Genomic DNA, 57,671 nt, shown 5'->3' with positions numbered 1-57,671 from the left:
CGACAGCATGGGTCAGTGACACGCCTTGTTTAGCAGTGATGAGTTCCAGCATCATTCGTAACGAGCTGCTAGCGCCGGCGCACGTTATGCGATTTCTATCGATGACGTGAGTTCGACAAGAGACCAGGACTTTGGGGAAAACATCCTCCATCATCGCTCGCCCATCTGGATGAAAGGCACACTCGACACCGTCCATTAACTGAGCTTCCGCCAGGAAAAATGCGCCGTTCCACAACCCGCCCATGGTTGCGCCAAGAGAAGCGGCGTTGCGTAGCTTGCGCCGTAATTGTGGTTCGCTGATCAGCTTTACTCGTAAACCGCCCGCAACGATGAGGACATCTATACGATCTGGCAATTGGGATAACTCCAGGTCTGCTGAAATTGCAATTCCCAGATCACTCATGACCAGACGACTTTTGATACCAACGGTTAACACTTCGAATGCCGGTGTCTCGCTAATCAGGTTGGCGGTCACTAGCGCATCGATAGCGCCGGTGAATGACATCATCGAGAAATTGTTTAAAAGCACGAAAGCTACACGAGTCACCGCCTGCGGCTTCAATGGTTTCTCGGCCGTATAGGAGTACCCCATATTCTTGTCTTTAAGCACGCTCTCGAATACGAATGGCATAAATCCTCTTTGACACCTGAACGACTAGCTAAAAAACCGTTGCGGAAACTAGACAGCGCTTTTTGGAGCGGACAGCAGCAAATCAAAGAATGATTGGCAATCGTCACAGAGAGGCAGTGCTTCAATATTGTTCTTGATGGCATTGCTGAGCGTAATGCCCAAGCTGTCATCAGCCAGTAAATGGTATTTAGCGGTGAGTTCGTCACTCGACATGGGATTGCCGGGGTCGCCCTTGGCTGTAGCAGTCGGACTCGCAAGGCGTGTGCCGTCTTTCAGGGTAATGGTCACGCGAGAGAGAATTTCCTCCGGGAATCTGGCGGACAGGTCAGGCGCCTCATGAAGGGTTATTTTCTCGCTAATGCTTAAAATGTCTGGCGAATGAATGGAATCCCCGGTGACTTCGTCAGGGCCCAGCTTTGCGCGAACGATCAAAGCAGCGAGTGGGAACGCTAGCGCATACTGGGCCTCGTCCGCATTCTTCGGAAAATGCCCCTGCAAACACACAGACTCGTGGAATGTTTCGACATCAATGGTCTCGATCAACTCCGCAGTGATGACTGGATGTGCTCGCATCAAATCGGTCATGGCCGTGAGTGCCGGTTGTGCCCAGCGACAGACGGGCCAAGGTTTGAAATATTGCTCGTCGATCTCCCAACGGGTTCCGATGTCCTGCCAGAAAGTGGAAATCTCCAAAGGTTCAACGGTGGCGGCTGGAGCGCCAGTGACACCTATCTGTGCCATCAGTAGTGCATTCAGTCCGGCATACGCCCCGGCGCCATGGGCATCGCGCAACATCGTCGGAAAGCTCACCAGGCGCATCATCGGGCACCTCGGGCCAAAGTATTCCGCGATACCCAGCGCGTGACGAAACGTCGTTTCGTCCAGTTTCAGCAGGCGGGCTCCGGCGCAAACGACCCCGATTCCGGAAAATGCACCTGAGGCATGATATTCCGGGGCAGTGGCCATTAATGCCTGGCCCGCACGCAAGGCCGTCTCATAACCAATGCACAGTGCGCTGAGGAACTCCTCGCCGCTGATGTCTTTGCCTTGACTGCGATACGCGTCTACCAATGCAACAATGGCCGGGACAACGGTTGCACCCGCATGCCCTTTGGATGTGAAGTGACCTTCATGTGCATCCAGACTATCTACGCTGAAACCGCCTGCATACGCGGCGCCCAATGGATGTACGGCTCTGCCGTCGAACCAAAGGCGGCTGGACAGCTTATTGGCAGAGTAGTGGGCGTCAGCGTAAGTTTTGAGCATGACGCTGGTTTGATTGTTGCGGGCTCCGGCGGCCACACCAATGATGTCGAGCAGGCAAGTTTTAACCAGCTCGCGTGTATGCAGGGGCGCGTCCTTGTAACTGAAATTCTGGACGAATGAATACAACTGCATTTCATGATTCCTGAATGATGAACGCCGAAACGGATAAAAAGTTGCCCGGGGCAGGGCAACCTTTTATGCAGATTTAAATGAAGGGACTATTTTTTTGCGGTGGCTGTATTAGCCGCGGCTCGTGCGTCTGCCAGCCAGCTGTCGTATTTCGCGCGATGGGCCGTAATCCATTCTTTGGCGTGACGAGTAATGTCAGCTGCACTTTTTTCACCATTGTGCATCTTGAGATTTTGCGCGCTTTCATCGTCGGTAGTGATCTGCATTTCAGACAGGAACTTCACCGCAGCCGGATTTTTCTCGGCGAACTCTTTATTGATAACCGCCCTGACACTGTCTACCGCGAAGCCAAGGTTTTTACCATTGAAAGTCGTGTTGGTATCGTTTTTGCCACCTGGAAGATCCGTACGCGGCACGGTCAACCACACAACATCTTTACCTTCGACCAGAACACCGGAGATCCACTGAGGTACCCAGGTGTAATAGAGAATCGGCTTGCCTTGTTTATAACGAGCGATGGTGTCAGCCATCAAGGCAAAGTAGGAGCCCTGGTTATTTGTGACGGTTTTTTCCAGGCCATAGGCTTTCATATGGTGGGCAATGATCAGCTCACAGCCCCAACCGGGATTGCAACCTGTCAGGTCGGCTTTACCGTCGCCATTACTATCGAACAGCTTGGCAATTTCTGGCTTTTTCAAATCATCGATATTGGTGATGTGGTGTTCATCGGCCGTTTTTTTGTCAATCATGTAGCCCTGCAACACGCCCGGCATGATAGCGCCGGTTTTCACCATCGTCTCATCGCCGCCGGCCTTCTCGTAGAAAGATTTGTGCAATTCCTCCCACAAATGCACTGAGAAATCCGCGTCACCATTGGCAAGCGCAACCATCATGGTGGAGTACTCGGTTTCCTTAGGCGTCTCAACGTCGTAGCCCAATTCCTTGAGACCCGCCATTGCGATCTCTCCGCGAAATCGCTCTTCTGCGATTGACGGGAAAATCGGGGTGATTGATACCCCTTTTCCGGGCTCCTGCGCCGTGGCGGCTGATGCGAACACAGGTGAAACCGCTAGTACTAAAAGCGCGACAGAATGAATGAATTTCTGTTTTATTCCGAATGTTGTGAAGTTCATTATCGTTTACCTTGGCTGGATTACTAAGTTGGCATTTCTTTTGGTTCACGACGCGCCGCTTAGCGGAGTTAACTTTCTTTGGGACTAACTTCTATTTTTGTAACTGTGTTTTTTCTCTTGAGGCGATAAATGACACCCGCCGGGCCGGTCTGATACCAATGCTCACCTTTGGTTGCCCTGTTACTGCGTTCGCCCATTGCCTGAGTCAACCGGTCGAGGAAAATCGCCAGCAATACCAGGCCCAAACCACCGACGGTTGCCAAGCCCATATCAAGGCGGCCAATCCCGCGAAGTACCATCATCCCCAACCCGCCAACCGAAATCATTGACGCGATCACCACCATGGAAAGCGACAACATTAATGCCTGATTCAGACCCGCCATGATTGTCGGTGCAGCTAAAGGAAGTTGAACTCGCCTCAGCATCTGGCGTGGGGTACATCCGAAAGCCCGGGCGGCCTCAACCTTATCTTCCGGCACTTGGCGAATTCCCAAATTAGTGAGCCTGACGAGTGGGGCTACCGAAAAGATGATCGTGACCAGTACACCCGGTACGTTCCCGATACCGAACAGCATCACGACGGGTACCAGATAAACAAATGCAGGCAGTGTTTGCATGGCGTCGAGTACCGGACGCAGAAGCATCTCCAGTCGGTCACTACGGGCACACAGGACACCCAGCGGTATGCCAATAACTGCGCAGAAAAACAGTGAAGTGAGCACCAGGGCGAGGGTAATCATGGCGTCATTCCACACGCCTATCACGCCTAATAGAGTGAGAGTAACGAAGCAAAGGATACCTATTTTTCTCCCTCCCACCTGCCAGCCAAAGAGCGTCGCGATGATAATGAATATTGACGGAGGAATAGCCAGCAATCCGTACTGAATACCATTAAGTACCTGGTCGATAGGCCATCTTATCGAGCGAAATATCTCGCGGAAATTATGGACCATATAATTCAGGGCAACTTCTACCCATTGCCCCAAAGGGACGTTGATGGATTGAAACGGGTCTAAAAAACTGAATTCGTTCATGCTAATCACCTGAATGTCCGAGCCTGGCAAGCCAGCGAGTAGAGCCTGTTAGTGACGGCTCATTGTCTGGAGCAGTAGGCTCTTGGATATCGTGCCTTTGAACACACCCTGGCGATCCAGCACGGCAACCGGATTAACTGCATCCGCAACGATGTGAAAGACGTCCTGAAGCAGTACATCGTCGCGCAGCGTAGGAGTGGATTGATCCATGGCGTACGGATGCTCTGCGCAAATTTTCGCAACGTCACCAGCCTTGAGGATCTTCGAGGCATCGAAACCTTTGAAGAAAGCTCTGACGTAATCGTTCGCGGGGTTGCAAAGCAGCTCTTGCGGGGTACCGATCTGTACTACCCGGCCACCCTCCATGATCGCAATGCGATGGCCGATGCGAATAGCCTCGTCAATGTCATGGGAGATGAAGATGATGGTGCGATGCTGTTCTGCCTGCAGGCGGATCAGTTCGCCCTGCATTTCGTGGCGAATCAACGGGTCAAGTGCCGAGAAGGCTTCGTCCATCAGCAGGATGGCGGGGTCGTTGGCCAGCGCTCGGGCCAGGCCTACCCGCTGCTGCATACCGCCGGACAGTTGGTGCGGATAGCTGTAGGCGTGGCCATCGAGCCCCACCTGTTTAAGTGCCTCGAGTGCACGTTTATGCCGTTCACTTTCCTCGACACCCGAGATTTCCAGACCGAAAGCAACGTTGTCGATAACACTCATGTGTGGCATCAGCGCAAACGACTGAAACACCATACTCATGTCTTTGCGACGAACGCTAAGAAGATCGGCGTCCGAAAGACCAGTGATTTCTTGTCCGTTAAGATGGATTGTTCCGGAGGTTGGCTCGATCAGTCGATTGAACAACCGCACCATCGTCGACTTTCCAGAACCGGAAAGACCCATGATGACGAAAATCTCTCCACGTTTTACGGAGAAACTGGCGTCAAAAACGCCAACGACTTGACCGGTTTTGCTGAAAATTTCACTTTTATCAGCACCGCGAGCCAACATCTCCATCGCGAGCTTTGGCTGAGTACCAAAGACTTTGTAAATGTTGTTTACCGAGAGTATCTCGTCACCAAGACTCATAACCCCTCCTGCTGCAAATACGACGTAAGATCAAGAGTTTAGATATGCGTATCTTAATCAGTTAAGACGGTGCTTATGGGGGCAGTCAAGCTGGGAGAAAGGTTGGGAGTTAGTCATTGTGACCATCCTCTTTATTATGTGATGTTTATTATTCTTGTTTTTTTCGGCGCTGAATTAATCAGTTCCTTGAGACCCAAGTTATTACCTTATAGAGTCAGCGTCTAACAACATTTCTTCCGGCCAATCAATAACGTCATGTTATCAATTAATTAGTCGTATCAATTTACGACTGCGACAGTGCTGGTTGCGAAGGCGCCTGCCGCTGGCCCTGTCTTAGACCCTCTGTTTCAGCTACGCTCCAGCCTAGGCTCTAGGTGGAAACCCTCTTGCCGATCTCGTCCCTAACGGCCCTCCAAAGGGCCCCGAACCGGATATTCAATACTCTAGGTTATGGTTAAGCACATCGATCCAGACATGACGCTGCTGAAAATGCCGTCTCTGAAAGCAGTAAAGTCATTCGTAGCCGCCGCCAAATATCAGAGCTTTACGCGTGCGGCTGAAGCGCTGTGTGTTACTCAAGCGGCAATTAGCCGTCAGATTCGGGAACTTGAGGCGTACCTTGGGGTGGATCTCTTCAAGAGGGTGGGACGAGCAGTCGAGTTGACGGAAGCTGGATCCATCTTTTTTGATGCTGCACAGATTTCTTTCGTCAACATTTCCCAGGCGGCAGAGCGCATTCGCACCAACAATGCAGGCAAGCGCACGTTGACACTTTGCTGTTCTCCCGCGTTTTCAGCCCTCTGGCTCGCAGCGAAGCTGCCGGGTTTTTTTACCAAGAACGCAGACATCGACCTCAATCTGGTAACCACTCAAAACTTCTTGTCGATGGAGCCGGGTGTAACTCCGGACATCTTCATCACCAAGATGGCCAAGGTGCAGGATGGTTATCGTAGCTATCCGTTGTTTCATGACGTCATCTACCCGGTGTGCACGCCTCGTTACAAAGACGAGCACCCTGAACTGTCCAGCTTGGAAGGCATACGCGACGGGGTTTTGCTAAACCTCAGCCCCTATGGCAGATCCCAGGTAGCGGAGCACGTTGACTGGGGCGTTTGGCTGGCTTATCACGATGTTGATATCGAGAAACGCCCCCACGACAGCCCTCACGTTTTCAACGCGAATGACTACAACCTGGTGATTAGCATGGTGTTAACCCACCAAGGCGTAGCGCTGGGATGGAATCACCTGGTCGAAAACCTGATCGAAAACGGCACGCTGATTCGTCCGATCGAAGAAGAAGTGGTTCTCCATGAAAGTCAGCACTATCTGACATTTCGTGAAGACCGGATCAATGATGACGCGTGTTGTCGGCTACGCGACTGGATTCTCGCCCAGTTTTCCGGAGCTGTTTAGAAGACAGGAGCACTGGCGGGGCCGTGACTCGGATGGCGTGGATGTACCGGTGGTGATCATTCGTGGTTCTCACCACCGGCAGTGTTGCACTTAGCCGACAGACCTTAACGGGATCGTGTCATTGAGCTGCTCAAGCATCGTTTTGCAGTACCAATCATCAAACTGGCACACGCCAATTTCGCTGGCCACCGACAATGGGCCTGGCTCATAAGCAGGAGAGCTGACGCCGACCTGTGCGCCTTCAACCAAGGTGCGATCCTGGTCATTGGTTGCAAGCCAAACCTTGGTCAAGCGATCGATGTCGTAGTCGACACCTTCCTGCGCGTCCTTCTTGACGAGCCATTTTGTAGTGACCATTGTCTCGCCCGGACCAAGGGGCAGGACGCGGAAGCTCAGCGCGTGATCGCCCAGAAAGTGGTTCCAGGTGGATGGGTAGTTGAAATAAAGCAGGGCACCGATGTTGGCTTCACCGGTTGTGTCCAACCGGCCAGCGACCGCAGGCTTGCCATCCATGGTGTAGCTGACGGCCCCGGAAAACAGGGGGATGCGCGTCATTCGGAAACGACCTTCATCATCCATGACCAATCGGCTAGGCAAACCTGCAGCTTCGCAGCGATCCCAGTGCTCTTTGAGTTCGAGATCTTCATCGCCGCCGGCGCCGCCCACTGATGGGTTGTCCACGAATGAGTGCATCAATTCCGGGTGAGTAAAATCGCAGTGGTAACACTCGCGGTTGTTCTCGAAAACCAGTTTCCAGTTGCCTTTCTCGATGATGTTCGACTCAAACGCGACTTTGCAGTCGTCCAGGTTATGAGGCGCAACGAAAGGCGTCAGAGATTTTCTGAACGACGAAAAGTCTGGAGCGACATCAGCGACGCACACATAGATGTAGGTTTCAACGACCTCACAATGCACGGGTTTCAACCCATGCTGAGACTTGTCGAAATCCTCCGCCATGTTCCCGGCGAACAGCAGGCGGCCATCCAGTTCGAATGTCCATTTGTGGTAAGGGCACACCAGCTTGGCGACCTTGCCGCTGGCTTCCGGGCACACCTTGGAACCGCGATGTCGGCAGGCGTTGTGGAAGGCCCGAATCTGCTTGTCTGCGCCGCGCACGATAGCGACAGGGTAATCGCCGATTTGCAGCGACAGGTACTGACCCGACTTCTCCAGCTCAAATGTGTGCCCTGCGAAAATCCAGCTTTTGTGCCAGATCTGTTCCAGGTCCTGTCTGTAAACGTCTGGATCGCTGTAAAGGGCACCTGGCAGCGCGTGGTCAGGCTTACGCTGCGCGATTAGATTTGAAACTGCCGATTTAGTGCTCACGGTCAACACACTCCAAAATACCAAGGGGCGACACGTTCAGCCTGCTCAGCGAGGTGAGGCCAAACGGTCTTGAATTCGCAGTACCGTCTGTGGATGCAAGCCCATCAAACCGTGCTGCTTTTATCCGCGAATCCTTACTAATGCAGACATTTCTGTAGTGCCGATGTTGCATCAATAGGAATATTTCTACAGCACCTTATTCGAGCCCGGACAAACAGATCCTAACTAATGGAACGAATGTACGAGAAATTCTGTTATCCAATTCGTCGGTAGAATATCGCTGTTGTAAGGCTACGACGGCAATCATGCATCAACAAGAAACATTTACTCTTATCAATGCATAAACAAATGTTATCGATTGACGTCGGGGTGCTGATGAGAAAATTTCAAATCATTGAAAATAAAGGAGAAATTGTTTTTCAGGACGTATGAAGCACCCCTCTAGAGATGTATACGCCAGAAATCCACTCTATTGACCGCCTTCTTTGCCCATGCCAGTCTGGATTCAACAGTTAACCAAAGTACCGTAGTTGATCCCGTGTTTGAGCATTGGGAACTGTCCCGTGAAAACATGGAGATGTTTATCGCGCCTCAGGCATCAAAGCTAACGCGCTCGTTGATCTTCCACCTAACTCGCATTCGGAGCATTTATCTTGAAATTTGAAGGTATTTATACGCCAGCAGTAACTCCTTATAACTCTGATGGGGAGATTGACTGGAATGTGTACTCGGAAGTTTTGGAGTCGCTGATTGAGGCGAAGGTGCACGGCATTATTATCGGCGGGTCGACCGGCGAGTATTATGCGCAGACTTCGGAAGAACGCACCGAGTTGGCGGCCTACGCCAAAGATGTGATCGGCACTCGGGTGCAACTGATCGTCAGTACCGGGGCGATTCGCACCGAAGATGCCGTGCAGTATGCCAAGGATGCCAAAGCGATCAAAGCGGACGCCATTCTCGTCACGTCCCCACCTTATGCGCTGCCAACCTCGCAGGAAAACGCGATTCACGCGCTCACTATCGATCGCGCAGCGGACTTGCCGATCATGCTTTACAACTATCCGGGGCGCATGTGCGTTTCGATGGATGAAGAATATTTCACGCGTGTCAGCCAATCGAAAAACGTCGTCGCCATCAAGGAAAGTTCCGGCGACATGGGCCAGGTGCATATGCTGGCCCGGCAGTTCCCCAACATCGCCTTGTCCTGCGGATGGGACGACCAGGCCCTCGAATTTTTTGCCTGGGGCGCTCGCAGTTGGGTGTGCGCAGGTTCCAACTTCCTGCCCAAGGAGCACGTAGCGCTCTATGAAGCTTGCGTGATCGAAAAGAACTTCGACAAAGGCCGTCAAATCATGTCGGCGATGATGCCGCTGATGAATGCCCTGGACGGCGGCAAGTTCGTGCAGTCGATCAAGTACGGCTGCGAAGTTGCCGGATTGAAAGTCGGTAACGTGCGCCTGCCATTGCAGCCACTTGAAGCGGACGAAAAGCAGAGTTTCGCGTCGGTCATTACTGAACTCAAACGTAACGTAGCCAACATTTCTTCGGGAGCCAGCCATGGGTGATCTTCTGAGCAAGGCCGAATATGCCGCTCTGGCCAAAGACATTTCGTTGCCATCCAAGGCGTTCATCAATGGCGCGTTTAAACCCGCGATCTCGGGCAAAACCTTCGCCACGAACAATCCGGCGACTGGTGACTTTTTGACCGACGTCGCAGCCTGTTCGTCCGAGGATGTCGACTATGCGGTGAGTAACGCCAAGGAGGCTTTCGAGGATGGACGCTGGAGATCGATTTCTCCCAGGGAGCGCAAAGCGGTTCTGCTGAAGTTCGCGAATCTACTTGAAAGCCATCAACACGAACTGGCCGTCCTCGAAAGTCTCGACAGCGGCAAGCCTGTGAGTGAATGTCAGTTGGTCGACATCCCGGACACCATTCACACGATCCGCTGGCACGCAGAACTGATCGACAAGATTTATGACAACACCGCCCCAGTGGGCAGCGACGCGCTGACCATGGTAGTTCGGGAGCCGATCGGCGTGGTGGGCTGCGTATTGCCCTGGAACTTCCCGCTGCTGATGCTGGCCTGGAAAATCGGCCCGGCGCTCGCTGCGGGCTGTTCGGTCATCGTCAAACCTGCTGAACAAACCTCGCTGACCACGTTGCGCGTTGCTCAGCTGGCGTTTGAAGCCGGTATACCCGCCGGTGTCCTCAACATTGTGACCGGCACGGGCAAAGAGGTCGGCGAGCCGATTGGCTTGCACAACGACGTCGACATGGTGAGCTTCACCGGATCCACCGCGACCGGCCGCCGTTTCCTGCATTACGCAGCCGATTCGAACCTGAAACGCATCGTGCTTGAGTGCGGCGGGAAAAATCCGGCGGTGGTGATGGACGATGCCCAGGATTTGGATCTCGTCGCTCAGCATGTCGTCAATGGCGCGTTCTGGAATATGGGCGAGAACTGCTCCGCGACCTCGCGTCTGATCGTCCATGCGTCGGTCAAAGATGAGCTGCTCGAGCGCATGGGCGCCTACATCCGCGAATGGAAGATGGGCGACCCACTCGATCCGCAGAACCGCGTAGGGTCGCTGGTCAGCCCTGAGCATTTCGCCAAAGTGAAGTCGTACCTTGAGCATGCCGCCGCCGGGAAGCTCGCAGTCGTGTACGGCGGCGCGACCAAAGACGGTGCCTTCGTAGAGCCGACCGTGATTGACGGTGTCGGTCGAGACAACCGGCTGTTCCAGGAAGAGATCTTCGGCCCGATTCTTTCGGTGACCACCTTCAATACGCTCTCCGAAGCCATTGCGCTGGCCAATGACACGGTGTACGGCCTGGCGGCCTCTGTTTATACCGGCAGCCTGCGTCGGGCGATCAAATTGTCTCGAGAAATCCGCGCCGGCATCGTCACCGTGAACTGTTTTGGCGAGGGTGATGCGTCGACGCCTTTCGGCGGCTACAAGGAATCAGGGTTTGGCGGTCGGGACAAATCCATTTTTGCCCATGACCAGTACACCGAAATCAAAACCATCTGGATCGATGTGTCTGATCGGTCGGATGAAGAGACTGAAAAATGAGCACCCATACCATCAAGCGTCTGCCGGTAGACACCGGGGTTTCAGGTTGGGAGGCGATTTCCACACGCACTGCGCCTGTCCGCATGCTTGATGGAGACGTGACGGCGGATTGGCTGATAATCGGTGCCGGTTTTGCCGGCCTTTCCGCCGCACGCAGACTTTCACAGTTACACCCTGGCGACAGCATTGTCGTGGTCGATGCTCATGAAGTCGCCAAGGGGCCGGCGGGCAGAAACTCTGGCTTCATGATCGATGTGCCACACAGTCTGTCGTCCGGGGAATACTCGGTGGCGAGTGAGTCTGCAACGGCGCTGGAAATCACCCAAAATCGTTTTGCCATCGCTTTTGCCGCTGAAGCTGCGCGGGAGTACGGCATGTCTGCCGACACGTTCGACCCTTCCGGGAAGATCAACGCGGCTGCCACTGAGCGGGGATTGAAGCTGAACGTCAATTACGCCAAATCCCTTGAGCGCATTGGCGAAAAGTTCGAGATGTTGGATGCAGCGCAAATGCGCGAAATCACCGGGTCCACCTATTACCACGGTGGGATCTATACCCCCGGCGCAGTGTTGATTCAACCCGCACAGTACATCAGAGACCTGGCAGCAGGGCTGGAAGGGAAAATCACTCTCTTTGAGCGCTCTCCAGTTATTGAATTGTCGAAACAGGGTAGCGGCTGGATCGCTCGATCTCATAACGGGACGGTGCAAGCACCCAAGGTCATTCTGGGGGTTAACGGGCACATTGAAGACTTTGGCCATTATCAAGGACGCCTGCTGCACGTGTTTACGTATGCCTCCATGACGGCACCGTACAGCGATGATGCATTCAAGAAAGACGTGCCGGGTAAAGCCAGGTGGGCATTGTTGCCGGCTGATCCAATGGGAGCGACTGTTCGTAAAATCTCTACAGACGGTCTCTCACGTATCGTCATCCGGACAAAATTCACCTATGACCCGAGTATCCAGGTCACCCCAGAGCGTGTAGCTGCGGTTGCCAAAGAACAGCGACACTCCTTGGATGCACGCTTTCCCGAATTGAAATCCACTGCATTGGAGTTCAGCTGGGCCGGCCGTCTGTGTTTGAGCCGTAACAGCGCCGCTGCATTTGGCGAGATCGAAGAAAACCTGTATTCGGCTTGCTGCGAAAATGGGTTGGGAACGGTCAAGAGCACCTTGGCAGGTGTAATGGCGGCGGAGTTGGCGTCAGGTACACGTACTGATCTTCTGGACAGTTTCAGTCACGCGCCAGGACCCAGCAGGCTACCCCCCAAGATAATAACGAAGCTGGGCGTCAGTTCGGTCATTCGTTGGCATGAATTTTGGGCCGGGCGAGAAGGTTAACAAGTTTAAGTTGTCGGCTTTTTCTATAAAGGCCGTTTAATAAGTTACTAATAAGAACGGAACAATCCATGAAGAATATTTGGAAGGCATTCTGCGCGCTCGCGCTTGTGGGCATGATGAGTTTGCAGGCACAGGCAGAAGAAAAAAACATCGTAATGGGGACCATGTCTTGGGAGGATTTAGTGCCCATTACCGGTATAACCAAGAAGGTACTTGAGAACGCTGGGTATACCGTAAAAGTTGTGGAGTTTTCCGAGTGGGGTATCGCCTACGCCGCACTCAGCAAAGGGGATATTCAGGTGTTGGCATCCCAGATTGATTATGCCGCCGCCGATTATTGGAAAAAGAACAAAAACAAAATCGAGAAGCTGTCACCGGTCTCCTTTGGTCTTTATCAGGGCATGGCAGTACCCAGTTACGTGGACATCGACTCCATTGAACAGCTGAACGCAAACGCGGACAAACTGGGGAACAGAATCATAGGCATCGAGCCTGGTTCGGGTCTGATGAGTGACGCGAACAACGTGGTCAAAGCGTACGACATCAAGCTCAAGCTGGTCGAAGGCAGTACCTCGGCAATGACCGCGGCTCTAAAGTCGGCAGTCGATCGCAAGGAATGGGTGGCGGTAACCGTTTGGGATCCTTCATGGATGACCAAGAAGTTTGATCTCAAATTCCTGAAAGATCCAAAAGGGGTCTTCCCTCCATTGCAGGGTTATTACTGGATCGGACACAAAGGCTTCGCGGAAGCCAATCCGCGTGCGCGTGAACTAATGGCCAGCGTTTATGTACCCATCACCGACATCACCGCAATGAATGCTGAAGTCAAGGATGGCAAGACCATGGACGAGGCTATCAAGGGCTGGATTGACAGTCATACCGATCTTGTAAATCGTTGGGGAAATATCAAGAACTATTAAATTTTGTTTGTTTGCCACTGCCGCCCTTTGATTAATTAAAAAACCAGCAAACAACTGGTTCGATGGATTGCGAAATGACAATGGCCACAATTAATACTGACGAAGTGCTGGTGGATTGCCAGTCGGTTTGGAAAATCTTCGGTAAAAGCGCACCGGCAGCCATGGATGCGGTTGTCCAGCAGGGTCTTTCAAAGACCCAGATCCTGCAAAATTACGGCTGCGTGGTCGGGGTTTCCGATGTCAGTCTCCAGGTTCGCCGGGGGGAAATCTTTTGCATCATGGGGTTGTCCGGCAGTGGCAAATCCACCCTTATAAGGTTGCTGAACAAACTGATCACGCCTAGCTCGGGTAAGGTGCTGGTCAAAGGCAAAGACGTTTCATCCTTGTCGCCGGCACAGCTGCGAGAGGTGAGGGCGCGTCACATCGGTATGGTTTTTCAAAGCGTGGCCTTGCTGCCGAACCGTACGGTTCTTGAGAACACCGCGTTTGGCCTGGAAGTGCAGGGTGTGGGCAAGGCTGAACGTTACAAAGTGGCCGAGCAGGCGCTGGCGAAGGTCGGATTGAGCGAGTGGACTTCGCGCTATCCGAGCGAGCTGTCCGGGGGCATGCAGCAACGGGTCGGACTGGCACGTGCACTGACTGCCGATCCAGAAGTGATTTTGATGGATGAGCCTTTCAGCGCGCTTGATCCGCTGATTCGCCGACAGTTGCAAGATGAGTTCCGCCAGCTGACCAAGGAGTTGGGCAAGTCCGCGGTGTTTATTACACACGACCTGGACGAGGCCATCCGCATCGGTGACCGCATTGCGATCATGAAGGATGGCGCCATCATTCAGGTCGGCACCGCCGAGGAGATCGTGCTCAACCCGGCTGACGACTACGTGGCGGAATTTGTCGCCGGCATTTCCCGACTGCATCTGGTGAAGGCTCACTCGGTCATGACGTCGGTCCAGGCCTACAAGGCAACACACCCGACGTGCGACATCTCCAGGCTCAGCAAAACCTCGCTTGACGCCGACATCAATGAACTTATCGGATTGACGATGAAGTCCGAGCGCGACGCACTTGCGGTCGTCGATAAAGGAACAGTGGTGGGGATCATTACCCCCCGTGATCTGCTGCGGGGCGTGCAAGGTATTCCCAATGAATTGGCGCCCGTAACAGCTGCCAATGCGATGGAGGCGTCCGCATGAGCACGCCGGACTTCTCCAGTCAGTTTGATGCATCCATTGATACAGGGCTGGAATGGCTTTCGGATAATGGCGAGTTCGTGTTCGATGCCTTCAATGCGGTGCTGAACGGCATTTACCAAGGCGTGCTGTGGTGTATCGCTTTTCCAGCGCATTACGTCGTAGCGATCGTCATGGCGTTGATTGGCTGGCGTGTTGTTGGCGTCCGCTTCGCGATTCTCTCAGGTCTGGCATTGTTGCTTTGCGACATCATCGGTTTGTGGCCAGAAACAGTCAGTACGCTTGCATTGGTGCTCACCGCTACCGTGTTGGCACTGGCGGTCGCCATTCCGCTGGGAGTCATCGCGGGTTTGGCGCCGGCCTTTGATCGTGTGGTTGATCCTTGTCTGGATTTGATCCAGACGATGCCGCCTTACATCTACCTGCTACCGGCCATTGCGCTGCTCGGCTACGGCCCCGCCACGGCGCTGTTGGCGACTTTTATCGTCGCGCTTCCCCCCGCTCTACGACTGACATCCCTGGGTATTCGCATGACGCCCAAGGAGTTCATCGAATTGGGAGACGCCAGCGGCGTGACGGGGATGCAGATGTTTTTCAAGATCCGCTTACCGTTCGCCATGCCCAGCATCATGGCCGGCGTTAACCAAAGCCTGATGATGGCATTCGGCATGGTCGTCATTGCCGGCATTGTAGGTTCGGGCGGTTTGGGCGAGGCGATTTACGGGTCCGTTCGTACATTGGATATCGCCAAGTCGATCAACGCAGCCATCGCTATCGTCATTCTGACCATGATTCTGGATCGTCTGGCGCAGAGCGCTGCACAGACGCGGGTGGGGACTTCTCAATGACAACGCACATTCAATTTTCTCCAGGCGATTACCTGGCGCCTGCCGTTGATTGGCTGAACACGAATTTACATGGCTTGTTCAAAGGGATCAGTCAGGTCGTTGAGGCGGTACTCGGTGCAGTGGAGGGAGCGCTGCTTGCTCCCCATCCGTATTTACTCATCGGAATTGTCGTCGTTGCGGCGTTCTTTTTTGCCAATAAGCGGGTCGCTGTTTTCGCTGCGGTGATGTTGGCTTTCTGTTTGTTCGCGGGCCTTTGGATCGCGTCCATCCAGACGATCGCGCTCGTCAGTGTGGCCGTCCTGATCTCGGTGTCCATCGCTTTCCCGCTGGGGGTTCTGGCTGCCCGGGTGAAGCGTGTCGATGAAGCATTGCTGCCGATTCTGAACATCATGCAAACGGTGCCACCCTGGGTTTACCTGATCCCCGCCGTGATGTTGTTCAGTTTGGGACGGGTGCCCGCGATCATCGCAACGATTGTTTACGGCATCCCGCCGATGCTCAGATTGACGACCCTGGCCTTCAAACAGCTGCCCAAGGATCTCCTTGAACTGGGCCAGGCATCCGGTGCTTCACCTAAAGACATTCTGTTCAAAATTGAACTGCCGACTGCCGCACCCACGCTGTTGGTAGGCCTGAACCAATGCATCCTCATGTCGTTGGCAATGGTGGTGTTGGCCGGTCTGGTGGGGGCGGGCGGTCTGGGGGCTGAAGTGACCCGTGGCCTCTCCAGGATGGAGATGGGCTTGGGGCTTCGAGCGGGCCTGGCCATTGTCGCTATTGCGCTGCTGCTGGATCGACTGTCACGGGGCGCGTTGCAGCGTCACTCCCCCAGCAAACTCCTTTGAAAGGGCATCAGCATGAGACGCAGCTTTTTTTGCATTGATTCGCACGCGTGTGGCAACCCGGTTCGGGTTGTAGCGGGCGGAGCACCGCTGATGCCCTCCGTATCGATGGCGGAACGTCGCGATATTTTCGTACGTGACCACGACTGGGTACGCACCGCATTGATGTTCGAGCCTCGAGGGCACGACATCATGTCTGGCGTCATTATCTATCCATCGGTACGTGACGACTGCGACTTCGGTGCGTTGTTTATCGAAGTCAGCGGCTGCCTGCCGATGTGTGGAGCGGGCACCATCGGATTATCGACCGTGGTCATTGAAGAGGGCTTGGTGACGCCTCGCGAGGCGGGAAAACTCGCCATTGAAACACCGGCAGGACGTGTCGATGTCGAATACACCCTGGGCGGCGAATTTGTTGAGTCCATTCGCTTGTTCAATGTCGCCAGCTACCTGCACAGCGCTGATGTGGTGGTGGAAGTTCCTGGCATTGGAACATTTACGGTGGACATCGCCTACGGCGGGAATTTCTACGCGGTAGTCGAACCACAGGAATGTTGGACTGGACTAGAAGGGCAGACGACGGCCGACATCGTGGGATTGAGCCAGAAACTGCGCGCAGCGCTCTCGGACATTTGTGACCCTGTGCATCCGGAGAACAGCAGAATCAGTGGTGTTCACCACATTATCTGGTGTGACAAACCACAAAGCAGAACCGTGCATGGCCGCTGTGCAGTGTTCTACGGTGATAAAGCGATTGATCGTTCTCCCGGTGGTACCGGTACCTCGGCCCGGATGGCTCAGCTCTTTGGAAAGGGACGACTGAACGTCGGCGACATTTATCGACTTGAAAGTCTGATCGGTACTATCTACGAAGGAAAGGTTGAGGCGTCGGTAAAAGTCGCAAGCTTCGACGGCATGAAGCCAAGTGTCAGCGGCTGGGCTGAGGTGATAGGCCACAACACCATTTTCGTAGATGACAAAGACCCTCTGGCCCACGGGTTCCAGCTCGCATAGACAGTGCGTTCGTTAGAGTAAAGAAGCGAGGCGTAAAGTGATCGAGCGACGAGATTTTAGCGGGTGCATGAAGGGTAAAAACCTCCGTTATCTGGGGGAGATTCGGGTAGCGCCGACGTCTCATGCCCGGGCCGGTTTTTTATTGCTCGAGCACTTCTCGCTGCCTGCATTTACGCAAGCGCTCGATACGATTGTCACCGCCAACCTTTTGCATCCCGCGTCGTTCTCTTCACGAACCTTCGGGTTGCAAGACGGTGAGGTCACCAGCGACCTTGGCCTGGTCATTCGGCCTGATGCGCGCCTGGAGGTCGCAGCACTTAAAGACCTTAATTTGTTGGTCATATGCGGCGGCTACCGCACGGAACTCAAAGTCAATCACGAGCTGATCAGCCTCCTCAAAACAGCATCAGAGCTTGGTATCACACTGGCCGGACTGTGGAATGGGGCGTGGTTTTTGGGCGTGTCAGGTTTGCTGGAAGGGTATCGTTGTGCGATTCATCCCGAGCACCGACCCGCGCTCGCAGAAATTTCAAAAGTCACGCATGTCACCAGTGAAGCCTTTGTCGTGGATCGAGACCGGCTCACGGCTTCAAGTCCAGCGGGTGCTTTTCACATGGCCCTGGAGTGGATCAAGGGGTTGCACGGCAAGGCACTCGTCGAGGGCATCGAGGATATTCTTTCTTTCGAAGAGTCGCGGTATCGGCGCATCAAACCGACGCAGAACATCTCGTTGAGCGCCCCCCTTAAAGAGGTGGTCAAGCTGATGGACGCCAACCTTGAAGAGCCGCTGCAAATGGAACAACTGGCGGCCTATGCCGGACGTTCCCGTCGACAAATAGAGCGTTTGTTCAAAGAACAACTGGGTAGCACACCGCAACGGTATTACCTGGAATTACGCATTACCGAAGCACGGCGATTGCTTCAGCACACAGAGCTGTCTCAGGTTGATGTGCTGGTCGCATGCGGCTTTGTTTCACCGAGCCATTTCAGCAAATGCTACAGCTCGTATTTTGGTTACCGGCCTTCCAGAGAAACGCGGCTGGTGAAGTAAAGAACGCCTGTTCAACCTTTATGACTGGTGGGGTTTACCGCGACGGTGGGGCTATCGACTTCGTGGCGTTGCTGTTTGTGCTGGATCCGTTAGTGAAACGCTTCAAGACCTGATGTTGCTGGCACGCTAAGGAGGAGGACATGACCGAAGTGCGATTGAAGAACGATCAAACAAAAAACACGGCGTACTTAACTGCGCCCGCCGTTGCCGCTGGTCCTGGGGTCGCAAGGCCCCAGCTCGGGATTTTCCTGTGCCTGCTCTCAATGCTTATCTTTGCGAGCCAGGACGGAATAACCAAGGTACTTGTCAAAGACTTCCCGGTTGCCCAACTGGTCATGGTGCGCTATTGGGTGTTTGTCATTTTTGCCCTCGGATATGCCGCCTACCAAGGTAAGGGCAAAGAGTCATTTCGCAGTAAGCATCCTTGGCTCCAAATCATTCGAGCGCTGTTAGCCGTGGGTGAAATAGTACTGTTCGGAGTTGGGCTGCGTTATTTAGGCCTGGCTGAAATGCACGCTCTCTATGCGGTGTTCCCTTTGATGACCTTGGCATTGGCGGGATGGCTGCTAGGAGAGTTTGTCGGGCTACGACGTTGGATAGCGGCTGCCATAGGGTTCGCCGGCACACTGATCATCCTCCGACCTGGCGCGGGCGTCTTTGAACTCGCGGCGCTGATTCCCCTGCTGTCTGCTTTGGGGTTTGCAGTGTTCAATGTACTGACGCGCCGAATTAGTCAGCACGATTCCTTTGCGACGAACATGCTTTTTATGGCAAGTGTGGGTGCCCTGACGATCACATTTGTGGGGCTGCCCGCATGGGTTTCTCCGACTCCGGTTCAGGGCCTCTTGATGGGGATCTTGTCATTGACGGGAGTAGTCGCTCAGGTACTGCTTATTCAAGCGCTCAAATATGCGACCGCTTCTACCTTGCAGCCTTTCAATATGCGCTTCTGGTGTTCGCCACTTTGATTGGTGTAATCGTTTTTGCCGAGCGCCCGGATACTTGGGTAGTTGTCGGCGCAGCGTTGGTGATCATCGGTGGGCTGTATGCGATTAAAGCGAAGGCATGAACGTACCTGAGTATATGAAGTAATCAATGTGTGGTTGGTTTCCTGGATGAGCACGGCGATAAAAAAGGGCAGCTCAAAGCTGCCCTTTTCCCAACCTGCTCCTTAGGCGGCGCTAAACAGCTTGTGCGGATCCATGACGAATTTCTTCGGCACCCCTGCATCGAACTCGTGGTAACCGCGCGGCGCGTCGTCCAGGCTGATCACCTGCACGCCGACGACCTCGGCAATGTTGATCCGGTCCCACATGATCGCCTGCATCAGCTGACGGTTATACTTCATCGTCGGGGTTTGGCCGGTGTGGAAGCTGTGGGACTTGGCCCAGCCGAGGCCGAAACGGATGTTCAGGCTGCCATGCTTGGCGGCTTTGTTGACCGCGCCCGGGTCTTCGGTGACATACAGACCGGGGATGCCGATATTGCCGGCGACCCGCACCACGCCCATCAGCGCGTTGAGCACATCGGCCGGGGCCTCGTGCTGCGCGCCGTCATGGCCGTGGCCACGGGCTTCGAAGCCGACCGCATCGACCGCACAATCGACTTCCGGCTCACCGAGCAGGTTGGCGATTTGCTCGTGCAGCGGAGTGTCCTGGGTCAGGTCGGCGATCTCGAAGCCCTGGGCCTTGGCATGCGCCAGACGCAGCGGATTGACGTCACCGACGATCACCACCGCCGCACCCAGCAGGCGGGCGGAGGCGGCAGCAGCCAGTCCGACCGGGCCGGCACCGGCGATATACACCGTGCTGCCAGGGCCGACACCGGCGGTCACCGCGCCGTGGTAGCCGGTCGGCAGGATATCGGAGAGGCAGGTCAGGTCGCGGATTTTCTCCATGGCCTTGTCGCGGTCGGGCAGCTTCAGCAGGTTGAAGTCGGCATACGGCACCAGCACGTATTCGGCCTGGCCGCCAACCCAGTCGCCCATGTCCACATAGCCATAGGCACCGCCGGGGCGCGCCGGGTTGACCGTCAGGCAGACGCCGGTGTGCTGTTCCTTGCAACTGCGACAACGGCCGCAGGCGACATTGAACGGCACCGAGACCAGGTCACCGATCTGCACGTTTTCCACGTCACGGCCCCTCTCGATCACCTCGCCGGTGATCTCATGGCCAAGCACCAGCCCGACCTGGGCCGTGGTCCGGCCACGTACCATATGCTGGTCGGAGCCGCAGATATTGGTCGAAACCACGCGCAGGATCACGCCATGGTCGATGCGCTTGCCGCGCGGGTCTTCCATTTTCGGATAGGGGATGGTCTGCACCTCGACCTTGCCTGCGCCGAGATACACGACACCACGATTACCAGACATGCTTTCACCTCGCTTTTGTTGTTGTGAGAACACGGCCCTTGTACTGCGAAGGGGGGCCGCGGCCTTACAGTGCGGCGGTATATGTCTTGCGTTTGCGCGTGAATGTAGATCGGCTGGAAGTTACCTTCCAACCACGCGTGATTAGCAGTCATCGTATCGATCCTACGCCTGGTATCAGCACTCTGCGAGGGCATTTAGCACCCAATCACCACCTGATTCCGGCATGCTCCGAACAATCGCCTATCGTCGGTTCCGATGCTTGCTGGAGGTATGCAACCCTCCGTACCTAATGCGTCTATGATTCAGCCTGGATCTTCTATGAGGACGCAGTACTTACCAACTGGTGCAAAATTTTGCAGCGGGCCAGAGTCTGGCTCCGCGCAGCCTGCGACGGAGGCGGGTAAGTGACTCCCTCCGTCGCAAGTGGGACTGATTCGATCAAAACGGCAGTGGCAGTTTCGCCGTGCGTCCACCATCCACCACCAGCACCTGTCCGGTGATGAAGGCCGATGATTCCGAGGCCAGGAAAACGACTGTCCCGCCAACATCCGTCGGCAATCCGGTACGTCCGACCGGGTGAAGGCGCAGGAGTGCCTGGCGTGCCGAACGGGGATCAGCTTGAGCGGCGAGGTACGCATCACTCAACTCGGAATTAATCCATCCCGGAGCAATGGCATTGCAGCGAATGCCGTCCCGGCCGAGATCGATTGCCAAGGCTCGAGTCAGCCCATGGATGCCGGCCTTGGAGGCACAGTACGCGGCATGTTCAGGGTTCGCGCCTATCCCTTCGATCGAGCCGATGTTGATGATGCTGCCACCGCCTCGCTGACGCATCTGCGGCACCAACGCTTTGCACAAGAACGCTGGCGCCCGCAGATTGACAGCCATCATGCGATCCCAGTCTTGTTCGGTCATATCATCAATGGATTTCTCGAACATGAACCCGGCGTTGTTAACCAATACATCGACTCCGCCAAGCTGCTCCTGGGCGAAGTGAGCAATCAAACAGGGTGACTCCATCGAGGCGAGATCAGCCTCGACGAAATAGACTTGCGGATGATTTTGCAAGTCGGCGTCGAGTGCCTGGCGCTGAGCGATCAACACAGACGCTCCCGCCTCAAGCAATTGTTCGGTGATGCCTCGGCCAATCCCTCTGCCGCCCCCGGTCACCACTACATTTTTACCTTTGAGCATCGCTACTTCTCCTTAGCCGGATACCGGCTTGGCGCCTGTGACTTCTACCGTTTCACCGGCGATGTACCTGGCCTCGTCGGACGCCAGAAATGCGATGACATCTGCAATGTCTTCCGGCTCGGCGATACGGCCTAATGGCACGCTCTTGTTCAGTTCTTGCACGGCCTTGTCCGGATCCAGGCCGCGACGTTCAAAGCCGCTGCGTATCATCGGGGTATTGATTTCGTGCGGGCACACGGCGTTGACACGGATGCCCAAAGGTGCGCAATCACGGCCCAGATTCTTGGTTAAAGCCGCGACGGCTCCTTTGCTTGTGCAATACGCCACGTGGGCGGGCCCTGGATAAATGCCCCAGACAGATGATGTGTTGACGATCGCGGCGCCGGGGCGATTTTTCATGTGCGGTATCGCGGCACGGCAGATGAAGAACACCGCATTCAGGTTTACGCCCATGGCGTCGAACCACATGTCGTCAGTGGTTTCCTCAATCGTGCCGCGGGGAATGATCCCTGCATTGTTCAGTACGATATCGATCCCCGAAAAAGTGTCGACGGCAGATTGGACAATCGCTTCGCAATATTCTTTCTGGCGCAGGTCGCCTGCCAGGTAGTGCACTTCGGCGCCCAAGTCACGGACTTTGGCGGAAATAGATTTGCAACCGGCTTCGTCAAGATCAGACAAAACAAGCTTTGCACCTTCTCGGGCGAACAATAACGCTAACGCCTGTCCGACACCGCCGGCAGCGCCGGTAATGAGCACCACTTTATTATTGAATTTCATCGGGCAACCTAACGGGTAAGTTTATGGGGTAGCCATTATTTAATTTCAATGGATCGCAGCGTCTAGCAACTTTTTCGCTGGGCCAAAGATAACCTGACGTTATCCAAAGTTTCTGAATCGAGAGTTTCTTCGGGTGTCGGCGAAGTCTTGATAAAAGTTAGCGCTGCTGGAGTCAATAACACTGATATCGACACGAAACATTCTGCGAGTACCTGTTGAGAATCGGCCGTTTTAGTGCTGGACTTCGCAATTTACAGTTGCGCCGTCAGCGGGCACTTGGCCCATGAACAGTGATTGGAGCGATATAGAATTAGCTTCGATTCCATGCGCTTTATAGTTGATCTTCAGCAGCGCGGCGCATGAAGTACTTTGTGCGCCGCGTTTTTTGTGTCCGCACTTTTTCGACCAGTGATTGATTCGGGTCATTATTGATGGCGTGTACTTGATTTGGCGATCGAGCGTCTCGAAAATGTACGCCCATGTACATGCCGTGTACGCCAAAGATCCTGGGGTGTACAGTGTCGAAGAATTTTCAAATAAAGGTGCACCCGAATGTCGCAGACAGGAAGGGCGAAAACCAAAGCGCAGGACGCTGGCTGGCGAGGCTCCGTCGATGGTTGGCTGGACGCCGCCTACGAAGCTCTTAAGGAGTCGGGTGTTGATGCTGTGCGGGTGATGCCGCTGGCCAAACGCTTGAATTTGTCTCGTACCAGTTTTTACTGGTTCTATGAAGATCGGGAACAGCTGCTCACGGCACTCCTGGCTCGATGGCGGGACAAGAACACCGGCGGTATGGTCAGCCAATGTGAGAGTTATGCAGAAAGTATTTCCGAAGCGATTCTCAACGTCTTCGAGTGTTGGGTGAACCCTGAATTGTTCGACTCGCAGTTCGAATTTGCCGTGCGCAGTTGGGCGCTGCAATCGGACGAGGTCAAAGCTGAAATCGCTTTAGCCGATGAGGCGCGGATGAATGCCCTGGCCGCGATGTTCCGACGGTTTGGCTACGACGCCGAGGGGGCCGATGTTCGGGCCAGGACGATCTACCTCACGCAGATCGGCTACATCTCCATGAAAACCAATGAAGATATCGTTGTTCGATTTCGACGGATTCCTCAGTACGTGAGCGTGTTTACCGGCAAAGTACCGAAGCGGCGCGAGCTTGACCGCTTTTATGGAAAGTTCGGCTACGCGGAAAAAGAACCCGGCGTTTTCGTTCCCTTGGTTGATACCTTCGAGGAGTCCACTGCCGATGAATAAAACCCTGGGTATCATCGGCGGCACCGGCTGGCTCGGGCGTGCAATTGCCGAGGCGCTGCTCGATAGCGGGTTCATCAAGCCTGACCGTTTGCTGATCTCGAACCGCTCAGGCGTCAGCACCTTCGAGCCAGGTGTGAAGCTGTTGGCCGACAACCAGCAGTTGGTGGACCTCAGCGATCTGGTCGTGCTGTCCATCCGGCCGGAGCAGTTTCGTGAACTGCAGATCAACGCCCGCGGCAAGGTAGTGATTTCTCTGATGGCTGGCGTTCCGGCGGCAGCCATCAGCGCGGCAACCGGTGCGGATGTAATAGTGCGGGCCATGCCGAATGCGGCCGTGGAAATCAGGCAGTCGTTCACGCCCTGGTACAGTGTCGGAAACCTTGTTGAACACGACCGCCAGTGGGTGCAGCGGCTGTTCGAGTGCGTAGGTTCGGCGGACGAAGTGCCTGATGAAGACTGTATTGATTACCTCAGCGCGTTGTCCGGGACTGGGCCGGCCTTCCCGGCAATGTTGCAAATGGCACTGACTAATCAGGCGGTGGCTGCGGGAATTCCTCTTGCCATCGCGCAGCGCGCTGCACAAGGCGTAGTGGTGGGGGGCGGCCAGATGCTTGCCAGCCGCGATCCGCGGCAAATGATTGAGTCGTTGATGGCTTACCGTGGCGTGACGGCAGCAGCGCTGCAGTCGATGGCCGATCAAAACATCGAATCCATTGTGGGACGAGCGGTGCAGGCAGGCGCTGAGATTGCCCGCAAAGGCATGTAGCCGAAGAGATAAGCAATGAAGGCCCTTTGAAGGGCCTTCATTGTTTTAGGCGTCAGACGGTTGAGATTATTCGGCCCTGAAGCAATAGCCAGCCAGTTTGTTGCCATCAAGGTCCCGAGCGTATGCGGCATAGGCATTTTCAGCCCAGTTACGCGAACCCGGTTGGCCTTCACAGATGCCACCGGCGGCGAGTGCGGTTTCGTGGAAGGCATGTACCGCAGCTGGCGAGCCTCCGTTCCAACAAAAATGGAGGTTCGGATTCAGATTTCTTTCACCAGGCGCAAAGCGTCGTAAATGGCCGCGTGGGTGTTGCGAGCAGACACGGCGTCGCCGATCCGGAACAGCTGGAAGCGTCCTTCTGGATGGGTGACGATGTTCTGTGCCGTGCCGGCGATCAGGTCATGCTGCTCTACCGCGCCGCCATTGGTGGAGAGAGGGCGCAGGTCGAAGTACAAGTCGTCCAGGGGAAGGGTGCCGTGGTTGACGACCACCTGATCGACCACGCGCTGCTTGTGAACCTGTCCGTAATCGCTGCCAAAGGTTGCAACGAGCCCGTCATCACGTTTTTCAACTGTATCGACCCGGTAGGTGACGGTGAAGGTGACGTCCAGGTCCTGCAGGCTACGCATGTAGGGCACCAGGTTCATGGCCATGACTTCTGGTGCAAACGAGCGGTCAGGAGTGACGATTTCGACTCTTGCGCCGCTTTGCGCGATGACCTCGGCAGCCTGCAGGGCAGCATGATCCCCCGCATCGTCGAAGATCAGTACGTTGCGACCGGGCTTGATGTCGCCGGAAATGATGTCCCAGGTTGAAACCACGAGTTCGTTGCCTTTGCTGAGCACCTCGGTATCCGGCAGGCCGCCGGTCGCAACGATAACCACGTCAGGCTCAAAGGCTTGCACAGTGTCAGCTTCGGCCCAGGTGTTGAAGTGAAACTTCACTCCCAGCCGTTCGCATTGCGCCATGCGCCAATCAATGATGCTGATCATCTCGCGACGACGCTCGCTCAACGCAGTCAGACGAATCTGCCCGCCGGGTTGGTCAGCCGCTTCAAGCACGGTCACGTCATGGCCGCGTTCACCCGCGACCCGCGCCGCTTCCAGCCCGGCAGGGCCGGTACCGACCACCAGCACCTTGCGCTTGACGGCGGCTTTGGGAATGTCATGAGGCATGGTGGTTTCCCGGCCGGTCGCCGCGTTGTGAATGCAGTAGGCGGCGCCGCCCTGGTAGATGCGATCCAGGCAATAGTTGGCGCCCACGCACGGGCGAATGTCTTCTTCGCGCTTCTCGATGATTTTGCGCACGATGTGCGGATCGGTCATGTGCGCGCGGGTCATGCCCACCATGTCCACTTTGCCCGAGGCGATTGCGTAGCGCGCTGTGGCCACATCGGGAATCTTCGCGGCGTGGAAGGTCGGGAAGCCTGTTGCCGAACGGATCTCGCCGGCGAAGTCGAGGTGGGGTGAGTTGCGCATTCCCTGAATCGGGATGACATCGGTCAGGCCGGCGTCCGTATCGATGTGGCCGCGTACCACGTTCAGAAAATCGACCAGCCCGCTGTCCTTGAGCATGTGGGAAATCTGCATGCCCTCGCTGGCATTGAAGCCCCCGGGTAATTCTTCGTCACCGGTGTAGCGAACCCCGAGCAGAAAATCTTCGCCGACCCGCTGGCGGATGCCGCGCAGGATGTCGAAGGTAAAGCGCATGCGGTTTTCCAGCGAGCCGCCGTAAGGGCCGTCGAGGTCATTGGTCAACGGCGACCAGAACTGGTCCATCAAATGTCCGTAAGCCTGAAGCTCCAGACCATCAAGACCTGCCGCCTTCATGCGCTCCGCGGCGTCTACATAGTCCTTGATGATCCGCTCAATGTCCCATTCCTCCATTTTCTTCGGGAAGGAGCGGTGCGAAGCCTCGCGACGGTGTGATGGCGACACCACCGGCAACCAGTCGGCCTTGTCCCAGCGGGTGCGACGGCCCAGGTGAGTCAACTGGATCATCACCGCCGCACCGTGTTCGTGGCATTCGTCGGTCAGGTCCTTCAACCATCCGACCACTTCATCCTTGTAGGCGAGCACATTGTTGAACACCGGTGGGCTGTCTCGGGATACGGCAGCGGAACCGGCAGTCATGGTCAGGGCGACACCGGCTTTGGCGCGCTCCACGTGGTAGGCGCGATAGAGATCCTTGGGCATGCCGTCCACAGGGTAGGCCGGTTCATGGGATGTAGTCATGATCCGATTTCTGAGGGTCAGATTCTTGATTTTATAGGGTTGCAGCAAGGGATCGCTGGACATCGTGGTGCGCTCCAAAGTGGGCTTCATCAGGCTCGGTGACTAAAAATTAGGACAAATGTACACCTGTGTCAATGATTGGTGACACAGGTGTACATTTTGCTTGCGTGCCAAAAAAACCAGGATTAACATCCGTCAGAACCGGGCTGATTGGATTCGTACGCGCCTGGCTGCCATCGCATTGAGCGGTCCGTGCCCGCGCCGTGATGAACGTGCGCGCAGCGGCAAACCGCACTCGTTGAGGCGAACGTGAACGTGGGTGTTATAGGTGATGGTTCAGATGTGATTCAGGGGATTGAAGAGGGCACAGTCGTGCTTTCTTAATCTTCTGCCTTATTGATATTTCGGAAAGGAGAGCATAGGTGACAGAGTTATTTGATATTCGCTTGGCTAGCAAACAGACAGCTTTCACTGAAATTCCAGTCATAGATATATCGTCGCTTATAAACGGCGAAAATCCGCTGAAGGTGGCAAGCCAAATAGGTGATGCATGCGAAAAGGTAGGGTTTTTTTATATAAAAAACCATGGCATTGACCAACAATTAATAGATGAAATGTATGCGCTTACCAAAAGTTTTTTCAAGCTTCCTTATGAGGAGAAGAACAAACTTAATGTTGTGAATTCCGGGCTCACGTTACGTGGCTATATTCCAATGTACGCGGAAAACGTAGACCCTGCTAATACCCGGGATTTCAAAGAGTGTTTTGATTGCGGAGCTCATTATGATGAGGTTTCTCCATTCTTTGGTCCTAATCAAATGCCGTCTGTACTGCCGCAATTCGAGAAGGTTGCCGAAGATTATCATTCCTCAGTATTAGCGCTCGCGCGAATGCTTATTGGCGGGATCGCGCTGAGTTTGGGTTTACCACAAGATTACTTTGAACATTTTCAGCGTAAGCCCATCACTATTCAGCGAGTGTTGCGTTACCCGCCCCAGATCGGAAGGATTTCCCAAGAGGAGATTGGTATCGGGGCGCACACGGACTACGGTTTCTTGACTGTCCTGTCTCAAGATGCAGTTGGCGGTTTGCAAGTCAGGAACCGTGCAGGGGAGTGGGTTACTGCACCTCCCGTTGAAGGCACGTTTATCGTCAATATTGGTGATTTGGTTCAAACCCTCACCAATGATCGCTACACCTCGACAATGCATCGTGTCATCAATACCAGCGGCCTGGAGCGTTATTCAATACCGTTCTTTATTGATTTGGATTTCGATGCGGTTGTTGAGCCTGTGCCAACCTGCGTGAGTGAGACTTTACCCGCGAAGTATGAAGCGTACACATGTGGTGAACACAAATTTAAGCGATTTGTTGATAGCTATGCGCATCTGAAAGAAATCGAGAAGGTGTAATCACTGTCAGCGGGAGAAGCGATGTGGCTCGGCAGAACGCCGAGCCGTCGAAACGTTTCTCGCCCGGGTTCGAGCAGCCGCTAGTTGAGTCGTCCTTGCTGTCGCAGGCGGGCGCCAATCCGCTGTATTTCGGATTCGCCCTGCGCCAAAGCCGTTTCGCTCGTGTGCACCGAGTAGTGCCCCGTGACCAGATCGTGCGGGTGCTTCACCGCTGAACCCATCACGAATGAGCAGTCGCCGTGTGCCACAAAGTCGATGTGTTGCTCGGTCTCGTCGAAAATGGCAAGTTCGCCAGGACTAATCAGGCCTCCTGCGTCCAGGTGTCCTGCATTAACCGCGAGCCAGGCCACGGTGTGACCGGACGGCGGGGAGTATCGCCAGTGCTCGCCGTCCTTCAAATTAACGGCGAGATAGTTCATGTCACTCGGCGCTTCAATCAAGCTTTGCACGTCGCCATATCGCCCCAGGAGCACGCGCGCCGGTCCTGATTGCGGAACTTGGGAGGGTGCAAGATAGGTGCTCAGCGCAGGGGCGTTTTCCAGCGACGGCGGCAGAGCCACCCAGAGCTGGAAACCCTGCATAAAGGACTTGCTGATCAGCGTCGCGTCGTGCCAAACACCGTTGCCGGCGCGCATCCACTCGAGACCTCCAGCAAGCAATACACCTGTCGCACCCGTGGTGTCCTCATAGGCGACTTCGCCTTCGGTCATGAAGGTAACCGTCGCGATCCCGGAGTGCGGGTGCATGCCGAAACTCGACTGGCCGCGACTGGCGTTCATACTGAAAATATCAAGGAAAATGAAAGGTTTCAGACGCTCACCCAGATCACCCGGGCTCATAAGCCGGGTTATCGGGCCATGCGTGCTGCCCTTGGTGCGATGGGTGACAGCGCGTTGCTGCGCTACGATGTGGCTGGTCATGTGTTTTCTCCATGCCGATGTGCATACCGGGGCCCGAACCTCCGGGGACCCCGCTTAGTTCTCTGCACTGAACAGTGAGAGAGGGCGCATTTGCCAGGCTACAAACGCAGACAGCGCGGCCAAAATCATCGCGGGCACGGGGTTGCCGCCAATCAGCAGAAGGTGCGTAGCCGCCCCGCAGATCATGGTCATTGTCAACGTCAGGCCTGCAAGAAAGCCCGTGGCACGTTTCAGTAATAACAGGGCGCCGATTACCTCGACGGCACCGGTCAGATACCTGAACCATTGGCCTATGCCGATGGCTTCGAATACTTGAATCATTTGCGGGGCGCCGATCAGCTTGGCGACGCCAGCCGCAGCGAATGCCAGAATCAAGAACGCACGAACGCCCCAAACGATTCGACGGTGAGTAGAAGTATGAGAAGTGGATGTGGTCATGGAGCGATGTCCTTTCTTCGAGGGAGCAGTTAAGGGCTAACAGGAGCCATGCCGGAAAGATAAGCGACTATTGATTGCTTGATTAGATGGCATAATTGGGTTGGACCAATCCATTTAACGAAGTAGTGCATACAAGATGCTTGACCTGAACGACGTCGCCTTGTTTGTTCAAGTGGTGCGCAACGGCAGCTTTGCCGAAGCGGCACGGCAGCTTGGAATGCCGTCGAACACCTTGAGCCGGCGAATTCAGCAACTCGAGGCTCAGCTCGGCACACGGCTGCTACAGCGCTCGACACGCAAACTCACACTGACCCATTCGGGCGAGCTGTTTCATGAGCGGTGTTTTGGCGCGGTAGAGGGCTTGCTCGATGCCGGACAGCAATTGATGACAGGTAGCCAGCAACCAAGCGGCACTGTGCGCGTGGCGGCGATGGCTGACTTTTTCGACTTTTTCCCCATGGAGTGGGTGGCTGAATTCCTGGCCAGGCACCCTCAAGTGCGACTGGATTTCGTGCTAAGTGATGCGCGTGCCGATTTGATCGCCGAACGGATTGACATTGCATTTCGAGGCGGCACTTTGCAGGACTCGGGATACGTCGGTCGGCAACTACTTGGAGCAGGCAATGAACGCTTGGTAGCCAGTCCTGATTACCTCAGTAAACGAAGCGTACCTGTCACGCTAAAGGACTTGGAAAATCACGACTGCGTGAGTTTTGCTCACCCCAGCGCAATTACGACGTGGCGTCTTATGGGGCCCGGCGGTGTTGAGGAAGATATTCAGATTACCAGCCGTTTCAATGGCAACACTGCTCAAGCTTTGCGTAAGGCCACTTTGGCTGGGTTAGGCATTGCGTTGCTGCCGCCCACCCTGACTAATCTCGATCTTCAGGCTGGCCGATTGGTGTCTGTGCTCCCGCATTACTATCGCACTGGATATGGTCTGCACTTGCTTTACCCCAGTCGCAAACATTTGCCCTTGGCAGTGTCTGCATTCATCGAGTTGGTGATGAAGAAGCTGAAAGAGCAGACATTCCCGACGAATGTATAACGATGCAAGGGGTTGGATCTCTGAACCGTCGCTTAGTCACACAAACGCTGGCTGGAAAATAGCAAGACCCTACCTCCCAGCCAGCGTTGCATTCACCGTTGCAGGAGATTGACTCAGACCCTCAGGCGCCTTAAAGACTCTCAGGGTCGCCAAAGAACATTTTGACTTGTCTCTAGGACGGTATTATCAGACCGAGAAAGTTTTGGTTTGCCCCCACTTTTGCCTCCAGCCGCAACCGGTGTGCGAGCGTTCGCGACTGGCGATTTCTGACCGGTTCCAGTATGGATCTGGCTGGCTTTCAGTGCACCTCCATCGAAGAGGCGCAAGGTCCCCTCGGTAGCCACCCTTCAGTCAGTCACAGAACCCTGCGGTACTCTCCCGGCGAAACTGTCCACCAGGCTCGCCACCACCATCTCGCCCATCCGCGTGCGGGTCTGCAGCGTCGCACTCGCGCGATGGGGCTGCAGCACTACGTTCTCTTTACCAAACAGTGGCTCGGGCACGTTCGGTTCATCGACAAACACATCCAGCGCCGCACCCGCGATCTCGCCGGCGGCAAGCGCTGCCACCAGATCGACCTCGTTGACCAGCTTGCCCCGCGCCACGTTGATCAGATACCCAGTTGTGCCCAACGCTTGCAGCACTTCGGCATTGATGATGGCTTCAGCCTTGTCGGCAGCGGCGGCGAGAATCAGCGCGTCACTGTTGGCCGCGAGTTGCTTCAGATCGGCAACGAAGGTGTGGTTCACATCGCTCATTGGCTGCAAATCGGTGTAACTGATCGGGCAGCCGAACGCTGCGGCCCGGGTCGCCACGGCACGGCCGACCCGGCCCATGCCGACGATGCCGATGCGCATGCCGGACACCTGACGCGCCAACGGCAGCGGGGCCAACGGAGTCGGGCTATGGGGCCATTGTCCCGAACGCACATAACGATCACTGGTACACAGACCACGGCACACGGCAATCAACAAGCCGATGGCCAGGTCGGCGACATCTTCGGTCAGCGCGCCGATGGTCGCGGTCACGCGGATCCCGCGATCCCTGGCGTAAGCCAGGTCGACCGCATCGGTGCCCACGCCGTTGACCGCAACCACTTCCAGTTTCGGCAGTTGCGCCATGAGTGCCTGGCTGATACCGGTATGGCCGCCGGTGATCACCCCGCGAATGTTCGCGCCGTGCGCCTGCAAATAAGCCGGCTTGTCCGCCTGCTGGAAGTAACGTCTGACGGTAAACAGCTCATCGAGCCGCGCGTTGATTTCGGGGATCAGGATCGGGCTGAGCTGCAAGACTTCTGGCTTCATGTAAACCTCGTGTAGCGGAATAAAAAGGCCGGTTCAACCGCGACCGGCAAACGGCATGGCGCTGGCCATGACGGTCATGTTCAAGACGTTCGCCTCCAGCGGCAGAGCGGCGATGTAGCGGACGGCATCGGCCACGTGCTTGACATCTACCATCGGCTCCACGGCGATGGAGCCGTTGGCCTGGCGCACGCCTTTGGTCATGCGCACCGACATCTCGGTGAGGGCGTTGCCGATGTCGATCTGGCTGCAGGCGATGTTGAATTCGCGCCCGTCCAGGGCGAGGGATTTGGTCAGTCCCAACACCGCGTGTTTGCTGGCGGTGTAGGCGCTGCTGAACGGGCGAGGGGTATGGGCTGAGATTGAGCCGTTATTGATGATGCGTCCGCCCTGTGGCTGCTGACGGCGCATCAGCCCGAAGGCGCCACGGGCACAGAGGAAAACACCGCTCAGGTTGGTGTCGATCACGTTTCGCCACTGTTCGAACGTCAGCTCATCGAGCGGCACGGCAGGGGCGTTGACTCCGGCGTTGTTGAACACCACGTCGAGGCGTCCGTATACCTCGGTGATGGTCGCAAACAGGGCATCGACACTGGCCGGATCGCGCACATCGGTGGGCACCGCCAACGCTTCGTGTCCCTCGCTGAGCGCCAACTCGACCAATGCCTGCAATGGCTCCGGCCGGCGTCCGGCCAATACCAGGGTGAAGCCGTCGGTCATCAGAGCCAGGGCCACGGCGCGGCCGATTCCGCTACCGGCGCCGCTCACCAGGGCCACTTTCAAAGGACTGTTCATGTTGCTATCTCCTTCTTCAATTCACGAGGGCGTAAGCCGGGTTCAAGGTCGCTGACTGACGCGCATTTCCAGTTGGCCTATACCATCGATCCCGGCGTTGATGATGTCGCCGGGTTGCAGCACATCGACGCCTGCCGGGCTGCCGGTCATGATCAGGTCACCGGCCCGCAGCGCCACCGACTGCGAGATGCGGCTGATGATTTCACTCACCGACCAGATCTGGCTGTCGAGGCTGTCGCGCTGGCGCTCTTCGCCGTTGACGTTCAGCCACAAATCGCCGTCCGGGTGTCCGGCGCGAGTGACTGGCACGATGGCGGTCATCGGCGCGGCGCCGTCGAACACTTTGGCACCTTCCCACGGCAAGCCATTGCTCTTGGCCGCGCGCTGTACATCACGACGAGTCAAGTCAAGCCCGGCGGCGTAGCCCCAGACATAGGCCAGCGCCTGACTCTGCGGAATATTGGCGCCACCTTCACCAATGGCGACGACCAATTCGATTTCGTGGGCAAACTCTTCGGTCAGCGGCGGGAACGCCACGTCACCCAACGCATCCACCACGTTGCTCGCCGGTTTCATGAAAAACACGGGCGGCTGGCGGGACTGACCCTGGGTGTCTGGCCAAGGGTAGTTGCGGCCGACGCAAAATACCCGGCCAACGGGGAAACGCTGCTGGCTGCCGGCAACTGGCAAGGTCACGGGTAAATCCGGAGTGAAAACGTATTCGGTCATAGTCATTTTTGTCGTGGTCCTGTTGGAAGCATCAGCCTACGGCGGCTTCGTTTTGCGAAGTTGGACGAAAGCCGCCTCGTATTGGAGAAAAACGCTTTTCTGCGCTCATGTTTTCCGGACTTAGCGTGCCTTGAGCTCGATGCGATACAAGCGACCGAGCAACAACGAATAGGACAGGGTGCCAATCAGCGCCACGCCGCCAATGAACCAGAAGGCGTAGGCAAACGAGCCCGTCGCGTGGACGATGGCGCCAATCACGATCGGGGTGACGATCCCGCCGATGTTGGCGGCGAGGCTGGTGATCCCGCCGGTCAGGCCGATCAGTTCCTTGGGCGCGACTTCCGATACCGCCGCCCACGATGACGAGGCGATGCCTTGGGCGAAGAAGGCAATGGTCAGCACGGCAATGCAGATCACGTTCGAGTCGGTGAAATTCACCAGGACGATCGACATGCCCAGCATTGATCCGACCACCAAGGGCAACTTGCGAGCGAAGGACATCGAATAGCCGCGGCGGATCAGCAAGTCGGAGACGATGCCGGCCAGCAGAATGCCGACGGTTGCGCCCACGAACGGCAGCACCGCGAAGATCCCGGCCTTGATCATGGTCAGCTTGCGTTCTTCAATCAGGTACGTCGGGAACCAGGTCAGGAAAAAGTACAGCGCCGAGGTACTGGCGAACTTGCCGATGCAAATCGCCCAGATCTGACGATAGCTGAACAGCTCGGCGATCTGCCGCCAGTTGAACTTGGTGCGTTCCTGACTGCTCTTGACCAGTCCGCCCCCGGCTTCGATGTACTTCAGTTCTTCCTGGCTGACGTTCTTGCAGCTCAGCGGATCGCGGTACAAGTAGAGCCAGATCACACCGAATACAATGCCGAGAATCCCGGTGCTGTAGAACACATGGCGCCAGTCATAGGTCGTCGCCAGCCATAACAGCACGCCGGTAAACAGTGCCGTGCCCAGATATTGGCCGCACACGTAAATGCTGCTGGCCAGGCCTCGTTCGCGGGCCGGGAACCACACCGTGACCGCTCGGCTGTTGGCCGGAAATGCTGGAGCTTCCATGGCACCGACAGCCAGTCGCAGCCCGAACAGCGAAGCGAATCCTGTGGCAAAGCCTTGGCACACGGTGACCGTCGACCAACTGATCAGCGACACCCCGTAAGTGAACCGGGAACCGAAGCGATCGGCGATGAACCCGGCGGGGACCAAGGCCAGTGCGTAGGTCCAGGCAAACGCGGAAAAAATCAGGCCCATTTCGATCTTGTCCAGGCCCAGATCCTTGGCCATGAATGGTGCGGCAATCGAGATGTTCACGCGGTCGATGTAGTTGATGATGGTTGCAATCAGCAGCAACGACAGCATGAACCAGCGCCGACGTGTCGGCAGGCGCTGAGACAGTGCGGCGTCCCGGGCGCCGACGCTCACCGACGGCGCGGTGGACGGGGAGGTTTGCGAATTCGACATGAGTAGACCTTTTTATTGTTAGTAGAATCGAGATGTTTGCGCGCAGCCGAAGCCGTTGCCTCCAGTCCCGGGGCAGAGCAATTGCTACGTGAACGAGAGACGCGGACAGCCGCTGTCAGGTGCTCAGATACGCCTTCGGTCAGAGGCGTTCGGGGGAGGGGTCGCGAGGGGAAAAAGCGGGTTCATGGGGGCGCACCTTTTGATTGTTTTTGGAAGGGTCGGGCTGCATTGGCTGTCAATGTGGTCGTACAACCTTTAGAAATCAACGGAGGCGTTAGATCGTTTTTTCTCCTGAAAACAGCCGTCAATGCAGGTGTCCAAGAAAAATTGAATCAGAAAATTTATACTTTTCTATTCAATATTCTTCATAAGTATTTGTTTTGTATAAGTTAATTAATTTTTTGTGAATTTCTTTTTTTTGGACAGTCGACGAAGCACACACGGATACAATTAATTTCAGGATTATCGTAGTCATCCTATGATGTGTTGATATCAACCGTGTCCGCCTACACAATCACCCACGTCGCCGCCTGCCTTCCGGCGTGATGACAGCCTGTACATGTGCCTGCCGAGGATCCTCAGGAGATGTCGTCACCCAGTCGAGTGCCCACCTATGTCATGCAGCAACGCAGCGAATTGACGGACTTCTACATCCGCGACAAAAAGGGTCGGCGCGCCGAAACCAGTCCGCATCGCCACGAGTATTTCCAGATCCAGGTCAACCTTGGTGGCGATACCGTGCAGCACATCGGCAACGTCGAACGACCGTTTCCGCGCAACACGCTGGCCTTCATCCTGCCGCATCGCGTGCACGTGATTCCGCATCCGGCCGACAGCAACTTCATGGTGATCAATTTTTCCCAGACCTTCCTGCTGCCGCATTTGCAGTGCGACCCGATGGATCTGGAGGAAGTCTCGATTCTGCTGGCGCCGGAGTTGTCACCGTTCCGCTTTCAGGAGCATCTGGATTTCATTCTGGCCGATGAGGATTTCAGAAAAGTCTGTGGCTTGATCGAACAGATGCGAGTGCTCGATGAGAACCGTCAGTTCGGTACCCGCGAGATGCTCAAGGGCCTGCTGCTGCAATTGGTGGGGAGTGTCTGCACCCTGTATGCCGAGCCGCTGAAACGGTTGGCTGAAGAGAACGCCGCTGAAGTCAGTCGACGCGACGCATTGAGCCGGATGTCCGAATATTTGCGCAAAAACATCACCGACCCCGACCTCAACCTGATCAAGGTTGCTGCCGCGACCTACCTGTCACCGACGTACCTGACGCACTGGTTGCGCAAGGAAATCGGCAAGACCTTCACCGAACTGGTACTCGAACGCCGGATGCACGCGGCGCGCAATTATCTGCTCAATGGAACAAGGCCGGTGGGGGAGGTTGCGAGGTTGTGCGGCTTTGCCGACGAGGCCTATTTTTCGCGACGCTTCCGCCAGATCCACGGCCAGCCACCTGGACAATTCAGGCGTCAGCAGCTCAATCCTGATACGCCGCAATCGCCGTCGAATACGTGATTGGGTGGGTATTTTATTAAACGGCGCGACTGTTTCGACTGCGCCAGAACTGGCCCGGCGTAGCGCCCATGATTGACTGCATAGCCAACCGCCAACATCCGGTCGTCCGCAATTTTTTTAGTACACAGTGTTTGCCCCCGATAACGCCCCCAAAAGAGGCGCTGGGGTAGCCCAGGTCATTGATCGGAAGCAGTGGACTTTTGGATGACGCTAAATTCACCTGACGCCCCTTGAATAATGACGCGACCGTCCACTTTCAGAGACTCTCAGGGTCGCCAAAGAACATTTTTACTTGGCTCTAGAACGGTAGTTTTAGGTCAAAAAAAGTGCGTTATGCCCCCATTTTTGCCCCCAATCTCCGCCAATATGCGAGCGATCGCGAATGGCGATTTCTGACAGAAAATCAAGATGGAACTGGGTGGCTTTCAGTGTACTTCCAGACTGCTAGTAGATGGAGGTTAGGGGGCTCTCGATAGTCAGGCGGTCAGTTCCCGATTCATGGCAACAATTTCCTCGTGTGTGAAATTGCCACCGGGAGTCATGAACTTGGTCATCAGGGCATCCCGGTTTTGAGGCGCCCTCAACTTATCTGCCGCGCACAAGGCCGACTTCAACTCTGGCAACTTCAGTTCGGTGCAGTAGGCCGGTGTGCCTGGTTGCTGACGCCACGAGTCTTCAAGGCTACCAGCGGCAAGCGCGGTGAAGCCGGTATCCTCTACAAGATCTTGCGCGATTGCCTCAGCATTGATGTCACCGCCAGCTACAGGTAGGGCTATGCGTGAGGAAGCCCCGACTGGTTGGCCGTGGCCGGCAAGAGTTGCTGCGAGGACGGCATTCCATGCCTTAACAACCGGGCGGCCAATCTGCTCGCTTACCCAAACGCTCTCGGGCTTGCCGTCGTCCACTTCTTTGATCGCCCCGTCTCGTCCTGGATAGTAATTGGAGGTGTCGATGATGACGACCTTCTCGGGAATACTACTCAATGTTTGCCGCAGATCCGGGTACTTTGCAAAGGGGATCGAGAGGATTACGACATCCACGTCGGACGCAGCATCTTCTTTGGTCACCGCGTGCACACCGATTTTGTTGGCAAGGTTCTCAAGGGTATGAGGACTCTTCGAGTTTGCCAGTTTGACTTCATGGCCGCACGCAGCGAGCTTACGGGCAAGAGTCGCCCCAATGTTGCCTGCGCCGATAATTCCGATTTTCATTTCAATCGCATCCTCACCTACGAACAATAATCAAGCTATTAAGCGGTGCCGATCAATCCTAGAGCGCTGCGAATGAGAGCTTCAAACTGATTTTCCATGGCACCCATCTCGAGATCCATCATGGCGACGTCGTACTTGTCTGGTCAAAAAACTCAAGCACGCTGAGCGAGAGGCGACTGAGCGTCCAGGCAAGCAGATGCCATCTGGTTACAGCGATGGCATCAGATGCTACTCACACGGTTGACATCATTCTGCCGGTTGTTTGTATCCCGCAAGCATTTTCAATATCTCATGATGTGAACCGCTCGCTTCAGCAAACCGTAATGGCTTGGCGCGCTCGACGACAAGTTCGCGTGGGGTCGGAGAGATCTCGAGCAGTTCGAAGATTTCATCCAAAAACTCGTCCAAGGGCATGGCGTGTTCGTCGTTTTCCTGCCCAAGCAAAGTGGTACGTACACCCGGCGGCGCAAGCTCGATAACCTCGACCGGCGAGTCCTCTAGCTGCACTCGAAGACTTTGAGTGAACGAATGAACTGCCGCTTTGGTTGCGCTGTAGGTCGGTGTCGCAGGTAGCGGGACGAATGCCAACGCCGAACTGACATTCACAATCGTTGCACTGGGCTGCTTGATCAGCTGGGCGGTGAATGCATATACCATGCGAATCGTGCCAAGTAAGTTCGTTGTCACGATATCTTCGGCGGTGCTCAGGTATTCCGGGTCAGTCAGATCCTCCCAATGCATGATGCCAGCATTGTTTATGAGGACGTTCAGATTTGGGTGGCTGACCGCAAGCGCTTCGCTGGTGCGCTGGATGGATTGTGGATCGGAGACGTCCAGCAATACTGATTCAATACCTGGATGTTCCGACACTATCTTGTCGAGCAGAGCCTTGCGACGTCCCGCGATGATTACTGTGTTGCCCGCCTTGTGAAGCCTAAGTGCCAGACCAAGGCCGATACCTGAGGTGCCACCAGTAACCAGAATCGTATTGCCAGTGCTGTTCATAGTAAACTCCAGAAATGATGCGTAAACGGACAAGTGTCCACTTGTAAACCGTAACGGACAACTGTCCGCTTAGCAATACATTGAAGGAAAACTTTGCTCATGACTGACGAGTTGGTGATGCGTTCTGACGCCAAGAAAAACCGTGAACGGATACTGGAGGTCGCGGTGGTGGAGCTGACTAACGATCCTGCGGTTCCGTTGAGCACAATTGCGAAGAAGGCCGGGGTGGGGCAGGGCACGTTCTATCGCCACTTCCCTACCAGAGAGAAGCTGGTATTCGAGGTTTATCAATTCGAAATGCAGCAGGTGGCATCGTTGGCGGAACAGTTCCTCGCGACAAAACCACCTAAGGACGCCCTCCGAGAATGGATGGACTGCCTTGCTGAATATGCAATGACGAAGGCAGGACTCGCTACTGCGATACAACAAGCTGCGTCTATTTACGAGTTCCCAGGGAAGTCGGGATACGCTCCAGTCCAGGCAGCAGCCGAGTTGCTTTTGAGGGCAAATGAAAAAGCCGGAACGATTCGTAGCGGGATTACTAACGACGATTTCTTTCTAGCCATTGCCGGAATATGGCAAATGGATTCCCAGAGCGAATGGCGCTCGCGTCTCGCCAGATTGATGAACCTGGTGATGGATGGTCTGTGCGCTGGCAGCCCCGAAAGCCTAAAGAAAAACGTGTAGCCTTAAAAACCGGATACCGCGTCGTACGGCTAAAGGAATCGGAGCCCAGTGCCCTTTAGCTAAAGGCCGATTTAGCCTGATGCGGCGTGAGTAGGTGCCCACCGAGAAGCTGCGCGCCATCCAGTAGGGCGGCCCTATTGCCAGCGACCTTGTGGTCACTCCGTCCACCTGTGTCCTGGCTCGTGGACATTCACGAGGTCTCTCGGTCGCTGTCCTTCGAGACCCATAAGCAGATTTACCAGAGCACGCTGTGCCATTGCATGGCGCGTATCGATTGTCGCAGAGCCGATATGAGGCACGGTAACGACGTTTTTCAATTTGAAGAGCTTCGAGTTCGTGAGCGGCTCCTTCACATAAACATCTAAACCTGCTGCTCGTATCGTCTTTTCTTCAAGTGCTTGAATGAGTGCGTCCTGGTCAACCACAGGGCCACGAGAAACGTTGATCAAAATACTCTCCGAGCCCATCAACGCTAGCTCTTTGCGTCCGATGAGGTTTCTCGTTCCGTCCGTCAATGGCACGACCGGACAGACAAAATCAGCCTCGCTTAAAAGCTCTTCTTGCGAGACGAATCTTGCCCCGAGCTCTTGATCCAGCTGTGGTTTACGACTGTTGCCGCTGTACAAAATGTTCATTCCAAAACCGAAACGCCCTCTGCGTGCTATGGCTGCTCCGATTTTGCCCAGACCGATAATGCCCAACGTCTTTCCATGCACGTCACACCCAAAATGGGATGCGTCGATGGTTTTCGTCCAGTTCCCCTCTTTCGTCCAGGCATCAAGCTCAGGAATGCGTCTTGCTGTGGCGAGAATCAGGGCGAAAGCCAGATCAGCCGTGGTTTCGTTCAATACATCCGGCGTATTGGTCAACATGATCCCTCGGCTATTGAGATAGCTAAGGCCATAGTTGTCGTAACCAACCGATATGCTCGAGATGATCTCAAGGTTTTTAGCCGAAGCCAGCTCAGCTTCGCCTAGACGACGATTCCCGCCGATCAACCCATGAGCGCTGGGAATGGCAGCTTCGAACTGGGCATCCATGTCACCAAGCTCAGGACTCATGACGATGATGTTGTACTTGTCTTTGTAAGGTTCAAGCAGGCTGGGTGAGACGCGGCTGAAGGCCAGGATTGTCTTTTTCATGACGCTTTATTTCACCTGTTTTAAACTTAATTCGAATCGTGTTCTGACTTCAAAAAGGTCTTTGCCCACTCTCGGTAATTGTCCGAGAGTGTGTATTTAGAAAGCAGCTCAGGGAGGGAAAGCTCGCTCCCCTCTGTGCCGCTTTGTTCGCGCAGTGCCTCGTAACTCGCTTTGATAGCGGCCAAAAATGGAGCATGTCCATTGACCACGATCCTCACATTGGCTGCGCTCAGTTTCTCAACATCGCTCAGTGCCGGGTTTCCATAATTGATCAGCATGATCGGCACGGAAAGATGCGAGGTGAGTGCCTCCAAATGTTGGAAGTCCTTTACTCCGACAAGGCAAATCGCGTCAGCCCCAGCTTTTTGATAGGCCGTGGTGCGTGCAATGGAGTTTTCCAAAGTGGTAACGGCCGCATTCGTACGGGCGATGATGCTGAGGGCATCATCTGAACGGGCAAACCGCGCAGCGTAAATCTTGCTTGCGGCTTCTTCCATTTCGATAAGTACGTGCGACTGCTCGTCGTATTTGGCCGGTAGGTGGGTGTCTTCCAGCGTTAGGGCAGCAACACCGGCTTTCTGCAGCTCGGTCACTGTTCGCATTACATTGAGTGCGTTACCAAACCCATGATCAGCGTCCCCAATGATTGGGATCTGGCTGGCCCGACCGACTCTGGAAACCTGCTCGACATATTCATCAAGCGTGAGCAGAGAAATGTCCGGAGCTCCGAGCACTTGAAGCGAGGCGACGGAGCCACCTTGAATGGCAACTTCAAAGCCAAGGTCGGATGCCATACGAACCGAGATAGGATCGAACACGGAAGCAGCAAATTTGCAGGCGGTTCCCTGGAGTAAATCACCAAACGCCTTGCGCAATTCATGATGAGATCGCTCAATCATTTTGTCGGCTCCATCAAATTCATTCGAGGACTTCTTGGGATCGTTCCGCGTTGAACGAGACCTGGAAATCACTACCGGTCATGGCCATGGTTGAAGCGCAAATGACCGGTAAACGTTGCTGATTACTTTTGCGGCAACAATGCTTTTCGCGCTGCCTTTTCGTGTTTCATTGCGGCAATCTCCCGCTCGCAGGCTTCGACGTCAAAGGAGTTGTCCCATTTGGCAATGGCGATGGTGCCGATACCGTTGCCGATCAGGTTAGTCACGGCTCGCGCTTCGTTGAGGAAGCGGTCGATACCCAAAAGCAGGACAAGGCCTACCAACGGAATGGAGTGGATGGTTGTGAGCGTTGCCGCAAGGGTTATGAACCCGGCACCCGCCACGCCGGCGGAGCCTTTTGAGGTCAGCAGGAAGACACCCAGCAGAATCATCTGATCCATAAACGTCAGTGGCGTATTGGTTGCCTGTGCGATAAAAATCGCCGCCATGGTGAGGTAAATGCAGGTGCCATCCGCATTGAAGGCATATCCAGTGGGTAGCACCATGCCCACCACTGACTTCTTGCAGCCCAGCTTTTCAAGTTTCACCATCATTCGCGGAAGCACGGCCTCGGTTGAGCAGGTGCCAAGCGTGATGAGAATTTCATCTTTGAAATAACGAAGAAATTGCATAAGCGGCATGCCCGACCATCGAGCAACCGTACCCAGCACTACCACGATGAAAATCAAGGTCGTGATGTAGAGCGCGACCAGCAACTGGCCGAGTGACAGCAAGGTACCAATTCCGTACTTGCCGATAGTGAACGCCATGCCGGCACCGGCACCAATCGGAGCCAGACGCATAACCATTGCCACGATCTTGAACAAGCCTTGCAAGAATAGATCGATGGTGTTGATCAGCGGCTTGCTGGTTTCGCCCATTTGAACGAGGGCAACGCCCATCAAAACCGAAATCAAGATGACCTGAAGCATAACGCCATTCGAGAATGCGCCAATGAAGGTGCTCGGGATGATGTTGAGAAAGAAATCGATGGTGCCGCCCTGCTCACTGGCGGCTTGGCTGTACTTGGCGATAACGCTGGCATCAAGCGTGGTAACGTTGATATTCATCCCGGCGCCTGGCTTTACGACATTGACCACAATAAGGCCGATGACCAGCGCGATGGTTGAAAGGATTTCAAAGTAGAGCAGCGCCTTGACGCCGATCCGCCCGACTTCCTTGATGCTGCCCATCTTGGCGATACCAACGACGACGGTACCGAAAATAATAGGCGCCAACAGCATTTTGATGAGTTTGATAAAGCCATCCGCAAAAGGTTGGAGCTTGGCTCCGAATTGCGGTTCAAAGTGACCAATCGCTGCGCCGATGACGATACCGATCAGCACCTGCACATACAGCTGGCTGTACCAGCGGGACTTGGACTTTTCCACGGAAGCACCTCATTTTATTGTTGTGATGGGCATGTGGTTTGGCGTCAGTAGATGACGCCTGAGTTTGCGGCCTCTTTAAAAGAAACCGCAGATCGAGGTTGATTAGCCTTCGCCTAACTCACGCATGACTGCGTACAGGGCGGACTTGGCTTCGAAGCCAACACCTGGAATATCTGGCAGGCCGACATAACCATTTTCCACCTTGATTCCGTCGGCGAAGCCGCCGAAAGGCTGGAACACGTCGGGGTAAGATTCGTTGCCGCCCAAGTGCAGACCGGCTGCGATGTTCAGGGACATCTGGTGACCACCGTGCGGAACTACGCGGCGGGAAGACCAGCCCATTTCTTCCATCACTTTCAGGGTGCGCATGTACTCCACGAGCCCGTAGGACAGCGCACAATCGAACTGCAGGAAGTCGCGATCCGGGCGCATGCCGCCGTGACGCAGCAAGTTACGGGCGTCCTGGTGGGAGAACAGGTTTTCCCCGGTCGCCATAGGCAGTTCATAGTGATTGGCAAGCTCAGCCTGGAGTGCGTAATCAAGCGGGTCGCCGATCTCCTCGTACCAGAAGAGGTTGTACTTCTTGATGGCTTCAGCGTATGCAATACCGGTCTGAAGATCAAAACGACCGTTGGCATCGACCGCCAATCGACGACCATCCCCCACCACTTCGAGTACCGCTTCGATGCGACGGATATCTTCGTCCAGCGGTACTGCACCGATCTTCATCTTGACGACGTCGTAGCCACGATCCAGATAGCTCTGCATTTCTGCTTTGAGCTTGGTCTGGTCTTTGCCAGGGTAGTAATAGCCACCTGCTGCATAGACCCAGACCTTGTCGTCTGCCACCCCGTTACGGTAGCGGTCAGCCAGCAGGCGATAGAGGGGTTTGCCTTCAATTTTGGCAACGGCATCCCATACAGCCATGTCGATGGTGCCGACTGCGACCGAACGCTCACCGTGACCACCTGGCTTTTCGTTCGTCATCAGGGCTTTCCAGATGGCAAACGGATCCAGGTTGTTGTTTTTATGGTCGACAAGAGTATCTGGATCAGCTTCGGTGATCCGCGCCAGAAAGCGATCACGCATCAAAGCGCCTTGACCATAGCGACCGTTGGAGTTGAAACCGTATCCGATGACAGGTTTACCGTCGCGAATCACATCCGTGATAACAGCGACGACCGAGCAGGTCATTTTGGAAAAGTCGATGTAGGCGTTGGCAATTGGAGAGGCAATAGAAACTGTTTTTTCACGGATGTCTACGATACGCATGACGGGTTCCTCTTGTTGTTTGTGGCCCCACGTTATGCTTTGCGATGTCACCCGCCCAATGCTATTAATGCCGTACCCTATGCACAGGAGGCATGGCCCTTGGAACTCGTTTGGCTCGAAGATCTTTCAGCGCTTGCAGAGTACGGCAGCTTCGTTCGGGCGGCAGAAGCGCGGCATGTTACTCAGCCGGCTTTCAGCCGCAGAGTTCGCTCATTGGAGAACTGGATGGGCGTTGAGTTGTTTGTGCGTACACCGCAAGGCGCAACCCTTACCGAGGCAGGAAGGCAAATTTTGCCCAGTGCTCAGGAAGCGGCTCGACACTTGTACAGGATGCGCAACGAGGCTCAAGAGGTAGCAGGAATGGCAGCCAAGTCGCTGCAATTCGCAGCGACTCATTCCCTGTCATTTACATTTTTTCCGAAATGGCTTCGAAGCTCAGAAAACGGTGCCCCCATTGAGGCCGTTAAACTGCACTCAGATAGCATGGCTGTTTGTGAGCAGATGCTGATACATGGCCAGGTTCAGTTTCTGCTCTGCCACCGCCATCCCGATGTTCCGCCTTTACTGGCGCCTGATCAGTTCACCAGCAAGAAGGTGGGCGAGGACGTTCTCGTTCCCCTCACGAGTGCATCCACTAACTTCGGCACCTCTCCTGCGGCATTGCCATACCTCGCTTACACCCATGAGTCTGGACTGGGGCGTATCGTCGCCCACAGATTGCGTGGCAAGGAAGATTACCTCCACCTCAAACCACTTTTCAGCAGCCACCTGGCAGCGGTACTCATGTCCATGGCCTTGGAAAGCAAAGGAGTGGCGTGGCTGCCCAAGAGCCTCACCGAGCAAGAAATCCTGGATGGGCGCTTAGTCAGAGCGCTCGACGAAAGCTGGGATATACCCCTGGAAATTCATCTGACCCGCCCAAAAGCAATTCTCAGTCAGTCTGCCGAAGAATTCTGGGGCAGGGCGGGTAGTGACCCGCAGCCTTCCACATGACGCGTTGCGCTGCTCGTTAGAAATACACGGCGGCGAGGCAGAATTAAGCGCTGCGTGGCTTGATTCAGAGACTGTCAGGGTCGCCAAAGAACATTTTGACTGGGCTCTAGCGCGAAGGTTCTAGCCTAAAATAAACGAATTGTGCCCCCAGTTTTGCCCCCATTCGCACCGTGTGTGCCAGCGATCGCGAATGGCGAATTCTGACACAGAACTGGGTGGCCGTGGCTAGTATTCAGTGCGCCTGGTGGCAAATCCGCGGTCGTATGGAAGAGGATATGGGGAATAAGTCGATAGCCTTGATCGGAGTTGTCGGGTCTGGCTATCAGCACCCATCCTGAAATTGATTCGCGAGATGCTTGTGTTCTGTGTGATGTTGCAAGGGCACTGGTTGGTAGATCATGAACCGGCTCCACAGGTTCTGCGCTCTCTGATTGCGAAGGACGAGAGTCAGCATAATGGATTGACTCCCATCGCATGGCAGGTGCTCCAGCTCACCATGAATTTTTTTGCCCTGCAAATGCAGAGGGCCCACGCAGATGGCGTACTGGACTCCGAGAAGGTCTCAGGTTTGTTCTTTGGTGGCCCGGGTCTTGAGTTGATTGCACGCGAGGTCATCCAGCCGATTTTACTGGCGCGCCCTAGCCAATAACCTTCGACCTTCGACCTTCGACCTTCGACCTTCGATCATAGGTCATAGGTCATAGGTCATAGGCCGTTGGATTCGCTATCACAGCCTTCAATCCTGGTGCGGATGGGTCATTCCAATGACCAAGCCGCACCATCTATTATCGGGTAATCGCCAATCACTCGGTCGAGGATTAACCAGGGCAATGTTGGTCCATACTGGCAGGTTCCGTCTAGTTCAACCTCGCAGCCGTGGCGAATGCCAAGCCAAGAAACATGCCTTGATTAAATCGGCGAGCGGCTGACCAGCCCCCAAAGCCGTCATACACCCGCATTTTCACCCGAGTGGCGCGGCGGTTAGCGAACAGATAAGCAAAGTGCGGCTGCGCCGCACCGAGCACGGCAATCACTCGGGCCAATGCTGTTTCAGTGATGCACGCATGTCCATGGGCTCGGTGGTTAGTTTGCATTCCGCAGGGGCACCGTTGTGATGTTCCTTGGATCGATGAGCAATTTCAGACCGGAGGCGTTCGCTTGGTCGAGCCCATATTCTTCCAAGTCATCGACCTTCGGTCGAACATCAAGGGCCTCGAAGCGGGTGGATCGATATTGCCAGTCAGGATCTTCGGTCTTTACAAAGAACACCTTCGCGCTGAAAGCGATGCTGGTATCGGCAAATGACGCGATGTTGAAATACAGCCCTTCCGCAGGGGGAAATGCCTCTTCAATTTCTATAGCTTGAAATTCAAAGCGCGCGTCGGGCTGCGGGTTTAGCAGGATGTCCACGGCCATCCGTGCTTCATTCGCCTCCCAGAAAGCATCGAGCGTCAAACTAGCAGTGGAGCGCATGCCAGCGTTTGTTAGAAGACGCAACCACCCGTCCGCGAATGTGGAAATGAGCGGCAGTTCTTCGATGTACGGCCCTGTGACCGGTTGATCGACATGCAACGTGATCGCGGGAATTTTTCGGTTTCCGGTAATCGTCAAGGTCGCGCGACCAGATGACATGAGCGTGAGCGCGCGAAGTAGCTCTGCCCATTTCTCCAAGGTTTGCTGCATATCATCGATCGAGCCGATGCTTTCAAGTTTCAGTCCCGTTGGAGTCAGACGGATGATCATTTCTGCGGAGCGGATCAGAAGCTCCGGTCCATGAAGTTCTGAAAGCGGCGGTCCGATAAACATTTCAGCGTCGAACCGTGCAGCTTGTCCGAAGCCTAGGCCACGTATCGAAATCTCGCAGAAACCCAGGGCGGGAGGCGTAAGATAAAGCGCCTCGATGTCGTCAAAAAGTGTGCCTTGATAGGGAAGGCGTATGCCAAAACGGCTATCGAACACTTGGAGATGGCGCGGTTTTAACGGCGCAAGGCCGAGTAGGATATTGCTGAAATGCTCCGGACCTTCGATTTGAATAACGGCTTCTGCCTCGTACCGGCCATTCTCATAACCGAGTTTGACAAGCTGCCGCTGCTTCTCGATTGTGTAGGCGCTAGGATTTTGCCCACACGCGTCACTCAGCGCGGCCAACAAGCCCCCGGGTGTCGGTTTGAAACGTAACCCAATTTTTTCGTAGGCGTAGCTGATATCGGTGTGGTTGATGTCATGCGCCTTACGAGCCTCCGCGAGCCTCAACCGTTTAAGAATGCGTGCGAGCTCTTTCCCTATAAGATGGACGAGATACGCGGTGTGGATTTCGCCGTCACTGCTCAGGCAAAACACGATGATGAGGGCGGGCCGAGGATCCTTGGCCAGGCGTTCAATGGCCGAAAGGCTTAGACGGATACGGTTCCCGGTGCGGCCGAGCGTTGATTTCAACTGAACCCGAGCAGCATTGGTTAGACGTTGATCGAGAGGCAACGACGGTTGTCCGGCCAGCGCCATCGGGAATTCGACGATAAAGTCCCAACCCATGACGTCGATGGCGCTCTTATTGCAACAGAGAGCAGCGCGTTCGCAGAGCAATTCGAACTGTCGCTCCCCAATGCGGCCGATGCGATCGGATTCTAGTTCGTTTGCCATTTAGCTCTCGATACCTCTAATGGTCATGTGCGTGATAGCACTTGCGCCATGTCTAAGCGTCGATGAATCAGAGAAACGATCGACATCAGGTCTTGTGCGTCTTCCTTGGTCATCGCCCAATGTATTCGGGCCTCATGCGCGGTCGGATTGCGAAACATGCCGAATGTACCGCGGACAAGATTGGCAAACCCACTCTGCTCGCTACGTTCGCTAGCCGTTGACAGCGCGTTGATAGCCATGAGAGGGGGATTGCCAGAGAGAACACGATCCACCAGAGCAGATCCGTCATCGGCTATTCCGGTGCGGGTACGCATCTTGTCAGCAACGCTTTTGACAGCTTCTTGCGCCGCATGAAAGTAGTTGTCAACGAGAAGTTCGGCGCGGCAGAATTTCAAGACATCTGGGTGAACCCCTCGCCCTTCAAGGTCCGCGCGCAAGTCGCGAGCCCTCTGCAGAGCTTCTGGCAAGGTATTGGCTACATCCGCCGACTTCAGCTCGCCGGCCTCATCGACCACAAGCCCGGCGAACACAAGCGCCTGGTTCAGGCGAGCCCGCATTGGCTCGTAGCGGTTAGGCTCGTGAATGTAGCGAGCGGGCTTCATGGCGCGCCGAATGAACTCGAGGATGTTGGTACGGTTTCGTTTGGTGTTCTGGCATTCTGCAAAAGCGTTGTAGATACGTACGCGCTTCGTCATAGGTCCGGGATCGGCAATCTTGCACGAGGTCAGCAGGTGCTCGATCTCAGGTCCGCTCAGACCCTCTGTGGTATCGCCAAGCGCGCGGGCGATCGCATCTAACTGATCTTGCGAGAAAAAAGCCATGGGCATCACCGGCCGTTTGATAGGCGGCGCAAGAAAGTCCTCGCCGTAATGAGCACTACGTGTAATCGGAAGGTGCTGTGATCCTCGTCGGAAAGGCCCGGATGGGAGCCTTCCGAGTGGAGCATCTTGAAGAGACCGTTGATGTAGTTCTTTCCATCCTGCGTCCATTCGTTACGGTCCACAGCAAGAAAACCGATCTCCGCAAGGAGTGCGCGCCGGTTCTCAGAGCTTGGGCGATGAGCCGCCTCTAGCGGCCGGATATTACGGGCTATCTCGTCCAACAGGCTTTCGAAGAAGGTCCGAAGCTGGCTATTGCAGGCCGCCCAGTCGCCGCGTGTGTGGGCTTCAATCGCCTGGTCAATATGACCGAGAGGGATAACGAACCCGAAAAATTTCAGGAGGCGGTGGACCTCGTCGTCGGTTTCAGGAAGTAGGACCTCGCCGGGCAGAGCGGCGCGAATGGAGGCGTTTAGCCCATGGTCATCAAAGACGAGCACATAGCCGTCCCGCGCCAAGCTCCGCGCGAAAGCTGCATGCAAGGATTGAGTTTGATCCTGTTGCTCCAGCTGCGCGGCCTGTCGAATTACGGCCTCACCCAAGCTCATGGTGCCATCAAGCGTCTGAACTACGGTCTCGGCGCGTTGCACCACGATGCGGCCGAGGAGATCGCATTTCTTGGCCACGCTAAGGCTAGTGCTTGAGGTGATTTCATCCTCGAGGCCAAGCCGGAGCACAACCTGATTAAAGCGTGCCTGCGTGTTCTGCTCTAGCAATTCGACTGCAGCAATGAGTGTAGGTCGAGTAAAAGGCATGGATCGCATAGGGTATGTTCACACTCGCATCAGTACTTCTAATCGGGTACCAAAGATGGGCATTGCACAGGCATCGCATCGTTAGCGTCCAGCCCGTAGATCGAGGTGATCAAGCTCTTCTAAGGTGTGAACTACTGACTCCACAAGCTCTGCATCAAAATCATCGCGGTCAGCTTCTTCGTGCGTTCCCTTGTTAAGGTAGGTCCACACTAGGTTAGTGGCTGGGATTCCCAAAATGCGATCATAGGCCGTCAACAGGGGGCCTTTGTTGGCATGGTTGAATGTTTGTGCATCCCGTAACTTCTTGACCAGTGCTTCACAAAGGTTTCTCAACCCGGGCTCGGCACCAACCCCGGCGAGCATGATATTTAAGACACCCTGGTCGTGACTGCCGAGCCAACGCCATACCTTTTCAGACAGCATTTCTAAGGCTTGGCGTGACGCTGCTAGGGCATCTCTATCATTCAGGGCCTCTCTTGCGGCCCTAGCCTTCGCGATGTAGTTTGCGCTAGGTACGTTTCCGGTCACTCTGGGTTGATAGTTGCCGTCATGATGGCGTAACAGATAGACTTGGCAGCCATTGCGTCTCTGGACGGGGAGATGTTGCTGGATGTCCTTGATGAATTCGTTGCTGTGACAGGTGACGATTAATTGAGTTTGAGCAAAGTGGTCACTTTCAAAGATTGTTTCTCGGATACCGCCTCGATGATCGTGGTCGATTGCATTAATGGCGTCGTCGAAGACGATGACAGGGCATTCTATGCTTTTCGCCTTAGCCATGAGGATTGCCAACCCGAGGCAGCGAATATGGCCTTCGCTAAGTATGTGAAGTGCATCGACCCGAGCTCCCGGATTACCTTGGAAGCAGATCTCAATCTTCCCTTCACCTCCAATTGGAAGGTGCAGTGCGAATAATTTGTCCTCATCCCGATCATTGCGATTGAATGCGTTGTAAAGATCCTTGGCTGCGTCGTTGAGTCCCGCTATCAACTGCCCCGGGAGCTGATCCCTATAGGACCTTAGTTCTACAAGAAATCGGTCATAAGTCCCCTTGAAGGGGGTATCCCGCTCTATGTCGAGAATCTCTTGGTTCGCTTGGGCGATTAGCTCAGCATTTGTTTCGTCGAATGCATTGATACGGCTATTTGCAGCCTCAACGTTCTCTTGCAGTTGCTGTCTCTTAAGATCCTGGGCTTGAACCTTGAGCTGGAATTCGTTGAGCCGTCGACGCTCCGTAATGTGCGGCTGGCGATCCTGCTGAGCTTGCAACGACGCAACGTCTTGTGCTGCCATGCGATCCACCACAGACAGGATTTCATCAAGGGACGGTAGTGCATCTTGAATCACCACCGTTTGGGGGTAGATGCTTGACCACCAACGTTCAACCGGTTCTTCTGGAAGCTGACCAATCCACTGGGAAATGGCCTTATTTTCTCCGGGCTGGGCATCGATGAAAGCGGCGACGGGACTGAACATCTGGCGCAACTCACGTGACGCTTGCCCAAACGTGGTCTGCGTAACCTGCTGCTGCTCCTGGAGAACACCAAGCTCTTCAAGCTGTTTAAGCCCTTCACCCGCCCTTAGATATGGATCTGCAGCTACGTGAGTCTGACCTTTCAGTGGGGTGTCACAGGCCGGGCACCGGTCTCCCACGACTTCTTGTAGGGCCAGGACCGAGTCATAAAGCGCCTTAAAAGAGACTTGGTCGCTTCTGGCGCGAAGAGCTTCAACGATGTCTTTGAGCTCCTCATCACATTTGTGTGTTTTCTCAAAAGCATCTAGAAGGCCCTGGCGCGTTACGCCGAGCACATTAAGCGGTACCGCTTCCAAAATCGCTTCGAGTTCCTGAAGGCGACCCGGAGTTTCGGCGGTACCGATAAGCTCTTTAAGCACGTCATATGTGATCTCGGCGTCGTACTCCTTCGCTAGGGCTGCCTCTTCTTCCGCCAGTGCTTGCTGGGATGCTGCTTCATTTTCAACGGTCGTTCTATCTGCTGCCAACGCATTTCGGCGAGCAGTCAATGTGGTCTGTTGTTCGCCGAGAAGGATAAGCTGCCCATCGATGCTCTCATTGAAATGGCCCACGAACTCATTGAACTGATCCATGCCGAAGAGAGTGGCAATGAGTTCCGCTCGTTGGGCATTGGGGCGTGCGGCGATTCTGGAAAACGCGTCGATCCGGTTCTTTTCTACGAAGCAGAAACGATAGGTGTCAGCGTTGGCAACGACATTTATTTCTCGCCCTTGCTGATCGGTCGCTTTCAGTATTGGTGCGTTGAATCGCCCATCATGGACATTGGCGAGATAAGTGCGGGCTGCAATGCGCTTGCTTCCCGCCTCTTCGACATCTCCCAAGAGCGCGTACTCCAGTCCTTCGCACAGACTGGTTTTGCCGCTACCGTTGGGGCCGTAGAAAAGGACGATTTGCTTGGTGAGGTCGAATGGCTCGGCTGCTCGAAAGCCTCGAAATGGACCGAGTGTCAGATGTCGAAGTTTCGCCCAAGGCCATGTCCCGAGATCAGCCTGAGCAACTGCGACCGGAGCAATATCTGCGGTACCCTCGAGTTCTCGTCGAATCAGCTCAACTAGGTATATGGATCGCTGGCTTCGTTGACGCGAGGTCCCAGCCAATTCATCGAATTTCGACAAAACCAAGGCAGCTAGACGACGGACATCCGCAGGGATGTCTTTTTCAGTCTGATAAAGCCATCCCACAAAACGCTCAAAATCCTGCCTGGCCGATGCCATATCCTCTCCTTTGGTACCGCCTCGTTGCGTCCAGCTTAGCGTAATATCATCTTGATGGCGTCTTCATTTGCAATGTATGAAATTCAAGCGTCAGGCAGAATATTGGGTACGAACTGCGATGCCTCGAGCCGTCCGATACGAAGCTCCAAAATCTACAGATAAACGAGTATTTGCAGCCATACTGTCGCTGCTTGAAGCGCACAAGCCTGAATGGGCGGCTTTCCTGGGCTACTCCATAAGCTGGTGCATACGGGACCCCTTATATCTGGAGGCTTTTCGAGGTATATCGCGAGGCGCCTGTTTAAGGTCGTTCTAACCTAGCGGTGTGGTCCTCATGCTTTCTCCATAATGCTCCTGTGCCGCGGCTCTTACGTTGCGAGGGTAGGGGGTTGAGGAATAGGGATAGTCGGCCAATTGCCATTAGTGGTAGCTTCCGTACTAACACGCGCGTCTGCTATCCCTAAGTGACTCAGGATGCCGACGTGACCGGCTCGATTCAAGCGATACAGGGACGTCATGGTGCTTATCAATATCCCATCGAACAAAGGTGGGCCTGCGGCAAGGCAAGGTTTCAAGTACCAGGATCACGTTGCCGTTTCCTTCATACTGAAGATGCTTCGCGATAGCAGTTACCAGCACGTCGAGTGTGAGACTGCTGACGACATCGTGCTGGTCTCTCGCCAGTCTGGTGAGACGGTTAACGAATATATTCAGGTCAAAACCACCGAAGGTGACAGCAAGTGGAACCAGAGTGAAGCAACAGCTCTGGACAGCGGTCGGGCTGAAACTTCTCTACTGCAGAAGTCACTGCTATGTGACTGCCGCCCTGGAAAAGCTCTGTTTCGAATGGTCACCAAGCGCGATACCGCCAAAGCTTTGAGTTGCTTCAAGTTAGAGCTTGAAAAGCGAACTCAGCCTGACCTTGCGACCAGTCGTGGGACAGCCCTTGCTAAGAAGTTTAAGAAAACACGATCACCCATGGGGCGTGACTTTTGCTATTGGGCGGATAATTTTGTGTGGCAGATCTGTGGCGATGTGGACGCGCTGGAGTCAGTGAATCTGCGTAAGCTTGCAGAAATAATCGACATTCAAGGCTCGTGGCCTACGCACAAACAACAGCAGGCAATTTACGCGGAATTTCTGAGCTGGGCAGATGATGCGGCAACCGCAAACGTCATCTCAGAATCTATCCAAAAGGTCATTACGCGCGCGAATGCCATGGATCGCCTTGATGCACTCTTGGCGGCGGCTGATAGCAAAAACATCACTTACTCGAAGCCCTATAAATCCAAGCCTCCGCCGTTTCTGGTCGAATTCCATGCTGCAACCGACGAGGGATTGCTACGAAGCCTGACTGGGTACGACGTTCAGTATGACTTTGGCGAGTGGAGGCATAAGGAACTTGCTGAGCACCTGGTTCAGTGGCTTCCCGAGTTCTGTTTACAAGCCAGCGAGATTGTGAATTTTCAGGTTCACCATGCTCAGACGATTCTGTCGAAGGCGATTGCTACGTTCACTCAGAATGGCATGGAGCGCGATAAGTTAATTGCAGAACTAATCCTGCATGTGATTTTGAGAAATAAGGAAAATAGCGAGCCTATCGCGTGCAAAGTATTTTTTGCCTCAAAGACAGGCCTATCCGAGTTCGGGAACGCCCATATTGTTCAGCGCTCAGGCGAGGTTGATCAACTCTGGTTGGGGTTGGCGAGGATGATTACTGTGGGAACCATGGCCCAGACTGTGGCGCAGGTTTGCAGTACTCTGGATTCGACAATTAACAAAGCCGCACTGACCAACGAGCGCGAGATCATTATCTCGCTGCGCGAACCGAATCACCTTCGCTCCAATTCGGAGGAGTTGAACAAAGCATTAGAACGAAACGCGCCTGCTGAAGAAATGCTGAAGGTGCTGTGCTTTCCTGTGTTATTGGCTTATGACAGTGATGCCTTATCCTCTGGATACCTCTCCGACTATATTGATCGGCTGAAGCACGAGATCAACGATCACTACAGTTCATTGAAAGTCCATCTGCCGAAGAAAATGGATCAAATCCGAATTGCTGTGTTCCTTGTTCCTATCGAAAGCATCCAGAACTTGATCAAAGAGTTTAACTCACGTTGCAGGGTTTAGGCTGACATGAGATATGAAGTAGTTAAGGAACGACTCGAACGGCTCGGTGAAGATTCAAGCTCCAGGATCGAGCTTCTCCAAGCTATCAGTGTTGCCGTGAACCGGGGGAACCCAGAGTGGGAAGGACGGGACCTCGTCATCCGTGCGCTGGATAAATTCGCCTTGTTTGGTGAAGTTGAGCAATCCCTTTTGCTGAGTATGATCCGCGCGGTGGGCCTATACCCTTACATCACTCCGTACCTCGATGGAATATCGATTTCAGACCGTCTGGCCTATGAGGTGCATCGGGTGGACGGAGTTGAAGCGGGCATGGTTTTTCATCGGCTGCAGGCTCATGTGTTCAGCCTGCTGATGCAAGGACGCAACGTCGTGCTGAGTGCCTCAACAAGCGTCGGTAAAAGCTTGGTGATAGACGCCGTTCTGGCCCAGGAAAAATTTCGCAAGATCGTGGTCATCGTCCCAACCATCGCCCTCATCGACGAAACGCGCCGACGTCTGGTCAAGCGCTTCAAACAGAGGTGCAATGTCATTACACATCCGACTCAGGAAGCCGACGACGCACGAGTAAACGTTTACCTGCTGACCCAGGAGAGAGTCCTCCAGCGTGACGATCTACAGGACGTCGGCTTTTTCGTCGTAGATGAATTCTATAAACTTGACCTGTGCAGTGACTCGGAAACTGGCAGCCGTGCAATTGATTTGAGCTTGGCTTTCCACAAGCTGGCAAGACAGGGGGCGCAGTTCTATCTACTCGGCCCGCATATCCAAAATATCCACGGTCTTGACGCTTATGAGTACAATTTCATCCCCTCCAATTTTTCCACAGTGGCCGTCGATGTTGAGTATTTCAATTTGCCGACCAACGGAGATGCACGCAAGGACAAGCTCCTAGAACTCTGCCGCAAAATTGCCACCCCCACGCTCATCTACTCTCAGTCGCCAGCAAGCGCTAACAAGGTTGCACAGCTCCTTATCGAAAAGGGTGGGTTTTCGCCGCTCGCGCAGACCCAAGACATTGCTCAATGGATCGCGAAGGAATACCACCCCCAGTGGAACGTCGCCAAGGCCATATCGCTTGGTATCGCCATTCACCATGGTGGCGTCCCTAGAGCGTTGCAACAGTATTTTGTGAAGCTCTTCAACGAGGGGACAATCAAGCACATCATTTGCACGTCAACGATGATTGAGGGGGTCAATACCTCAGCAGAAAACGTCATCATTTATGACCGCCGGGTTAGTAACACGCCGTTCGATTTCTTCACGTTCAAGAACATTTCTGGCCGCGCGGGTCGCATGAACCGCTACTTCATCGGCAAGGTTTACATGCTGGAGGCTCCGCCGGAAGAAAAAGATCTCACTGTTGATTACCCGATCGGACTGCAGAACGAAGATTCTCCGATGGGGCTTTTGATGAAGCTAGAGCCGGAGTACCTCACGGATATCTCCCGTCAACGGCTGGATCGGGCGTATGCGACACCGTTGCTGTCTACTGCGACCCTCGTCGAAAATCGGCATATCCCGGTTGACCGGCAGATAGAGATCGCCGAATCAATTATCAGGAATCTTGCAGTGAGTCGCCGAATGCTCACTTGGAAAGGAAACCCTGAACAAAACCAGCTCGAATACGTGTGCACCTTAGTCTGTGATCACCTTCAGACCAAACTGATGGATTATGGAATCATTTCAGGCCCTCAGCTCGCCTTTCATATCAACTCTATCCGAATGGAGAAAGACTTCTCAGCGTATCTGCAGAACGCAATCGACACTAACCGAGCGGGCACCACTGCGAGCGAAGCGATCAACCTTCGTCTCAAGTTTATCCGTAACGTTCTGTGCTATCGCCTTCCTCGTGATTTTATGGCCATAAGCAAGATCCAGGCGGATGTCTTCACCCAGCGCAATATTGAGCCAGGAGACTTCAGCTTCTTCTCTGAGCAGATGGAGAACCTTTTTCACGATCCCTTACTGACGGCGCTGGACGAATATGGGATTCCCACGCAGGTCTCGACGCGTATTAAGAGTTCAATTCTTCCATCTGACAACCTGAATGACCTGCTGAACAAGTTACGGCACTTGGCGATCCACCTGGATGGAATGCAGCTGTCCCCGTTTGAGCGAAATATTATGAAATGGGCGATTGCCGAGATGTAACTCTAAGGCGCTGGCAGGGAGCATCTGCAGGGTCAAAGCGTGGTGCGTTCGGCTTCGACTTGTGCCCTGTGAGATGTATTTAAATCGTTGAGCTGGCAACAGGGACTGACGCGCAGTGCGCAATCCTTCGCCTGGTTGCCTGAGTCGAGTCTGGGATGTTACGGACATTTAAGATTTTTCAATTTTTAAAAAAATATTGTCCGAAGGCACCGGCGTAGCTTCGAATAATAGTTTTGGTTTTTCTAGCAAATAGCCCTGGAGTTTTCCTTTCTTCCGAGGACCTTCCACCTGACAGACCCAAATATTTAAACCATTGTCGCGCTTCCTGTGGACCTTCAGTTTCTCAAACTGCTTCTGCACCCAACGCCATTCTTCGATCTCTTGGCAGGTGCCCTGAGAGATACCGGGGAATTCTTGCGTATAGCGTTGGAAGAGACCAGGCGTGACCAGAAATACGCTGCCACCCACCGTGTGGATTTTGGCCTTGCTGTCGTTGATGATCAGTTTGTGGCTCAGAATGCCTTCCTTGACCCAATTCAGGAATGTCTGGCCTGGGCTATCCGGTTGAAGCGTTGAAGTTTCGACAGTACTTTCTGACAGTGCATCTCTGGCCTTAGGCTCTTCCAATTCGAACATGTCCAGCAGCGTACCGAGGTAATCGGCATCCTCTTGCGCCATGGGATCCGGCTGCGGTTGGCTTTGACCTGATCCTGCACTGCCTGTCTCGGGCGCTGGTGTTGGTACCTGGTTGTCAGTTGAGTGGTCATGGGCCGCAATGTTCACCGTTCCGCTGAACGCCTCAGGCCGGTTTTCGTTCCCCCAGATTAGCGCCGGTTGAAGGCGCAGAAAGGTAAAGTTCTGCTGCCAGTTTCCCTGTGCCACAAGCGCGGTCCAGATGGCTTTGCCTTCTGGGGTGGACTCGACTAGCCCATGCGACTGGAGTTCGTCGAACACAGCGATGTTGGACGAGGGAATGCCCTCAATCGATTGCGACAGCAGATAGGCTCGTAGCTTGTCGGTGACCGTCTTGCTGACGAGCCAGAGGGCGTCTTGAGTCAACCAACCCGCGGCACCCGGCTGGTTGAGTTTCAGCTCGTGTTGAACCAGGTGACGCAGTCCGCTGATCAAGTGATGTTGCAGCGAATGAATCGGCGCTTGCAGCGCCTTGCTCGGGTTGCCGCCAATGTTCTGCGCGG

At 54.7% G+C, this 57,671-nt stretch carries 49 protein-coding genes and 1 pseudogene (2 of these 50 cut by a window edge); 21 read left to right on the top strand and 29 right to left on the bottom strand.

Translation table 11 applies throughout. The features are described from left to right. From AB3226_RS00805 to AB3226_RS00785, 5 genes are all read right to left on the bottom strand, one after another. Nucleotides 1-631, bottom strand: the 5' portion of a protein-coding gene (locus AB3226_RS00805) for a GlxA family transcriptional regulator (protein ID WP_367371597.1). The gene continues 404 nt to the left of window position 1, outside the view; the window shows 631 of its 1,035 coding nt (coding positions 1-631); its start codon is at nt 629-631; its stop codon lies off the left edge, out of view. A 48-nt stretch (nt 632-679) separates the two neighbouring features. Further along, nucleotides 680-2,029 carry an MmgE/PrpD family protein gene (locus tag AB3226_RS00800; protein WP_367371596.1) on the bottom strand — a complete coding sequence of 450 codons (1,350 nt, stop codon included), beginning with the start codon at nt 2,027-2,029 and terminating at the stop codon, nt 680-682. Nucleotides 2,030-2,115: 86 nt separating this feature from the next. Then, nucleotides 2,116-3,159, bottom strand: a complete 1,044-nt coding sequence (gene proX, locus AB3226_RS00795) for a glycine betaine/L-proline ABC transporter substrate-binding protein ProX (RefSeq protein ID WP_367371595.1) — start codon at nt 3,157-3,159, stop codon at nt 2,116-2,118. A gap of 68 nt (nt 3,160-3,227) precedes the next feature. After that, complete coding sequence (proW, locus tag AB3226_RS00790) at nt 3,228-4,193, bottom strand: glycine betaine/L-proline ABC transporter permease ProW (RefSeq protein WP_056741621.1); 966 nt, start codon at nt 4,191-4,193, stop codon at nt 3,228-3,230. 48 nt (nt 4,194-4,241) lie between these two features. Continuing rightward, nucleotides 4,242-5,279, bottom strand: a complete 1,038-nt coding sequence (locus AB3226_RS00785) for a glycine betaine/L-proline ABC transporter ATP-binding protein (protein ID WP_367371594.1) — start codon at nt 5,277-5,279, stop codon at nt 4,242-4,244. Between the two features lie 450 nt (nt 5,280-5,729). On the opposite strand from AB3226_RS00785, the gene AB3226_RS00780 reads away from it, so the two are divergent. Beyond that, complete coding sequence (locus tag AB3226_RS00780; protein ID WP_367371593.1) at nt 5,730-6,692, top strand: LysR family transcriptional regulator; 963 nt, start codon at nt 5,730-5,732, stop codon at nt 6,690-6,692. Nucleotides 6,693-6,782: 90 nt separating this feature from the next. Here AB3226_RS00780 and AB3226_RS00775 read toward each other — a convergent pair whose 3' ends face one another. Continuing rightward, nucleotides 6,783-8,018: an aromatic ring-hydroxylating dioxygenase subunit alpha gene (locus tag AB3226_RS00775; RefSeq protein WP_367371592.1), complete on the bottom strand. Its 1,236-nt coding sequence runs from the start codon at nt 8,016-8,018 to the stop codon at nt 6,783-6,785. A 653-nt stretch (nt 8,019-8,671) separates the two neighbouring features. Between AB3226_RS00775 and AB3226_RS00770 the strand changes: the two genes are divergently transcribed. The 10 genes from AB3226_RS00770 (at nt 8,672) to AB3226_RS00725 (ending at nt 19,269) form a co-directional block, all read left to right on the top strand. Further along, nucleotides 8,672-9,583 (top strand): dihydrodipicolinate synthase family protein, encoded by a 912-nt coding sequence (locus AB3226_RS00770; RefSeq protein WP_367371591.1) that lies wholly within the window; start codon nt 8,672-8,674, stop codon nt 9,581-9,583. After that, on the top strand, nt 9,576-11,093 hold the full coding sequence (locus tag AB3226_RS00765) for an aldehyde dehydrogenase (RefSeq protein WP_367371590.1): 1,518 nt from the start codon (nt 9,576-9,578) through the stop codon (nt 11,091-11,093). Before AB3226_RS00770 ends, AB3226_RS00765 begins: the two co-directional genes overlap by 8 nt. After that, the gene (locus tag AB3226_RS00760) at nt 11,090-12,436 is read left to right on the top strand and encodes an NAD(P)/FAD-dependent oxidoreductase (protein ID WP_367371589.1); all 1,347 of its coding nucleotides are present in this window, start codon (nt 11,090-11,092) and stop codon (nt 12,434-12,436) included. The genes AB3226_RS00765 and AB3226_RS00760 overlap by 4 nt, the downstream gene beginning before the upstream one ends. Before the next feature lie 68 nt (nt 12,437-12,504). Beyond that, entirely contained in the window at nt 12,505-13,356 is an 852-nt protein-coding gene (locus AB3226_RS00755; protein WP_367371588.1) for a glycine betaine ABC transporter substrate-binding protein, read from the top strand. Nucleotides 13,357-13,430: 74 nt separating this feature from the next. After that, entirely contained in the window at nt 13,431-14,549 is a 1,119-nt protein-coding gene (locus tag AB3226_RS00750; protein ID WP_367371587.1) for a glycine betaine/L-proline ABC transporter ATP-binding protein, read from the top strand. Beyond that, nucleotides 14,546-15,394, top strand: coding sequence for an ABC transporter permease (locus tag AB3226_RS00745; RefSeq protein WP_367371586.1), 849 nt, complete (start codon nt 14,546-14,548; stop codon nt 15,392-15,394). The genes AB3226_RS00750 and AB3226_RS00745 overlap by 4 nt, the downstream gene beginning before the upstream one ends. Continuing rightward, the gene (locus AB3226_RS00740; protein WP_367371585.1) at nt 15,391-16,239 is read left to right on the top strand and encodes an ABC transporter permease; all 849 of its coding nucleotides are present in this window, start codon (nt 15,391-15,393) and stop codon (nt 16,237-16,239) included. The genes AB3226_RS00745 and AB3226_RS00740 overlap by 4 nt, the downstream gene beginning before the upstream one ends. A 12-nt stretch (nt 16,240-16,251) precedes the next feature. Then, nucleotides 16,252-17,250 carry a 4-hydroxyproline epimerase gene (locus AB3226_RS00735; RefSeq protein ID WP_367371584.1) on the top strand — a complete coding sequence of 333 codons (999 nt, stop codon included), beginning with the start codon at nt 16,252-16,254 and terminating at the stop codon, nt 17,248-17,250. 37 nt (nt 17,251-17,287) lie between these two features. Continuing rightward, nucleotides 17,288-18,301 carry a GlxA family transcriptional regulator gene (locus tag AB3226_RS00730; RefSeq protein ID WP_367371583.1) on the top strand — a complete coding sequence of 338 codons (1,014 nt, stop codon included), beginning with the start codon at nt 17,288-17,290 and terminating at the stop codon, nt 18,299-18,301. 140 nt (nt 18,302-18,441) lie between these two features. After that, complete coding sequence (locus tag AB3226_RS00725) at nt 18,442-19,269, top strand: DMT family transporter (RefSeq protein ID WP_367371582.1); 828 nt, start codon at nt 18,442-18,444, stop codon at nt 19,267-19,269. A 203-nt stretch (nt 19,270-19,472) separates the two neighbouring features. On the opposite strand, the gene fdhA is transcribed toward AB3226_RS00725, so the two are convergent. The 3 genes from fdhA to AB3226_RS00710 form a co-directional block, all read right to left on the bottom strand. Continuing rightward, nucleotides 19,473-20,672 carry a formaldehyde dehydrogenase, glutathione-independent gene (gene fdhA, locus AB3226_RS00720; protein ID WP_367371581.1) on the bottom strand — a complete coding sequence of 400 codons (1,200 nt, stop codon included), beginning with the start codon at nt 20,670-20,672 and terminating at the stop codon, nt 19,473-19,475. A gap of 438 nt (nt 20,673-21,110) precedes the next feature. Next, the gene (locus AB3226_RS00715) at nt 21,111-21,866 is read right to left on the bottom strand and encodes an SDR family NAD(P)-dependent oxidoreductase (protein ID WP_367371580.1); all 756 of its coding nucleotides are present in this window, start codon (nt 21,864-21,866) and stop codon (nt 21,111-21,113) included. A gap of 12 nt (nt 21,867-21,878) precedes the next feature. Beyond that, nucleotides 21,879-22,646 (bottom strand): SDR family NAD(P)-dependent oxidoreductase, encoded by a 768-nt coding sequence (locus AB3226_RS00710; RefSeq protein ID WP_367371579.1) that lies wholly within the window; start codon nt 22,644-22,646, stop codon nt 21,879-21,881. A 552-nt stretch (nt 22,647-23,198) separates the two neighbouring features. Here AB3226_RS00710 and AB3226_RS00705 point away from each other — a divergent pair. Together AB3226_RS00705 and AB3226_RS00700 are read left to right on the top strand one after the other, a co-directional pair. Then, nucleotides 23,199-23,903 carry a TetR/AcrR family transcriptional regulator gene (locus AB3226_RS00705; protein ID WP_367371578.1) on the top strand — a complete coding sequence of 235 codons (705 nt, stop codon included), beginning with the start codon at nt 23,199-23,201 and terminating at the stop codon, nt 23,901-23,903. Then, nucleotides 23,896-24,669, top strand: coding sequence for a pyrroline-5-carboxylate reductase family protein (locus AB3226_RS00700; RefSeq protein ID WP_367371577.1), 774 nt, complete (start codon nt 23,896-23,898; stop codon nt 24,667-24,669). The genes AB3226_RS00705 and AB3226_RS00700 overlap by 8 nt, the downstream gene beginning before the upstream one ends. A 66-nt stretch (nt 24,670-24,735) precedes the next feature. Here the strand turns inward: AB3226_RS00700 and AB3226_RS00695 are convergent. Together AB3226_RS00695 and AB3226_RS00690 are read right to left on the bottom strand one after the other, a co-directional pair. Continuing rightward, a pseudogene (locus AB3226_RS00695) lies at nt 24,736-24,891 on the bottom strand (VOC family protein); the annotation flags it as partial. A gap of 38 nt (nt 24,892-24,929) precedes the next feature. After that, nucleotides 24,930-26,966, bottom strand: coding sequence for an FAD-dependent oxidoreductase (locus tag AB3226_RS00690; RefSeq protein ID WP_367375728.1), 2,037 nt, complete (start codon nt 26,964-26,966; stop codon nt 24,930-24,932). 359 nt (nt 26,967-27,325) lie between these two features. Between AB3226_RS00690 and AB3226_RS00685 the strand changes: the two genes are divergently transcribed. After that, nucleotides 27,326-28,315: an isopenicillin N synthase family dioxygenase gene (locus AB3226_RS00685; RefSeq protein WP_367371576.1), complete on the top strand. Its 990-nt coding sequence runs from the start codon at nt 27,326-27,328 to the stop codon at nt 28,313-28,315. A gap of 80 nt (nt 28,316-28,395) precedes the next feature. Here the strand turns inward: AB3226_RS00685 and AB3226_RS00680 are convergent, their stop codons facing one another. Beyond that, the gene (locus tag AB3226_RS00680; protein ID WP_367371575.1) at nt 28,396-29,235 is read right to left on the bottom strand and encodes a pirin family protein; all 840 of its coding nucleotides are present in this window, start codon (nt 29,233-29,235) and stop codon (nt 28,396-28,398) included. A gap of 54 nt (nt 29,236-29,289) precedes the next feature. Further along, nucleotides 29,290-29,673 carry a DoxX family protein gene (locus AB3226_RS00675; RefSeq protein WP_367371574.1) on the bottom strand — a complete coding sequence of 128 codons (384 nt, stop codon included), beginning with the start codon at nt 29,671-29,673 and terminating at the stop codon, nt 29,290-29,292. A 136-nt stretch (nt 29,674-29,809) separates the two neighbouring features. Here AB3226_RS00675 and AB3226_RS00670 point away from each other — a divergent pair, with 136 nt between their 5' ends. Beyond that, the gene (locus AB3226_RS00670) at nt 29,810-30,721 is read left to right on the top strand and encodes a LysR family transcriptional regulator (RefSeq protein WP_367371573.1); all 912 of its coding nucleotides are present in this window, start codon (nt 29,810-29,812) and stop codon (nt 30,719-30,721) included. A 347-nt stretch (nt 30,722-31,068) separates the two neighbouring features. Here AB3226_RS00670 and AB3226_RS00665 read toward each other — a convergent pair whose 3' ends face one another. From AB3226_RS00665 to AB3226_RS00650, 4 genes are all read right to left on the bottom strand, one after another. Continuing rightward, entirely contained in the window at nt 31,069-32,025 is a 957-nt protein-coding gene (locus AB3226_RS00665) for a 2-hydroxyacid dehydrogenase (RefSeq protein ID WP_367371572.1), read from the bottom strand. A 33-nt stretch (nt 32,026-32,058) separates the two neighbouring features. Continuing rightward, nucleotides 32,059-32,817, bottom strand: coding sequence for an SDR family oxidoreductase (locus AB3226_RS00660; protein WP_367371571.1), 759 nt, complete (start codon nt 32,815-32,817; stop codon nt 32,059-32,061). Nucleotides 32,818-32,859: 42 nt separating this feature from the next. Continuing rightward, a complete protein-coding gene (locus AB3226_RS00655) occupies nt 32,860-33,552 on the bottom strand; it encodes a fumarylacetoacetate hydrolase family protein (RefSeq protein ID WP_367371570.1) in 693 nt (230 codons plus the stop codon). 114 nt (nt 33,553-33,666) lie between these two features. After that, entirely contained in the window at nt 33,667-35,016 is a 1,350-nt protein-coding gene (locus tag AB3226_RS00650; protein WP_367371569.1) for an MFS transporter, read from the bottom strand. A 585-nt stretch (nt 35,017-35,601) separates the two neighbouring features. On the opposite strand from AB3226_RS00650, the gene AB3226_RS00645 reads away from it, so the two are divergent. Beyond that, a complete protein-coding gene (locus AB3226_RS00645; RefSeq protein WP_367371568.1) occupies nt 35,602-36,534 on the top strand; it encodes a helix-turn-helix transcriptional regulator in 933 nt (310 codons plus the stop codon). 476 nt (nt 36,535-37,010) lie between these two features. On the opposite strand, the gene AB3226_RS00640 is transcribed toward AB3226_RS00645, so the two are convergent. Both AB3226_RS00640 and AB3226_RS00635 read right to left on the bottom strand, forming a co-directional pair. After that, nucleotides 37,011-37,751, bottom strand: a complete 741-nt coding sequence (locus tag AB3226_RS00640) for an NADPH-dependent F420 reductase (protein ID WP_367375727.1) — start codon at nt 37,749-37,751, stop codon at nt 37,011-37,013. Between the two features lie 240 nt (nt 37,752-37,991). Beyond that, a complete protein-coding gene (locus AB3226_RS00635; protein WP_367371567.1) occupies nt 37,992-38,750 on the bottom strand; it encodes an SDR family oxidoreductase in 759 nt (252 codons plus the stop codon). Nucleotides 38,751-38,849: 99 nt separating this feature from the next. On the opposite strand from AB3226_RS00635, the gene AB3226_RS00630 reads away from it, so the two are divergent. Continuing rightward, nucleotides 38,850-39,437: a TetR/AcrR family transcriptional regulator gene (locus AB3226_RS00630; RefSeq protein WP_367371566.1), complete on the top strand. Its 588-nt coding sequence runs from the start codon at nt 38,850-38,852 to the stop codon at nt 39,435-39,437. Nucleotides 39,438-39,592: 155 nt separating this feature from the next. Here the strand turns inward: AB3226_RS00630 and AB3226_RS00625 are convergent, their stop codons facing one another. From AB3226_RS00625 to AB3226_RS00610, 4 genes are all read right to left on the bottom strand, one after another. Continuing rightward, nucleotides 39,593-40,579: a 2-hydroxyacid dehydrogenase gene (locus tag AB3226_RS00625; RefSeq protein WP_367371565.1), complete on the bottom strand. Its 987-nt coding sequence runs from the start codon at nt 40,577-40,579 to the stop codon at nt 39,593-39,595. A gap of 26 nt (nt 40,580-40,605) precedes the next feature. Further along, nucleotides 40,606-41,478 (bottom strand): oxaloacetate decarboxylase, encoded by an 873-nt coding sequence (locus AB3226_RS00620; RefSeq protein WP_367371564.1) that lies wholly within the window; start codon nt 41,476-41,478, stop codon nt 40,606-40,608. 122 nt (nt 41,479-41,600) lie between these two features. After that, nucleotides 41,601-42,908: a C4-dicarboxylate transporter DctA gene (gene dctA, locus AB3226_RS00615; protein ID WP_367371563.1), complete on the bottom strand. Its 1,308-nt coding sequence runs from the start codon at nt 42,906-42,908 to the stop codon at nt 41,601-41,603. 102 nt (nt 42,909-43,010) lie between these two features. Next, nucleotides 43,011-44,180 (bottom strand): mandelate racemase/muconate lactonizing enzyme family protein, encoded by a 1,170-nt coding sequence (locus AB3226_RS00610; RefSeq protein WP_367371562.1) that lies wholly within the window; start codon nt 44,178-44,180, stop codon nt 43,011-43,013. Nucleotides 44,181-44,279: 99 nt separating this feature from the next. On the opposite strand from AB3226_RS00610, the gene AB3226_RS00605 reads away from it, so the two are divergent. Together AB3226_RS00605 and AB3226_RS00600 are read left to right on the top strand one after the other, a co-directional pair. Continuing rightward, nucleotides 44,280-45,173, top strand: a complete 894-nt coding sequence (locus AB3226_RS00605; protein ID WP_367371561.1) for a LysR family transcriptional regulator — start codon at nt 44,280-44,282, stop codon at nt 45,171-45,173. A 352-nt stretch (nt 45,174-45,525) separates the two neighbouring features. Further along, a complete protein-coding gene (locus tag AB3226_RS00600; RefSeq protein WP_367371560.1) occupies nt 45,526-45,822 on the top strand; it encodes a hypothetical protein in 297 nt (98 codons plus the stop codon). Between the two features lie 208 nt (nt 45,823-46,030). Here AB3226_RS00600 and AB3226_RS00595 read toward each other — a convergent pair whose 3' ends face one another. The 5 genes from AB3226_RS00595 to AB3226_RS00575 all read right to left on the bottom strand — a co-directional run bounded on the left by AB3226_RS00595 (nt 46,031) and on the right by AB3226_RS00575 (nt 52,194). Beyond that, on the bottom strand, nt 46,031-46,267 hold the full coding sequence (locus AB3226_RS00595; protein WP_367371559.1) for a hypothetical protein: 237 nt from the start codon (nt 46,265-46,267) through the stop codon (nt 46,031-46,033). After that, a complete protein-coding gene (locus tag AB3226_RS00590; RefSeq protein WP_367371558.1) occupies nt 46,257-47,813 on the bottom strand; it encodes a hypothetical protein in 1,557 nt (518 codons plus the stop codon). The genes AB3226_RS00595 and AB3226_RS00590 overlap by 11 nt, the downstream gene beginning before the upstream one ends. A 23-nt stretch (nt 47,814-47,836) precedes the next feature. Beyond that, a complete protein-coding gene (locus AB3226_RS00585) occupies nt 47,837-48,634 on the bottom strand; it encodes a TIGR02391 family protein (RefSeq protein WP_367371557.1) in 798 nt (265 codons plus the stop codon). Between the two features lie 5 nt (nt 48,635-48,639). Further along, on the bottom strand, nt 48,640-49,446 hold the full coding sequence (locus AB3226_RS00580) for a hypothetical protein (RefSeq protein ID WP_367371556.1): 807 nt from the start codon (nt 49,444-49,446) through the stop codon (nt 48,640-48,642). 81 nt (nt 49,447-49,527) lie between these two features. Next, nucleotides 49,528-52,194, bottom strand: coding sequence for an AAA family ATPase (locus AB3226_RS00575; RefSeq protein WP_367371555.1), 2,667 nt, complete (start codon nt 52,192-52,194; stop codon nt 49,528-49,530). Nucleotides 52,195-52,710: 516 nt separating this feature from the next. Here AB3226_RS00575 and AB3226_RS00570 point away from each other — a divergent pair. Together AB3226_RS00570 and AB3226_RS00565 are read left to right on the top strand one after the other, a co-directional pair. After that, nucleotides 52,711-54,324 carry a dsDNA nuclease domain-containing protein gene (locus AB3226_RS00570; RefSeq protein WP_367371554.1) on the top strand — a complete coding sequence of 538 codons (1,614 nt, stop codon included), beginning with the start codon at nt 52,711-52,713 and terminating at the stop codon, nt 54,322-54,324. 6 nt (nt 54,325-54,330) lie between these two features. After that, complete coding sequence (locus AB3226_RS00565; RefSeq protein ID WP_367371553.1) at nt 54,331-56,475, top strand: DEAD/DEAH box helicase; 2,145 nt, start codon at nt 54,331-54,333, stop codon at nt 56,473-56,475. A gap of 168 nt (nt 56,476-56,643) precedes the next feature. Here AB3226_RS00565 and mobH read toward each other — a convergent pair whose 3' ends face one another. Then, a protein-coding gene (gene mobH, locus AB3226_RS00560; protein ID WP_367371552.1) for a MobH family relaxase crosses the window boundary here: on the bottom strand, nt 56,644-57,671 show its 3' portion. Its footprint extends 697 nt past the window's final position; the window shows 1,028 of its 1,725 coding nt (coding positions 698-1,725); the start codon falls outside the window, past its right edge; the stop codon is at nt 56,644-56,646.

The sequence above is a fragment of the Pseudomonas lini genome, from assembly GCF_964063345.1.
Lineage (GTDB): Bacteria > Pseudomonadota > Gammaproteobacteria > Pseudomonadales > Pseudomonadaceae > Aquipseudomonas > Aquipseudomonas lini_B.
Note: the sequence above shows the minus strand (reverse complement) of the source record. Positions and strands in the feature narration are given on the sequence as shown.

What these genes read in the sequence shown, in the direction of transcription:
- AB3226_RS00580 (WP_367371556.1), bottom strand. Translation starts at nt 49,446, where the DNA reads ATGCCTTTTACTCGACCTACACTCATTGCTGCAGTCGAATTGCTAGAG.
- AB3226_RS00585 (WP_367371557.1), bottom strand. Translation starts at nt 48,634, where the DNA reads ATGGCTTTTTTCTCGCAAGATCAGTTAGATGCGATCGCCCGCGCGCTT.
- AB3226_RS00575 (WP_367371555.1), bottom strand. Translation starts at nt 52,194, where the DNA reads ATGGCATCGGCCAGGCAGGATTTTGAGCGTTTTGTGGGATGGCTTTAT.
- AB3226_RS00735 (WP_367371584.1), top strand. Translation starts at nt 16,252, where the DNA reads ATGAGACGCAGCTTTTTTTGCATTGATTCGCACGCGTGTGGCAACCCG.
- proX (WP_367371595.1), bottom strand. Translation starts at nt 3,159, where the DNA reads ATGAACTTCACAACATTCGGAATAAAACAGAAATTCATTCATTCTGTC.
- AB3226_RS00620 (WP_367371564.1), bottom strand. Translation starts at nt 41,478, where the DNA reads ATGATTGAGCGATCTCATCATGAATTGCGCAAGGCGTTTGGTGATTTA.
- AB3226_RS00700 (WP_367371577.1), top strand. Translation starts at nt 23,896, where the DNA reads ATGAATAAAACCCTGGGTATCATCGGCGGCACCGGCTGGCTCGGGCGT.
- AB3226_RS00780 (WP_367371593.1), top strand. Translation starts at nt 5,730, where the DNA reads ATGGTTAAGCACATCGATCCAGACATGACGCTGCTGAAAATGCCGTCT.
- AB3226_RS00600 (WP_367371560.1), top strand. Translation starts at nt 45,526, where the DNA reads ATGCTTGTGTTCTGTGTGATGTTGCAAGGGCACTGGTTGGTAGATCAT.
- AB3226_RS00680 (WP_367371575.1), bottom strand. Translation starts at nt 29,235, where the DNA reads ATGACCAGCCACATCGTAGCGCAGCAACGCGCTGTCACCCATCGCACC.
- AB3226_RS00785 (WP_367371594.1), bottom strand. Translation starts at nt 5,279, where the DNA reads ATGAGTCTTGGTGACGAGATACTCTCGGTAAACAACATTTACAAAGTC.
- AB3226_RS00690 (WP_367375728.1), bottom strand. Translation starts at nt 26,966, where the DNA reads ATGTCCAGCGATCCCTTGCTGCAACCCTATAAAATCAAGAATCTGACC.
- AB3226_RS00760 (WP_367371589.1), top strand. Translation starts at nt 11,090, where the DNA reads ATGAGCACCCATACCATCAAGCGTCTGCCGGTAGACACCGGGGTTTCA.
- AB3226_RS00625 (WP_367371565.1), bottom strand. Translation starts at nt 40,579, where the DNA reads ATGAAAAAGACAATCCTGGCCTTCAGCCGCGTCTCACCCAGCCTGCTT.
- AB3226_RS00710 (WP_367371579.1), bottom strand. Translation starts at nt 22,646, where the DNA reads ATGAAATTCAATAATAAAGTGGTGCTCATTACCGGCGCTGCCGGCGGT.
- AB3226_RS00610 (WP_367371562.1), bottom strand. Translation starts at nt 44,180, where the DNA reads ATGCGTATCGTAGACATCCGTGAAAAAACAGTTTCTATTGCCTCTCCA.
- AB3226_RS00595 (WP_367371559.1), bottom strand. Translation starts at nt 46,267, where the DNA reads ATGCAAACTAACCACCGAGCCCATGGACATGCGTGCATCACTGAAACA.
- AB3226_RS00670 (WP_367371573.1), top strand. Translation starts at nt 29,810, where the DNA reads ATGCTTGACCTGAACGACGTCGCCTTGTTTGTTCAAGTGGTGCGCAAC.
- AB3226_RS00665 (WP_367371572.1), bottom strand. Translation starts at nt 32,025, where the DNA reads ATGAAGCCAGAAGTCTTGCAGCTCAGCCCGATCCTGATCCCCGAAATC.
- AB3226_RS00745 (WP_367371586.1), top strand. Translation starts at nt 14,546, where the DNA reads ATGAGCACGCCGGACTTCTCCAGTCAGTTTGATGCATCCATTGATACA.
- AB3226_RS00565 (WP_367371553.1), top strand. Translation starts at nt 54,331, where the DNA reads ATGAGATATGAAGTAGTTAAGGAACGACTCGAACGGCTCGGTGAAGAT.
- AB3226_RS00570 (WP_367371554.1), top strand. Translation starts at nt 52,711, where the DNA reads ATGGTGCTTATCAATATCCCATCGAACAAAGGTGGGCCTGCGGCAAGG.
- AB3226_RS00740 (WP_367371585.1), top strand. Translation starts at nt 15,391, where the DNA reads ATGACAACGCACATTCAATTTTCTCCAGGCGATTACCTGGCGCCTGCC.
- AB3226_RS00800 (WP_367371596.1), bottom strand. Translation starts at nt 2,029, where the DNA reads ATGCAGTTGTATTCATTCGTCCAGAATTTCAGTTACAAGGACGCGCCC.
- AB3226_RS00725 (WP_367371582.1), top strand. Translation starts at nt 18,442, where the DNA reads ATGACCGAAGTGCGATTGAAGAACGATCAAACAAAAAACACGGCGTAC.
- AB3226_RS00645 (WP_367371568.1), top strand. Translation starts at nt 35,602, where the DNA reads ATGTCGTCACCCAGTCGAGTGCCCACCTATGTCATGCAGCAACGCAGC.
- AB3226_RS00650 (WP_367371569.1), bottom strand. Translation starts at nt 35,016, where the DNA reads ATGTCGAATTCGCAAACCTCCCCGTCCACCGCGCCGTCGGTGAGCGTC.
- AB3226_RS00660 (WP_367371571.1), bottom strand. Translation starts at nt 32,817, where the DNA reads ATGAACAGTCCTTTGAAAGTGGCCCTGGTGAGCGGCGCCGGTAGCGGA.
- AB3226_RS00590 (WP_367371558.1), bottom strand. Translation starts at nt 47,813, where the DNA reads ATGGCAAACGAACTAGAATCCGATCGCATCGGCCGCATTGGGGAGCGA.
- AB3226_RS00715 (WP_367371580.1), bottom strand. Translation starts at nt 21,866, where the DNA reads ATGCTCAAAGGTAAAAATGTAGTGGTGACCGGGGGCGGCAGAGGGATT.
- AB3226_RS00655 (WP_367371570.1), bottom strand. Translation starts at nt 33,552, where the DNA reads ATGACTATGACCGAATACGTTTTCACTCCGGATTTACCCGTGACCTTG.
- AB3226_RS00705 (WP_367371578.1), top strand. Translation starts at nt 23,199, where the DNA reads ATGTCGCAGACAGGAAGGGCGAAAACCAAAGCGCAGGACGCTGGCTGG.
- AB3226_RS00675 (WP_367371574.1), bottom strand. Translation starts at nt 29,673, where the DNA reads ATGACCACATCCACTTCTCATACTTCTACTCACCGTCGAATCGTTTGG.
- AB3226_RS00750 (WP_367371587.1), top strand. Translation starts at nt 13,431, where the DNA reads ATGACAATGGCCACAATTAATACTGACGAAGTGCTGGTGGATTGCCAG.
- AB3226_RS00630 (WP_367371566.1), top strand. Translation starts at nt 38,850, where the DNA reads ATGACTGACGAGTTGGTGATGCGTTCTGACGCCAAGAAAAACCGTGAA.
- AB3226_RS00755 (WP_367371588.1), top strand. Translation starts at nt 12,505, where the DNA reads ATGAAGAATATTTGGAAGGCATTCTGCGCGCTCGCGCTTGTGGGCATG.
- fdhA (WP_367371581.1), bottom strand. Translation starts at nt 20,672, where the DNA reads ATGTCTGGTAATCGTGGTGTCGTGTATCTCGGCGCAGGCAAGGTCGAG.
- AB3226_RS00765 (WP_367371590.1), top strand. Translation starts at nt 9,576, where the DNA reads ATGGGTGATCTTCTGAGCAAGGCCGAATATGCCGCTCTGGCCAAAGAC.
- AB3226_RS00635 (WP_367371567.1), bottom strand. Translation starts at nt 38,750, where the DNA reads ATGAACAGCACTGGCAATACGATTCTGGTTACTGGTGGCACCTCAGGT.
- proW (WP_056741621.1), bottom strand. Translation starts at nt 4,193, where the DNA reads ATGAACGAATTCAGTTTTTTAGACCCGTTTCAATCCATCAACGTCCCT.